Origin of the sequence: Pseudooceanicola marinus, from assembly GCF_020177265.1 — a bacterium.
Taxonomy (GTDB): Bacteria; Pseudomonadota; Alphaproteobacteria; order Rhodobacterales; family Rhodobacteraceae; genus Pseudooceanicola; species Pseudooceanicola marinus_A.
Window position 1 is genome coordinate 55,099 of the sequence record NZ_JAIVMC010000013.1, and the last position, 42,983, is coordinate 98,081.

Annotated in this window: 43 protein-coding genes and 1 pseudogene (1 of these 44 running past the window's edge); 37 read left to right on the forward strand and 7 right to left on the reverse strand. The window is 62.0% G+C overall.

Annotation, left to right across the window (positions count from 1 at the left end):
- Positions 1-850, forward strand: the 3' portion of a protein-coding gene (gene repC, locus LC066_RS19425; protein WP_224902636.1) for a plasmid replication protein RepC. The gene continues 431 nt to the left of window position 1, outside the view; the window shows 850 of its 1,281 coding nt (coding positions 432-1,281); the start codon falls outside the window, past its left edge; it ends in the stop codon at positions 848-850.
- A gap of 12 nt (positions 851-862) precedes the next feature.
- Here repC and LC066_RS19430 read toward each other — a convergent pair whose 3' ends face one another.
- Complete coding sequence (locus tag LC066_RS19430; RefSeq protein ID WP_224902638.1) at positions 863-1,960, reverse strand: tyrosine-type recombinase/integrase; 1,098 nt, start codon at positions 1,958-1,960, stop codon at positions 863-865.
- A 157-nt stretch (positions 1,961-2,117) separates the two neighbouring features.
- On the opposite strand from LC066_RS19430, the gene LC066_RS19435 reads away from it, so the two are divergent.
- The 10 genes from LC066_RS19435 (at position 2,118) to LC066_RS19480 (ending at position 11,262) form a co-directional block, all read left to right on the forward strand.
- Positions 2,118-3,002: a DUF1403 family protein gene (locus LC066_RS19435; RefSeq protein ID WP_224902731.1), complete on the forward strand. Its 885-nt coding sequence runs from the start codon at positions 2,118-2,120 to the stop codon at positions 3,000-3,002.
- A gap of 3 nt (positions 3,003-3,005) precedes the next feature.
- Positions 3,006-3,620 (forward strand): SMC-Scp complex subunit ScpB, encoded by a 615-nt coding sequence (gene scpB / locus LC066_RS19440; RefSeq protein WP_224902640.1) that lies wholly within the window; start codon positions 3,006-3,008, stop codon positions 3,618-3,620.
- 176 nt (positions 3,621-3,796) lie between these two features.
- Positions 3,797-4,879, forward strand: a complete 1,083-nt coding sequence (locus LC066_RS19445; RefSeq protein WP_224902643.1) for an AAA family ATPase — start codon at positions 3,797-3,799, stop codon at positions 4,877-4,879.
- Between the two features lie 31 nt (positions 4,880-4,910).
- Complete coding sequence (locus LC066_RS19450) at positions 4,911-7,250, forward strand: S8 family serine peptidase (protein ID WP_224902646.1); 2,340 nt, start codon at positions 4,911-4,913, stop codon at positions 7,248-7,250.
- A gap of 106 nt (positions 7,251-7,356) precedes the next feature.
- Entirely contained in the window at positions 7,357-8,070 is a 714-nt protein-coding gene (locus LC066_RS19455; RefSeq protein WP_224902649.1) for a dCTP deaminase domain-containing protein, read from the forward strand.
- A 78-nt stretch (positions 8,071-8,148) separates the two neighbouring features.
- Complete coding sequence (locus tag LC066_RS19460; RefSeq protein ID WP_224902652.1) at positions 8,149-8,436, forward strand: acyl carrier protein; 288 nt, start codon at positions 8,149-8,151, stop codon at positions 8,434-8,436.
- The gene (locus LC066_RS19465; protein ID WP_224902655.1) at positions 8,433-8,813 is read left to right on the forward strand and encodes a helix-turn-helix domain-containing protein; all 381 of its coding nucleotides are present in this window, start codon (positions 8,433-8,435) and stop codon (positions 8,811-8,813) included. Before LC066_RS19460 ends, LC066_RS19465 begins: the two co-directional genes overlap by 4 nt.
- Positions 8,800-9,828: an ImmA/IrrE family metallo-endopeptidase gene (locus tag LC066_RS19470; protein ID WP_224902658.1), complete on the forward strand. Its 1,029-nt coding sequence runs from the start codon at positions 8,800-8,802 to the stop codon at positions 9,826-9,828. Before LC066_RS19465 ends, LC066_RS19470 begins: the two co-directional genes overlap by 14 nt.
- Positions 9,825-10,547 (forward strand): C1 family peptidase, encoded by a 723-nt coding sequence (locus LC066_RS19475; RefSeq protein WP_224902661.1) that lies wholly within the window; start codon positions 9,825-9,827, stop codon positions 10,545-10,547. The genes LC066_RS19470 and LC066_RS19475 overlap by 4 nt, the downstream gene beginning before the upstream one ends.
- Positions 10,495-11,262 (forward strand): hypothetical protein, encoded by a 768-nt coding sequence (locus LC066_RS19480; protein WP_224902664.1) that lies wholly within the window; start codon positions 10,495-10,497, stop codon positions 11,260-11,262. The genes LC066_RS19475 and LC066_RS19480 overlap by 53 nt, the downstream gene beginning before the upstream one ends.
- Here the strand turns inward: LC066_RS19480 and LC066_RS19485 are convergent.
- The 3 genes from LC066_RS19485 to LC066_RS19495 are packed head-to-tail and all read right to left on the reverse strand — an operon-like array spanning position 11,246 to position 13,280.
- On the reverse strand, positions 11,246-11,920 hold the full coding sequence (locus LC066_RS19485; RefSeq protein ID WP_224902668.1) for a uracil-DNA glycosylase: 675 nt from the start codon (positions 11,918-11,920) through the stop codon (positions 11,246-11,248). The two genes, LC066_RS19480 and LC066_RS19485, sit on opposite strands and share 17 nt — an antisense overlap.
- Entirely contained in the window at positions 11,917-13,074 is a 1,158-nt protein-coding gene (locus LC066_RS19490) for a nucleoside triphosphate pyrophosphohydrolase family protein (RefSeq protein WP_224902671.1), read from the reverse strand. The genes LC066_RS19485 and LC066_RS19490 overlap by 4 nt, the downstream gene beginning before the upstream one ends.
- Entirely contained in the window at positions 13,071-13,280 is a 210-nt protein-coding gene (locus LC066_RS19495) for a hypothetical protein (protein ID WP_224902674.1), read from the reverse strand. The genes LC066_RS19490 and LC066_RS19495 overlap by 4 nt, the downstream gene beginning before the upstream one ends.
- Before the next feature lie 421 nt (positions 13,281-13,701).
- Between LC066_RS19495 and LC066_RS19500 the strand changes: the two genes are divergently transcribed.
- The 9 genes from LC066_RS19500 (at position 13,702) to LC066_RS19540 (ending at position 25,117) form a co-directional block, all read left to right on the forward strand.
- Positions 13,702-14,733, forward strand: coding sequence for an IS110 family transposase (locus LC066_RS19500; RefSeq protein WP_224902677.1), 1,032 nt, complete (start codon positions 13,702-13,704; stop codon positions 14,731-14,733).
- A gap of 465 nt (positions 14,734-15,198) precedes the next feature.
- Positions 15,199-17,172: a ParB/RepB/Spo0J family partition protein gene (locus LC066_RS19505; protein WP_224902679.1), complete on the forward strand. Its 1,974-nt coding sequence runs from the start codon at positions 15,199-15,201 to the stop codon at positions 17,170-17,172.
- A 68-nt stretch (positions 17,173-17,240) separates the two neighbouring features.
- Positions 17,241-17,834, forward strand: coding sequence for a regulator (locus LC066_RS19510; RefSeq protein WP_224902682.1), 594 nt, complete (start codon positions 17,241-17,243; stop codon positions 17,832-17,834).
- Positions 17,834-18,490 (forward strand): DUF6927 domain-containing protein, encoded by a 657-nt coding sequence (locus LC066_RS19515; protein ID WP_224902685.1) that lies wholly within the window; start codon positions 17,834-17,836, stop codon positions 18,488-18,490. The genes LC066_RS19510 and LC066_RS19515 overlap by 1 nt, the downstream gene beginning before the upstream one ends.
- A gap of 109 nt (positions 18,491-18,599) precedes the next feature.
- Complete coding sequence (locus LC066_RS19520; protein WP_412103262.1) at positions 18,600-22,856, forward strand: strawberry notch-like NTP hydrolase domain-containing protein; 4,257 nt, start codon at positions 18,600-18,602, stop codon at positions 22,854-22,856.
- Positions 22,857-23,064: 208 nt separating this feature from the next.
- Positions 23,065-23,343: a hypothetical protein gene (locus LC066_RS19525; protein WP_224902689.1), complete on the forward strand. Its 279-nt coding sequence runs from the start codon at positions 23,065-23,067 to the stop codon at positions 23,341-23,343.
- A gap of 118 nt (positions 23,344-23,461) precedes the next feature.
- Entirely contained in the window at positions 23,462-24,190 is a 729-nt protein-coding gene (locus LC066_RS19530) for a DUF736 family protein (protein ID WP_224902691.1), read from the forward strand.
- A gap of 149 nt (positions 24,191-24,339) precedes the next feature.
- Positions 24,340-24,570 (forward strand): hypothetical protein, encoded by a 231-nt coding sequence (locus LC066_RS19535; RefSeq protein WP_224902693.1) that lies wholly within the window; start codon positions 24,340-24,342, stop codon positions 24,568-24,570.
- Between the two features lie 40 nt (positions 24,571-24,610).
- On the forward strand, positions 24,611-25,117 hold the full coding sequence (locus LC066_RS19540) for a JAB domain-containing protein (protein ID WP_224902695.1): 507 nt from the start codon (positions 24,611-24,613) through the stop codon (positions 25,115-25,117).
- Positions 25,118-25,436: 319 nt separating this feature from the next.
- On the opposite strand, the gene LC066_RS19545 is transcribed toward LC066_RS19540, so the two are convergent.
- Together LC066_RS19545 and LC066_RS19550 are read right to left on the reverse strand one after the other, a co-directional pair.
- Positions 25,437-25,625 carry a multicopper oxidase domain-containing protein gene (locus LC066_RS19545; RefSeq protein ID WP_035746442.1) on the reverse strand — a complete coding sequence of 63 codons (189 nt, stop codon included), beginning with the start codon at positions 25,623-25,625 and terminating at the stop codon, positions 25,437-25,439.
- Positions 25,622-25,966, reverse strand: a complete 345-nt coding sequence (locus LC066_RS19550; protein WP_054522777.1) for an ArsR/SmtB family transcription factor — start codon at positions 25,964-25,966, stop codon at positions 25,622-25,624. Before LC066_RS19550 ends, LC066_RS19545 begins: the two co-directional genes overlap by 4 nt.
- Before the next feature lie 56 nt (positions 25,967-26,022).
- Here LC066_RS19550 and LC066_RS19555 point away from each other — a divergent pair, with 56 nt between their 5' ends.
- The 5 genes and pseudogenes from LC066_RS19555 to LC066_RS19575 all read left to right on the forward strand — a co-directional run bounded on the left by LC066_RS19555 (position 26,023) and on the right by LC066_RS19575 (position 30,050).
- The gene (locus tag LC066_RS19555; protein ID WP_036708216.1) at positions 26,023-26,877 is read left to right on the forward strand and encodes a cation transporter; all 855 of its coding nucleotides are present in this window, start codon (positions 26,023-26,025) and stop codon (positions 26,875-26,877) included.
- Positions 26,874-27,374: a signal peptidase II gene (gene lspA, locus LC066_RS19560; RefSeq protein WP_100161074.1), complete on the forward strand. Its 501-nt coding sequence runs from the start codon at positions 26,874-26,876 to the stop codon at positions 27,372-27,374. The genes LC066_RS19555 and lspA overlap by 4 nt, the downstream gene beginning before the upstream one ends.
- 43 nt (positions 27,375-27,417) lie before the next feature.
- Positions 27,418-27,762, forward strand: a pseudogene (locus tag LC066_RS19565) (heavy metal translocating P-type ATPase); the annotation flags it as partial.
- An 11-nt stretch (positions 27,763-27,773) separates the two neighbouring features.
- Positions 27,774-28,241 carry a DUF411 domain-containing protein gene (locus LC066_RS19570; RefSeq protein ID WP_121634690.1) on the forward strand — a complete coding sequence of 156 codons (468 nt, stop codon included), beginning with the start codon at positions 27,774-27,776 and terminating at the stop codon, positions 28,239-28,241.
- A gap of 879 nt (positions 28,242-29,120) precedes the next feature.
- Positions 29,121-30,050: a DUF2493 domain-containing protein gene (locus LC066_RS19575; RefSeq protein WP_100161072.1), complete on the forward strand. Its 930-nt coding sequence runs from the start codon at positions 29,121-29,123 to the stop codon at positions 30,048-30,050.
- Positions 30,051-30,319: 269 nt separating this feature from the next.
- Here LC066_RS19575 and LC066_RS19580 read toward each other — a convergent pair whose 3' ends face one another.
- Positions 30,320-30,619 (reverse strand): hypothetical protein, encoded by a 300-nt coding sequence (locus tag LC066_RS19580; protein ID WP_224902697.1) that lies wholly within the window; start codon positions 30,617-30,619, stop codon positions 30,320-30,322.
- Positions 30,620-31,633: 1,014 nt separating this feature from the next.
- On the opposite strand from LC066_RS19580, the gene LC066_RS19585 reads away from it, so the two are divergent.
- The 12 genes from LC066_RS19585 to LC066_RS19640 all read left to right on the forward strand — a co-directional run.
- On the forward strand, positions 31,634-31,786 hold the full coding sequence (locus LC066_RS19585; protein ID WP_172720886.1) for a hypothetical protein: 153 nt from the start codon (positions 31,634-31,636) through the stop codon (positions 31,784-31,786).
- Between the two features lie 431 nt (positions 31,787-32,217).
- Complete coding sequence (locus LC066_RS19590) at positions 32,218-33,099, forward strand: ArdC family protein (protein WP_100161070.1); 882 nt, start codon at positions 32,218-32,220, stop codon at positions 33,097-33,099.
- Between the two features lie 262 nt (positions 33,100-33,361).
- Complete coding sequence (locus LC066_RS19595) at positions 33,362-33,523, forward strand: hypothetical protein (protein ID WP_224902699.1); 162 nt, start codon at positions 33,362-33,364, stop codon at positions 33,521-33,523.
- Entirely contained in the window at positions 33,498-34,238 is a 741-nt protein-coding gene (locus LC066_RS19600) for a ParA family protein (protein ID WP_100161069.1), read from the forward strand. The genes LC066_RS19595 and LC066_RS19600 overlap by 26 nt, the downstream gene beginning before the upstream one ends.
- A 3-nt stretch (positions 34,239-34,241) precedes the next feature.
- Complete coding sequence (locus LC066_RS19605) at positions 34,242-35,282, forward strand: ParB/RepB/Spo0J family partition protein (protein ID WP_100161068.1); 1,041 nt, start codon at positions 34,242-34,244, stop codon at positions 35,280-35,282.
- A 12-nt stretch (positions 35,283-35,294) separates the two neighbouring features.
- Positions 35,295-35,582 (forward strand): hypothetical protein, encoded by a 288-nt coding sequence (locus LC066_RS19610; protein WP_100161067.1) that lies wholly within the window; start codon positions 35,295-35,297, stop codon positions 35,580-35,582.
- Between the two features lie 268 nt (positions 35,583-35,850).
- On the forward strand, positions 35,851-36,381 hold the full coding sequence (locus LC066_RS19615) for a hypothetical protein (RefSeq protein WP_224888693.1): 531 nt from the start codon (positions 35,851-35,853) through the stop codon (positions 36,379-36,381).
- A complete protein-coding gene (locus LC066_RS19620) occupies positions 36,378-37,559 on the forward strand; it encodes a relaxase/mobilization nuclease domain-containing protein (RefSeq protein WP_224902701.1) in 1,182 nt (393 codons plus the stop codon). Before LC066_RS19615 ends, LC066_RS19620 begins: the two co-directional genes overlap by 4 nt.
- 1,216 nt (positions 37,560-38,775) lie before the next feature.
- On the forward strand, positions 38,776-39,411 hold the full coding sequence (locus LC066_RS19625) for a calcium-binding protein (protein WP_224902704.1): 636 nt from the start codon (positions 38,776-38,778) through the stop codon (positions 39,409-39,411).
- A 331-nt stretch (positions 39,412-39,742) separates the two neighbouring features.
- The gene (locus LC066_RS19630; protein ID WP_222495201.1) at positions 39,743-42,085 is read left to right on the forward strand and encodes a copper-transporting P-type ATPase; all 2,343 of its coding nucleotides are present in this window, start codon (positions 39,743-39,745) and stop codon (positions 42,083-42,085) included.
- A gap of 17 nt (positions 42,086-42,102) precedes the next feature.
- The gene (locus tag LC066_RS19635; protein ID WP_007803536.1) at positions 42,103-42,360 is read left to right on the forward strand and encodes a DUF2933 domain-containing protein; all 258 of its coding nucleotides are present in this window, start codon (positions 42,103-42,105) and stop codon (positions 42,358-42,360) included.
- A partial coding sequence (locus tag LC066_RS19640) for a methyltransferase family protein (protein ID WP_224902708.1) occupies positions 42,357-42,983 on the forward strand: 627 nt, incomplete at its 3' end. The genes LC066_RS19635 and LC066_RS19640, both read left to right, overlap by 4 nt.

A 42,983-nucleotide genomic window follows, 5' to 3' on the forward strand; every position in this document is an offset into this window, starting at 1 on the left:
CGAGCTTCATGCCGAGTTGCAGGCTGAACGCGAACTCTGCCAGCGCCTGAAGCGCCAGATCACTGTTGCACGCCGGATGATCCGCGCGCGCATCGAAGCGGCCGTCAGCAGCGCGCTGCGTGGGCCCTGGGCGCAGTTCGCCGGGCTCTTCGAGGAGCTTCTGGATCGGTTGCCGCGCCGTCATGAAGCCTCCGAACAGCTTGTGCGGCTGCTAACTTGGTTCAAGGAGCTCCAGGAGCGCGTCGAAGCTGCCTATCTCAATGCAACTGAGGTCGTCCAACCTGTGAAAAACAGGCCCGAAACCAAGGAACGAGTTTCTGAGAAGACCCAAGAAATGAACCCCAGGGAGGTCATTTCTGACACCCACATACTAATTACAAACCAACTTAATCCTGTAAAATGTAATTCCTCAGAAAATGAGGAAGCGGCGAGTGGTGCGCCCAATGTTCGACCCGACGAACAGGTTGATAGGGAGTTGGACGTGTGGGTCACCGAGGTCAGCAAGAAGCGGACGGCGCTGGACCTGCCCACCGTGATGCAGGCTTGTCCCGAATTCGCGTCCTGGGCGCGCAATATGGATGGGTTCCTGAAGGATTGGGGCGATCTCCACCGGGTCGCGGGTCAACTGAGGCCGATGATCGGGGTATCTGAGCATGCCTGGAACGTAGCGCAGGACCGGCTCGGCAAACAGGTGGCGACAGCGGCGCTGGCGCTTGTCTTCGAGAAGCATTGTGCGGGCGAGGTTTCGTCGCCGGGCGGCTATCTGCGCGGCATGGTCGAGAAGGCCGGGGCAGGCGAGCTGCATCTCGAGCGCAGCTTCTACGGCAGGCTCAGCGGGCTGGCGGCGTGATGGGGCAGGGGATCAGAGGCCGGCGGCCTTGGTCAGGTTCACGCGGAACCGATCGCGTCTGCGCTGGTAGCGGCGGGTCATCTCGGCCGAGGCATGTCCGAGATGTTTCTGGACGTAGCGCTCGTCGACTTCTGCCGAACTGGCGAGACCAGCACGCAAGCTGTGACCGGAGAACAGAGTCAGTCGTTCTTTCTCGGGCAGCTCCGATCGGATGCCGGCATCGAGGACCGTACGCTTGATCAGGCGTGCAACATGTTTGTCGTTCAGCCGCGTTTCGGTCGTCCGTTTGCCATCGCGCGTGATGCCGACGAAAACCGGACCGAAGTCAATCTTTGCGAAATGCAGCCATTGCTTCAGCGCATGCACGGGGCAGGTCTGATCCCTCGAGCCGCGACCGATCTCGACCTCGCGCCAGCCGGTCTTGGCGTTGAGAGTGAGCAGGGCGCCTTTGTCGAAGATCTGGATCCAGCCACCGGACTCCGGTGTGTCGTCCTTCTGCACGTCGAGGCTGACGATTTCCGAGCGGCGCAGACCTCCGGCATAGCCGAGCAGCAGGATTGCCCGATCCCGCAGCCCGCGCAGATCATAGGGCAGAGTGGCGACCATCGCGACGATGTCCTCGGCCAGGATTGCTTCCTTCTGAACCGGCGGGCGCGCATGCTTGCGCTTGATTCCTGCCAGCACCGTGGCGATGTGCCGGTTCTTGCGATCTAAGGTGAAACCCCGCTGCGCATAGTTCCAGGCGAGACCGGACAGGCGGCGGTCGATGGTTGAGACGGATAAGGCAGGGGAGGAACCTGATCCGGACGCAAGATCGGCGAGATAAAGGCCGATCATCTCAGCAGACGGAGGCAGCGGTTCCGCGCCCTTCATCCGGCACCAGCGCGCGAAATGCGCCCAGTCTTTCGCGTAGGCTTTCAGCGTGTTGTCGGAGGCTGCGGCGCGCGCATAGTCGCGGGCGGTGTCCACCAGGCGATCGAGCGTGCCGGAGCCAGCCACATACGCGGGCAGGGCGATCCCATCGCTTCTGTCTTGACCTCTCTCGTCGCCTTGAGCATCAACAGACTTACCCGAATGCGATGACATCGAATTCTCGTTGTCTGAGTCCATTCATTCCCCGAAAATTTGCTAATTTTGAGACCGTGCTGCAGCCTATTCTACAATGTCCGATAATGCAAATTTATTGGACATCAGTACGTTCGGCAAGGCGGGGCGCTTTGAATGTTATTTTCTGGATAAAAGCGCCGCTATGGTGCAGGCTCTGCGCATGACATTTGCGCCGCCGAACCACACCAGGACCTTAGACCCCCAGCCCGGGATACCGCCCTGGATCCGCGGTGCGCGGTCTGAATCCCCTGAAGATGCTGCGTTTTCGTCGGGCGCGGTGCTGAGTCATCTGCACCTTGTGTTGGGTCGTGAGGCCGTGCCGCAGGCGCTGCTGCGGGACCGCCTGGCGCTGCGGGCGGCGGAGGCTTGTGTCGCGTTTTCCGGGCGTCCGGAGCGGGCAGCGGAGCTGCGCGATGCGATCCACCTCCTCCGCCCGGGCGACCTGCCCGGACCGGCCGGCGAAATCTGCTTGGAATGGCGGCGTGCGGTGGATCGGCCGGTGTCCGTCAAGGCTCTCGCCCGTGCTCTGCCGCATGTCGAGGCAAGTTTGATTTCCAGCTGGCTTGACGCAGGACGGGGAACGCCGGTGACGCGCGCGGCGATGGTTCTGGAAGCGGTATGCACGCAGGCGCCGCGTGTCGATGTGCCCGCGTTGGTTCTTGCCGATACGGCCCTCGCCCAGGCGCTTGGCTGGACCCATGTGGTGCCGCTGCTGGCCGCGGGCCTCAAGCGCGCCGATTTGCGCAAGAGGGGCGAGGACCTGCGGCTGGCCTGTCATCGGGCGCTTCTTGCATCCGGGGTTGAGGTCGTGCGGCAGGCCGCCGACCTCACCCGCCGGGCGGCGCATCTGAAGGCGATCACCCCCAAGCTGCGCGCCAAGGGGGCGGGCGCCGCCGTCGAGATCTTCCTGACCCGCGACGCGGTGGCCCCCTCGGCCATGCCGTTGCCCGATCGCGCCGCGCGGCGGCTCTGCGACCGTCTGGTCGCTCTCGGCGCGGTGCGCGAGCTGACGGGCCGAGACACCTTCCGGCTCTACGGGGTCTGAGCGATGGCCAAGGATCGACGCGAGCCTGAGCTTGACCGTGAGCTGGCGGACCTGCCGCCGGAGTTGCGCTGGTGCGAATGGATGCGCCGGATCGAGGCCGTGCTCTTTGCCTCTGCCTCGCCGGTGCCGCGCGAGGATCTGGCGCGGATCGTGGGGCAGGGGGCCTCGGTCGACCTGCTGGTCGCGGACCTCGCCGCCGATCTCGGGGGCCGGGCGTTTGAGATCGCGCAGGTCGCCGGTGGCTGGATGTTCCGCACGCGCGCGGCCTACGCGCCCGCGATCCGGGCTGCGGCAGATGTCGGGGATCAATTACTGGATCTGAATGAATTCGACATCGCGGTGCTGGCCGCCATCGCCTACCACCAGCCGATCACCCGCGACGGGTTAAAGGATATCTTCGGCAAGGAGATCAGCCGTGACTTGATCGGCCGCCTGCACGCACAGGACCTGATCGGCACCGGGCCGAGGGCGCCGCGCCGCGGGGCGCCCTATACCTTCGTGACGACCGCGCAGTTCCTGGTCGCCTTTGGTCTCGAAACGCTCGCGGACCTGCCGGAGCGGGAGCAGTTGGCGGATGCGGGGATTGTTGGTGAGCCGACACAAGTTGGCGTTGGCTGAGCTTCCACTCATGTTCACGATTAATTCAGCGCAATACAGGTTGGGCGATAGGGATGCTCTAGCGCCACTCTGCGCCGGGCGTTTTGGCGATTTCTCTGGTCCGTTGAAGGATTTATGTATAGAATTTCGACGTAACATGCGTCGAGAAAAAACCTCGAAGAAAGAGCAGCTTAACCGTGGCATCCGCCCAGCAAATCATCGGTCTCGTCAAGAGCCACGCGGAGGGAGACGCTGATCGTTTTTATGATCTGGCGATGCAACTTTCTGCGGCCGAAGAGCAGAAGGGACATACCCGGCTAGCTGAGCAGTTGCGGCAGTGGGCCGAAGCGGGGCAGAAGTCGCCTGCGACCCGCACCCCTGCAGTCACCCCGATTGCAACTCCGCGCGGTGATTTGGCGGAGTTCCTTGCCGCATCTTATCCGACCGAACGCCTCGGTGATGTGATCTTGCCAGGCATGATCGAGAGCGAACTGTCGCATCTCGTTGTCGAGACGCGTATGCGTGAAAAGCTTGAAGCAAAAGGGTTGAAGCCACGGCGGCACGTTCTCCTCTCTGGTCCTCCCGGAACTGGCAAGACCCTGAGTGCTTCAGCGCTTGCCGGTGAGCTGCAGTACCCCCTCTTTTCGGTCATGCTCCACGGGCTGATCACGAAGTTCATGGGGGAAACTGCACAGAAGCTGAAGATGATCTTCGATGCCGTCAAGACGACGCGGGGCGTCTATCTCTTCGACGAGATCGACGCTTTAGCTGCGGCCCGGGGCGGTGAGAACGATGTTGGCGAGGCCCGTCGGGTTCTGAACTCGTTCTTGCAGTTCCTGGATGAGGATACCGGGCCTTCGATCGTCATTGCCACCACTAACCTGCCGGGAATTCTTGACCGTGCGGTGCTGCGACGCTTCGATCTTGTGTTGCCATATGTCATGCCCGATGGGCCGGCCATACGGCAGGCGCTCGAGCGCCGGCTTATCGGCTTCTCGCTGAGCCGGATGGGATGGAAACGGGTAACGGATGTTGCCATAGGCCTCTCGACGGCCGATGTTGTGGCGGCGGCGGAAGATGCTGCTCGACGTGCCGTGCTGAATGATACGGACAAGATTGCGACACAGGATTTGCTTGATGCCCTCGAACGCCGACGGTCGCTGCAAGAACTAGGGGCCGACGATATTGGCACGAGACCTTCCTCACTTCCACCTTCGCAATCTCGGACAACCTCGCCCATTCCAAGCAAAGGGCGGGGGCGGGTCCAAAAGACCAAGTGACGTCCCCAATCGCGCTGCGCATGCCCAAGCCTTGCTTCAGGCCATCGACGCGCTGCCAGATGTTCCGGCATCTGAGCTTCCCGGCGTCTATCTGGAAGTCCGCTCGCGTGTCGACGAGCGCCTGAAAAAGGACAGCCTCGACGCTAGTGGCCTTACGCTACTGCGCGTCGCTGAAATTCCTGATCCCGGTGGTGCCCAAGAGCGTGCGACGGTGTTTGCGACAGCCAAAGGTATCGAAAAGCTGCGCAAGAAGATCGAGCAGTTTCGGACTGAAGAGACGCCTGATCGCGAGAAAGATGGTGAAATCGTCCCGGGTCGTCCGAAGAACGCGGACTTGGTGCAAAGCGTTGCTGCCATCACAGAAGCGGGATTGCGTGCCCTCTGGCGCAGCCCTTCAGGCAAATTTCCAGCAGCGGATGTTGCAACCGTCTGGGAGGTTTGGCTCGAGCCTCGAATGACCGAAGCTTTCGTCGCGGCCGCACCAAACTATGGCGTTATCGTGGGAGCAGATCGGCTGGAGTTTCCCGAAGATATCGTTGTGATCGTACAGGCGGATCGCGCTCAACTCGCTCAGGCCGTCCGCCGATTGGGCGGCGTGCGCGCCCTGGCCGCTCCGACCATCACAGCGGATTTCTTCGACGGCTTGCAAGTGGCCGAACAGGCGCAGTGGGTTGACGAACTCGCGGGTCGTACGACCTACACTGACAATCCCGATCCTGGCTACGTCACGCTCTTGGATACCGGTGTCAGTCGTGCGCATCCTCTCATTCAGCCGGCGCTAAGTGTGGATGACCGACATGCAGCCAACCCGGCTTGGGGCCTCGAGGATGTGAAGGGTCATGGCACTGAGATGGGAGGATTGGCTCTCTTTGGCGATCTCACTCCGAAGCTGCACCAGGCGAATCCGGTTTCTGTCATGAACCGTCTGGAATCCGTGAAGCTGTTGCCTGATGCAGGGGTGAACCCGCATCATCTACTTGGCGCGGTGACCAGGCAGGGGATCAATACAGTAGAGCAGGTTGGCCCTCGACGCCGGACCTTCACCATGACCACGACGACGGGTGAGGATACGCCGCACGATGGAGCCCCCACCTCCTGGTCAACGGAAGTCGATCAGCTTGCCGCTGGTGTATCAGGCGATATCAAGCAACAGCGCCTGATGCTTGTCTCCGCCGGGAACACCGACAACTTCACTTTTGGTGCTGGAAACTACCTCGACCGATGCGATCACGAGGACAACGAGATCGAGTCGCCGGCCCAGGCGTGGAATGTTGTGTCTGTCGGAGCCTTCACAGAGAAGACCGTGCTGCCAGACGGAGAGCCGGTCCAAGCGCTTGCGCCATTCGGCGACTTGTCGCCAGCTTCGAGAACTGCATCGTGGTCTTCCCATTGGCCGAACAAGCCGGACGTTGTCCTAGAGGGAGGAAACTGGGCGCTTAGTGCCATGCCGCCGCCAATGCGGCACGGATGGTTATCGCTCCTTTCGACGCACCGGAATTATCCGCTGCGATCCTTCACATTCACCTTCGACACCAGCGCGGCGACAGCGCTTGCAGCGAAGGATGTAACGGAACTCTGGTCGGACTATCCCACGCTTTGGCCCGAGACAGTACGTGGTCTCTATGTGTCCTCAGCGCGATGGACGCAGCAGATGCGCGCCCATCTACCTGCCCAGCCGAACAAGGGTCACTACGCGCCGCTTTTTCAGCGCTATGGTTTCGGCGTTCCAGACATGGCCCGCGCCCGCCGTAGCGCATCGAACGCGCTGACCCTCATCGTGGAAGACACGATCACGCCTTACGGACTCTCTGAAAAGACAGGCGATGATGTCCACAACGAGATGAAGCTGTTCGCTTTGCCCTGGCCCGTCGAGGCTTTGCGCGCGCTCGGCAATGCCGATGTGACCTTGCGGGTGGCACTTAGCAGCTTTATCGCTCCGAACCCGTCTGAAGCCTCGCGCGGCGTTCGCTACCGCTACGCCTCCCACAATCTGCGGTTCCAACTCAATCGCGCTGACGAGAAAGAAGCGCAGTTCCTGGCCCGGATCAGCAAGGTGGCCGAACAGCCTGATGGTCCTGCAAGCGACGAGGACGATCTTTGGGACTACGGTAGCAATCGGCGTCATGTCGGCTCGCTGCATATAGATCAACTGACGTGCAAAGCTTCAGATCTCGCGCGTCGCAACTTGCTGGCTGTTCACCCGGTTACCGGATGGTGGAAGTCGAAAAAGCTTTTGGCCGAAGGTTTGCCATCTGTGCGCTACGCGCTGATTGTCGAGATTGATGCGGACGAGGTCCAAGCGGAGCTCTATGCGGAGGTACAGGTTGCTGTCGACGCACTTATTGCGGCCCGAGGTGTGATTGCAGTCTAGTGCGTTCGATGCTCGATACAGCGAAGAATGTCGGGTGGCGGAAGGAGCTTTGCGTAGGTAACTTCGAGGCCATAAACGTTGATCCTAGCGGGTGAGGGAAGCAGCCATGGCGTTTTGGAGTGGGGAAACGTTAAAGAAAAAGCTACCACAGTTGGTTCAGCCGTACGACGAAAGGTCGATCGACTGCGCGGCCTACACTTTGCATGTGGGCAGTGAAATATATGTCAGCCCTGACCGCAAGGTTTCAGATCCAACCCGGCATGCGAAAAAGCGTCTCGCTGCAGGTGAAGCCTTTACTATACCAGCAGGGCAGTTTGCATTTCTCACTACTGTGGAGCGGGTTACAGTACCAGATAGCGCTCTTGCGTTTATTTCGATTAAGGCTCGCCTGAAGTTCGGGGGACTGATTAATATCTCGGGCTTCCATGTCGATCCAGGCTACCACGGGGAGCTTCTGTTCTCGGTCATGAATGCCGGACCGAAGCCCTTGCATTTACAGCAGGGACAGCCGCTTTTCCTAATTTGGTACGCTGATTTGGATCAGCCTACAGCAGAAAAGAAAGATAGTCCGGGCTTTATGGGCATCGACCCGGTGCTGCTCAATAGTATCAGCGGAGAAATCCTGTCGCTGCAAAGCCTTTCTGATGAGCATCGTGACGTGGAGCAGCGCCTGACTCGGCAGATTCAAGAGCAGGACACCAAGGTTGCAAACCTGGAGGTTCAGGTTCGATGGTTTCTTCGTTTCGGGACGGCAATTCTTATTGGCTTGGTGGGTTGGGCCTTGAGAGAGTGGATCGGTTCGCCGCCACCGACCCCGTAGTGGCCTTCGCTTAACTCTTGTCGGGTATTCCGACACATGGTATGAGTGTGTTGGATTTCGAGACATTGGAGGTGCTCGATGACTGTTACGACTGCAACCGTCGAAGCGATTATCCGCGACGAGATTCAGTGCGCGCAGGACGACCGCCCCACGCCGAAGGCTGGCTGGGAACCGCAAGTCGACTCGTTGGTCATGGTGTCGATTGCACTGCGAGTTGAGGAGGAGTTCGGCGTGAAACTGCCAGAGTCGGTGATGCCGCCTGGTGGGTTCGACGATGAGAGCCTTTGTGTCTCGGTATTTGCTCAGCATGTCATCAAGCTACTGGGTGTGCCACAGAAGCAGCCCGAAGGAGAAAAAGTATCATGACCGCGGAACGGATCGGCTTTGCAAGTAGCGGGAACGAGAACCTGGCGCTCGGTGCAAAGTTGCGCGAGGCGAGGGAGTATCTCGGTCTTAAGCAAGAGCAGGTCGCCCGGCATATGGCATTGCCGCGGACGGCGGTGTCAGAGATCGAGAATGGCCGCCGCGGGGTCAGTGCTATCGAGCTGACTAAGCTAGCGCGTCTGTATCAGCGCCCTGTGGCTTGGTTTACCGGCGAAGAGACCGGGGCCGGTGTGCCTGCTGATGTTGCCTTCTTAGCGAGAACAGCAAGCGCTCTGTCGGACAATGACCGGCAGGAGTTGCAGCGGTTCGCCGAGTTCTTGCGTACCAAATCGAAAGTGCCGGGCGATGGTCAGTCGTAGCGAACGTGAAGCGATCCTGCGTGGCATCCGCGGGGCCAAGCGCTTGCAGCGCGATCTGAGTCTGGATCAAGGCGCTTCGCGCGCGCAACGAGTGGATGTCTTTGCCAGCATCGCTCGGATGGGTGCGATGTTGATGTTCCAGCCGCTGGAGCCGCTGCTTGGTGCGTTCGTCCGGGAGGGCGGGAATGCCGGCATCATACTGAGCACGAGGCGACCGCTCGGCATGCAACGATTTACCGCTGCCCATGAGCTAGGTCATCTAGCGCTCGGCCATGATCCGCATGCGGATGATGATCGTATCTTGCGGCGGGCTCCTTGGGCCGGTGACGGCATGGGTGGCGTGCCTGTTCCGACAGAAGAACGGGAAGCGGATGCCTTCGCATCCTATTTTCTGCTACCGCCATACCTGATGAAAGAGCAGATGGCGGTGCAGGGCTGGGAGCCACGCCATTTCGAGCACCCAGAGACTGTGTATCAGGCGTCCCTTCGGTTTGGGACCAGCTACCGTGCCACTGTGTTCGCCCTCGAGCGGGAACACGTCATCGGCCGAAATCTTGGCCAGCAGCTTCGGCGCGCCGAGCCGCGCGATCTGAAACGGGCATTGCTTGGAGATTTCGATCTGAAGAACGCGCAACGGATGGATGTCTGGCATCTGACTGAGCGCGATGAAGGAGCCGTTATCGAGGCGAGCCGCGACGATCTATTCCTGCTACGCCTCAAGGAAGACAGTGGCGGCGGCTATGTCTGGACCTTCGACGAATTGAGCGACGCGGGTTTTGTCATCCTCCGGGACGGCCGCGAACCTGTTCCGGTTGGCCGGATAGGCGCGCCGACGGTGCGCCGTGTACTGGCTCGAGCGGAGCGGCCGATCGCCGGTCAGCTGACCGTTCGGGAGGTGAGACCCTGGGCGCCGGATGACGACCCGCAACTTCTGACCCTCTATTGCCGGACGGCGACCAGCGATGAGGCCGGTCTGTTCGAGCCGCAGCGCGAGGAGCTGCTGGCTGCCCAATGAAACTGCATATCGTCAAAGACTTGAGATCCTTTCTTGGCCCTGTGCGAGATCAGGGGCGTCGGCCGACCTGCTTGTCCTTCGCGGCATCTGCGGCGCATGAGCATGCACGCGGTGCCTTCGAGCCGCTAAGTGTCGAATGGCTGTACTATCACACGGCGCAATTGGCGGGGACCGGACCGGATGATGGTACGACCCTGCCGGATACACGCCGGGCATTGCATCAGATCGGACAGCCGGACGAACCGGCATGGCCGTATCGCAGTCAGCTGACCGACCGTGGCAGTTGGGTCGCGCCGACGATCGGATCGCCACTTTTTCGATGCGGCTCTAACAAGTGTGACCCGGTTATGGTGCAGGTGCAAACGCAACTGGACCAAAGTCAGCCGGTAGTCCTGGCGCTATACGTTTCATCGACCTTTACAGCGTCGGGCAACTGGCTGTGCGCCGATGGCGAGATCATCTTGCCCGAGGATGGAGAGCCCATTGATCGCGGTCGCGGTCATGGGGTCGTTGCTGTGGGCTATGGGCGCTTCGGTGAAGAGACGGTGCTGTTGCTGCGAAATTCATGGGGCACTGGGTGGGGCAGGGATGGCCATGCCTGGGTGTCTGAAAGCTATCTGGCTCGCCGCCTGTTTGGTGGTTTCAATATCTGCGAAGGAGATGGAGATGTTCTACAATCCAATGCCGGCGGCCGCTACGCCAGTACGCGCGTGGGCTGAGGCGGCAGACCGCCTTCGTGCAGAACCGACGCTCTCGTTGGGCGGTCTGATGCTCCATGTTGAGAGACCGCTTGCCATGGAGCCTGATGAAGAAGCTGTCGTCAGCCTCGTCGACGACTTCCTTCGATGCCATGACAAGCAGCCCATCGTCACTGTTGCCAACACGATTTTCCCCTCGAGTCTGGATCGTGGCGACGGAATCGATCGACTGCGGGAGCGCTACTTGCCGATCTACCAGCGCCGAATGTGCCGTCAGGGAGAGTGGGGGCGTTATTTCGAGCGCATGGTAAATTGGAAGGATCGCGAGGGCGGGCATCGCGACCAGATCGCGGAAAACATCCGCATGCTCAAGGACGCACGGGATGGTCGCTTTTACGAGAACCGATACGAAATTATCATTTCGGACCCGGTTCGGGACATGCGGAAGGCGACAAATCGGCAATGCCTGAGCATGATCGAGCTGAAACCAGAACGTGACGGGCCGCTGCACATGCTCGTGGTGTATCGAAACCACTACTATGTGCAGAAGACCTTGGGGAACCTTCTGGGTCTGGGACGACTGCTTGGCTTCATCGCCCGCGAGAGTGGCTTCGAGGTTGGTACCCTGACCGTGAACTCCACAGCCGCCCGTATCGAAACGGATGGCTGGAGCAAGGCCGATGTGACTGCCTTGATTGATGATTGCTCTGCGCGCCTGCTCAGGCAGGCAGCGTAAACAGGTCCGGCGTTCGGGCCGGGGGCAGGGCATAGGCCTCTTCGATCTGGGCGATGAAGGTGTTCTGTCCACCATAGCTCGGATGGCGAACCTGCGTGGCCTCGATCCCCAATTCATCGACGGCACGGTGCGCATCACCACCGATGGCAATCACGGTCTCTGGCTGCAACAGGTCCATAATCTCGTGAAGGAACCGGGCACACGTTTGCCGCTCGCGCTTTGTATGGCATCGGTTGCTCATTGGTTCGTCGGGTTCGTGCGGGTGCAGCGGGAAGACGTTCCACAGGAAGACAGGTTCCGCCAATCTCTGCAGCATCTGCCAGATAACGGTCGCGGTGCGCTCACCGACCGCCGGTCCGTTGGTCGCCTTCTCCACTGGCAACCCCTGAAACAGCGAGCTGTAGCTGTCGAGGTGGACCTCATCAGTCAGCGCAAGGCCTGTGCGGCGTCCACCACGATAACCGAGATCGCGGGCAATCCAAACGGTGCGAACCTTTAGGTCGATAGCTGTATTCAGGCTCATAACCAGATTTCGCTGCCGACAATGCGGTGCGTCGGTCCGGTCGTGCAGCGGACAGCGATCAGCATAGGGGTTGAAGACATTGTCGAGAGAGACAGCGCTCAATGCTCCAACGAAAGTCTCGACCGCCGCACTCATGGTTTGTCGTACCGGATGGATCGCGCGTCGAGATCAATGGTGACGCGGCCGCCACGATGAACGCGGACGGCCCGGAAAATTTCATAGCCTTGCAAGATTGCTTTCTCCCATAGCCAAAGGGGACAGGTTTCCGCTTCATAGCCGGACACGAAGCGGCGCACGGATTTGAGCAGCCCGTAGTCGAGGGCCGTGATGCCCTCGAACAGGGCCAAGTGTTGCGCATGGTTGAAGATCCAAGTGGCGATCCCTTCTTCGATCAGTACCGCGCGGGCACCGTCCTGCACTTCATCCATTCGAGGGTCGCTCTTGCGCTTGACCCGGAGCAGTCGCCGGAGAGTGGGCGACCATCCGAGATGCGCTGCATAAGACAAATGGAAGACATCATGGAAGCGGTAATCGTCGTCGTCGTCGCGGTTGTCAGTCAAGGGGTCTCCGACCGGCTTGCCGTCGCAGGTTAGGCGGGCCATGGTTCTCCCGTTGAGCTCTACCTCTTCGATATCGATTACCAGCTGCCGCGGCAGTTGTTCATGGACTGGAAACGCCTCATCGAACAGCGGCGGGTAGTGCCGCTCGACGGGCCAGCGATCGAATGTTTTCTCTAAATTGGCTTTGGCAGCATCTTCGAGCGTGATGCCGGCCTCATGGGCGGCGGCGCGGAGCGCTCGCAAAACGCCGATCAGGCGTCCCTTGAGTGCGGAGCGATTGCGCTCAAGCCGGCCGGCCGCGTGATCAGTCATCAACAGACCAACCTCGCCAGCGAGCTTCAGCAGTGTCTGCTCAAAAGCCGGTGTAGGTGAGGTCGATACTTCGGCGGCGGGCGCTTCAATGGCGACAAAGCTCAACTCGGTGAAGCCGGTCGATTGCCAATCCGCAAGACTGCGGTCAAGATTGATCGCCAGTTCGTCGAGGCCAAGCCTGGCGCGGCAGGCGAGAGCTGTGAGATACCAAAGCACGTCGCCCAACTCCTCGACCACGGAATCCTTATAGCCGAGATAGGCAATAGGATCGCGCTGCTTCTTCTTTACTTCGCTGAGCAGGCTGCCGGTTTCCCCGAAGAGGCCGAGGAGGTGGAAGTCGAGGCCTAGTTCATCTGAACGACGTTGGTCGGTCTTCTGCGCTTCAGCTTGATATTCGGCAATAGTGAAGGGTTTCATGGCGTTTTCCGCCGGTCGACCAGCGCCTCCTTGGGGACATGAATACCATAGGCATCGAGCGCGCGCAGGACGATCATGCGGATTGTCTCACCTGAATCTGCAGCTCGGAGTGCGATCTCGCGTTTGGTAGCGGCTGGCAAAAAGAGCTGCAATGTTGGCTCTTTGTCGGCGGTGTCCGTCGCAGCTGGCGCAATTCGATTTTTCATGATTTAACTATTTCATGAAGTTTACTCGGACTCAAGGCAACATCGCATCGCTTTCGACGCAGGCTGGAGGCGGTCTGCCTAGGTAAGAATGTTGTTTCGGGAGATAGGCTCTGTGAATTGGTGAAGATCAGCGAAGCTGGACTTAGCTCTGGAAGGTGTGATGCGCAGCGCACCTGCGGCTTTCGCGTTGCCGCTTCGGAGGCAGAGCAGGGTGAGCAGGCCACGTGAGGATGGGACCCGCCGCGCCTATGGCCCCCGGGGAAAGAGAAAGATGCCGTAATGGGGCTTTCGGCGAATCCAACACGTTTCGCTTGTTTGTCAGCATGATGTGGAGTGCCGTTGCCCTTGATGTGCCTGCAGCGCGCTAACGAGGTCGTATGTATCCATGCGCCTCATTTCCTGAGAACAGAAGGGCAACTAGATGAATGTATGTATTGGATTGGACGTATCTCTGGCAAGCACGGCGATTTGTGTGCTGGGGCCGCAGGGTAGAGTTGTCGACGAATTGCAGGCTCCCAGTGAGCCTGAGGTCTTGGTGCGCGTGATCGGTTCACTGCCTTATAAGATTGAGGCAATTGGACTGGAAGCCGGACCGTTATCCCAATGGTTGAGCAAGGGGATGGAAGAGGCCGGGTTTGACGTTGTTCTGATGGAAACGCGGTTGGTGAAGGCCGCCTTGAAAGCCATGCCGATAAAAACGGACCGGCGCGATGCTCAGGGTATCGCGCGCTTGCTTCAAATGGGGTGGTACAGGCCCGTGCATCGCAAATCTGTGTCTTCCCAGGAAATCCGTGCGTTATTGACGGCGCGCAAGTCAGTTCAGCAGGTCATCATCAACCTTGAGCTTTCCATGCGGGGTGTTCTGAGAAACTTCGGCCTGAAGCTAGGGCACGTCACGCGGAGCAGGTACGAGACTCGGGTGAGGGAACTTGTCGCGCAGAATAATATCCTGTCCGCGTCGACGGAGGCCCTTCTGCGCGGGCGTGCGCAGTTGAGAGCTGAGTTGGCGGAATTGGACGCAAAAATCGCTGATTTGGCCAAACAGGAAGACGCTTGTCGTCTGATGATGACGATGCCGGGTGTCGGTCCGATTGTAGCTCTGACAGTAAGATCCGCGATCGATGATCCGGCTCGCTTTGCGCGGTCGAAGGATGTTGGTCCGTGGGTTGGATTGACGCCGAGGCGTACGCAATCCGGAGAGATGGATATCGTTGGGCAGATCACTCGAGCTGGCGACCGAGGTCTTCGAACCGCCTTGTATCAAGCGGCGATGATCCTGATGCACCGTGGGTCACCAAACTGGCTACAGGCCTGGGCACTCAGAGTGGCGCATAGGCGTGGATCGAAACGAGCCTTGATCGCACTCGCTCGTCGTATTGGCGTTGTTTTGCACCGGATGTGGCAAGACGGCACACCGTTCCGCTATGCGCAAACTTTCGGAACACCCGCCTGAGCAAAGCAATTTCAGAACTTGGTTGGATGGAGGAACGCACTGCACCTGACGACAGGTACGACGAGGTCCCTTGCCGGGACGAGGTTCCTGGAGATGCCGTAGGCCCACAAGTTATCAACGAACGTTGAATACGCGGGAAAGATGGGCGCCCAGGACCAGATTTGGACCAGGCATAGAGTGGCAGCCATGCGCTGACTACGGACGGAAGAGCGAAGCCCGGACAGGGGGTACCCTTAAGTTCTGACGTGCGGTTGCAGTGAAAAAGAAAAAGTAAGCTTTTGAATTTGTGTCTCAAACCCGGTGAAGAGTGAGTTCTTCGCCGGAGTTTTAGACCTGCCCGATACTATTGACAGAGGCCCGCCCCATTACGGAAGTGGGCCTTTTGTCCTTTTGGTTCCCGGATCCGGGGATCGGTCAGGCCGCCCGGGATGTCCGGGTGGCGCAGAACCCAGAGAAGGACATCTCATGACACAAGCCCTCCAGCCCGTTTCCGTCGCCATCGGCGATCTCGCAGCCCATCCCGCGAATGTGCGGGCACAGTCCCCTGAGGCGTACGCCTCCGACAATATTGCGCATCTAAAGGCCAGCATCGCGGTGCTGGGCCTGCTCCAGCCGCTGCTCGTCCAGAAGGTTGACGGCAAGTTCGGCGTCCTCGCAGGCGGCCGGCGCCATGCGGCCCTCATGGAGCTGGTCGCGGACAAGGCGGCCAAGGGGGTCACCAATGGCACCAAGATCGACTGCCGCCTGGTCCCGGAGGATTGCGACGTGACCACCGCGCTGTCGCTCGCCGAGAACATCACCCAGGCGCCGATGAATGCCATCGACGAGTTCGAGGCCTTCGCGCGGATGATGGAGGTCGACGGCCAGACGCCAGAGACCATCGCGAAGACCTTCGGCACCACGGTCGCAGCAGTCAAAGGCCGGCTGCGCTATGGGCTCATCCATCCGGAGATCCGCGCGGCGGCACGTGCAAAGGCGATCACGCTCGACGTGATGAAAGCCTTCGCGGATCACCCGAGCCAGGAAGTCCAGAAGGAGGTTTTCGAGGCGCTCACCAAGGAGGGCAACTATCTCCAAGCCTATACGGTCCGGAACGCGCTGAAGTCCCGCGGCGTGCAGGTCAGTGACGACATCGGGGCCTTCGTTCGCAAGGACTACGAGGCGCGTGGCGGTGCCATCGCGGCGGACCTCCTGGACGAGCATTCCGTGCTCGAGGATTCTGCGCTGGTGGAGACCATTCTCCTCGAAAAGCTCACCGCCGCGGCCGAAGAGGCGCGAGCGGAGTTGGGCTTCGCTTGGGCCGATGCGGTCATCCAGTACGATTACGCCACCATGGCCGAATTCGGCCGGGTCTATCCGGGGCCGATCGAGCCCGATGAAAGCGGCCAGCAACGCGTCGACGAGATCACCGCCGAGCTCGAGAAACTCGAGCGCGAGATGGAGAACGAAGACCTCGCGGACGAGGCTTACAATGCGCTCTACGAACGCGTGGATTTGCTTGAGGTCGAGGCACGGGATCTGCAGGAGGCCTACCGCGCCGAGGATCTTGCGCGCGCCGGTGTGATCGCCACCTGGGCGCAGGGTAGGATCTCCCTGCATGTCGGGATGGTGCGTCCCGAAGACCAGCCGGAGAGGTCCGGAAAGGCGCCCGGCAGGTCTGCGGATGAGGGCGCGACGGACAGCGACGAGATCATCTACCCCGCGTCGCTGACCGAAGATCTTAAGACCGAGCGGGCGATGGCGCTCGGCGCCGCCATGACGATGCACCCGGAGGCCACGCTCGACCTGACGCTCTTCAAACTGGTCACCGATGTGCTGGACCACGGCATGGGCGTCACCCAAGCGATCAAGGTCGATGCGCGTCAGGAGTACCGCACTCACGCCAAGATGGACGAGATCGATGGCACCTCGATCGAACAGGTGACTGCCGCGCATGACGCGCTCGATCTCTCCTGGGCGGATGATGTGAAGTCCCCCGCCGATCAATTCGCCCAGTTCCGAGCTCTCGATGCGCATGAGAAGGCCAAGCTCGTGGCGTACGCAACGGCGGCAACCACGCAGTCCTGTTTGGCCCGGGACCGGCAGCGCGACAGCCTGATGCATGACTTCGAGATCGAGGTGATGCCGGACATCCGGGCGCACTGGACGCCGAACGCGGCGCTTTTCAACCGCTTCAAGAAGGCATGGCTCCTCAAAATCCTCGGCGAGGAGCTGGGGCTCGCGCAGGAGGTGGTGACCCTGGCGTCCTCGACCAAGAAGGAAGTCGTCGCCTTCTGCGACAAGCTCTTCGCCGAGCCCTTCGCCACGCTCACCGATGCGCAGCGGGCGGCGGTCGCGGCCTGGTGCCCGCCGATGATGCAAACCTCGGGCACCGAACCTTTCGAAGCCCTTGGCGCCGAGCCGACCGAAGGCGAAACCGAGGTCGCCGAAGCAGCCTAATCGAGCAGCCGACCCGCACCGGATCGCCGGTGCGGGTCGCACCTCTCTCAAACTCATAGGAAATTCCCATGGCACTTCTCAGCTTTTCCGCCGCGGACGTCGCGGCCCAGATCGCGCATGCGCGCGGCTGCTCCACCTTCCTGCCGAACTGGAATGGCCCGGTCGGCAACCCCGCCCTGATCCTGATCGTCGGCAATGGTGTCCATCTACGCTCGAACGGGATTGATGGCTCCACCACGCGGATCGTCACGAAGGAACGCGCCGACCCCTCCTATGCTTTCGCCGCAGGCATCAACCCGTTTCGGGACACCGATTGGATGGCGGCCCGGCAAGCGGCGTTTCGTGATCTGACGGGCCAGCTCTACACCGACATTCTCGACGACGTGCAGATGCTTATTGATCGCGGACACGACACCATTCGGTTGGCGACCGATGGCCACACGATCCGGGTTTTTGCCCGCCGTGCGGCCGACTACCTGATCGGCGGCACCTACGATGTCCCCTCTGGTCTCGGCGGCAGGTTCCGGGTCATCCTCATGGACGCCACCGATACCCAGGCACTCGTGCAGAACCGCGGCAACTGCGAGGATTTCGACGAGATGCTGCCCTACTGGGTGCCGCTCGACGCGCTGATCGAGGTCGACGACCGGAGGGTGGCATAATGGGCTGGCTCTTCTACACCGACCGCCGCGTGAGGACCTACGCGGACGAGAAGGCGGAGATCGCCCGGCTCTGTAGCTTTGAGACCGAAACCCGCAAGACAGTCCTGCTCAAGGCCTGCAAGGTGGGCTCGACCTGGTATGCCGCGGCCAAGATAACGACACTTGATGGCGCGCCGGTTGAGGATGCGACCTACTTGCCCGATGCCGACGGGTCGATCACCTTCGGGGCCGTCTTCCTGACGCGGTACGACGATGGCTGCTGGGGCTACAAGGACATGGAGGAGGCTTCCGGCCCGGTGGAGTCGCGGGCGCCCGTCAGCCTTCTGGCCCTGCTCTCCGAGTTGAAGGATCCCGACAGCTATGCCCATGCTTGGCGCCAGCGCTGCCGGGACTGGGCGGCAATCCCGGACTACGACGAGGGGGACCGGATACGGCTTGCAGCGCCGGTCACGCTGACCGACGGCAGCACCTGCCAGATCGTGACCGCCGCCTATTACCGGCGTGGAGGGCAAAAACGCCGGTGCTACCGCATCGAGGAAACCGGCGGTCTCGTGCGTCTGTCGAAGGCCTCTCTGGTGGGATCGGAACGTCTCAGCTCTGCCAGAAGTGAGGGGAGTCCGGTCCTAGAGGAGTTGTTTTCCGGGCGGGGCTCCTGACAACCGCCAACATCACCTGTCCAACATTGAGCCGCCTCCCCACTGCCGAAAGTGGAAAGGCGGCTTTTTGTCCTGTCAGACCCGTAACCTGACTGGAAGGACAGATCCCATGGTCCATCGTAGGCTGAACACCGAACCCGTTATCCCATCACATGCTCGGCTCAGGGAGGTCCTGCCTCTGATCGGCAGCGCGCTCGCCGAAGGACCGCTCAGGAGCTCGTCTCTGGCACGGCTCATGCGCGAGACCTTCGGCGGCAGCGATGCCGGTGGCGCCTGGTCCTGGCGCATGGCTTATGACGCGATGCAGGCCGCTGCGGTCCTGCAGGTGGTACAGAGGACTGGCCAAGACGCGTTGACCTCTGCCGAACTGCTGGCCTCGCGGGTCCTGACCGAGACGCGGCGCTCTGAGCAGCAGATCCGCCTGCAGCAATTCAGCACCCCGTTGCCCTATGCCGCGCTGGTCGCACGCGCTGCGGCCATACGTTCTGGTGAGACCTTCCTCGAACCCTCGGCCGGCACCGGTGCGCTGGCCGGTTTTGTCCTGCGCGCGGGCGGCAAGCCGATGCTTAACGAGATCGATCCCTTCCGCCGCGCCCTGCTCGAGGCCGTGTTTGCGGTCGAGGTGACCGGTCATGACGCGGAGCATATCGACGACCTTCTGGCCACGCCTGATCTTCCGGGCGTCATGGTGATGAACCCGCCCTTCGCCTCCTCGGTCGATCGGTCGCGCGACCGGCATGTCGCGGCAAAGCATCTGATCGGCGCCGCCAAGCGGCTCGCCCCTGGCGGCAGGCTCGTGGCGATCATGCCGACGGGATTTTCGCCGGAGCGGGATGCGGCTCATTGGGCGCGGGCCTCTGCCATCGCAAAGCCGCGTCTCGCTCTCACGATCCCGGGTCATGTCTACCGCAAACTCGGCACCACCGTTGAGACCCAGCTCATGGTTTTCGACAAGGTGGAGGAGGAGGTCGCGTTCGTTCGCGCGGTTGCGGCCGATCTGGAGGCGGCGCGGCACATCGTCGATGATATCGCCGCGACCCGATCTGACGCTCCGATGCAGTCGCGTGCACAGGTCGGGGCCTTGCCGCGTCAGGGCACTACTCCCGCCGCGCGCACTCAACGGGTTGTCGCAAGCTCTACCTGCAAACCCAAAGCCCCGACAGCCGTCCCGCTGGCCTTTACCCCACTCGACACCCCCCGCGAAAACACCCCGGTTTCGGACATCTATGCCCGCTATCGTCCTCAGCGGATCGAGATTGCCGGCGCGCAGGAGCATCCCACGCCGCTGGTCGAGAGTATCGCAATGGCGTCGGTGGCCCCGCCGGCGCCTTCGAGCGATGCCGCTGCTGATCTGCGGCTGCCCGGGCGCCTGATCGAGGGGGGCCATCTCTCCGAGGCTCAGCTCGAGACCATCGTCATGGCGAACGACGCGCACGAACGCGACCTGCCGGGCCGGTTCACGATTGACGAGGACCAGACCCGGATGACACGTGCCGACGATGACAGGCAAGCCCGGGCCTATCGCCTCGGATATTTCCTTGGCGACGGGACGGGTTGCGGCAAGGGCCGGGAGTGCGCCGGGCTCATCCTAGTCAACTGGCTCGCGGGACGGCGCAAGGCGGTCTGGATCTCCAAATCCGCCACGCTCATCGAGGATGCGATCCGCGATTGGATCGATCTCGGCGGCTCGCCCGCTGATATCCAGCCGCTCTCGAAATGGAAGCCGGACCAGCCGATCTCCATGGGCGACGGGATCCTCTTCGTCACCTATGCGACGCTGCGCTCGGCGGGCAAATGTGGGACGACGCGCCTCGGCCAGATCCTCGACTGGATGGGCGAGGGGTTCGACGGCGTGCTGGCCTTCGACGAGGCACATGCCATGCAGAACGCCGCCGGGTCTGAGGCGGGCAGGGGCGTCAAACCCTCCCAGCAGGGTCTCGCCGGGCTGCGCTTGCAGATGGCAGTGCCCCGGGCACGGGTCTTCTACGTCTCGGCGACCGGGGCCACGAGCGTGCACAATCTGGCCTATGCCTCCCGCCTCGGTCTCTGGGGACAGGGACCGGACTATCCCTTCCCGAGCCGCGAGAGCTTTGTCTCCGCGATGGAGGCCGGCGGGGTGGCGGCGATGGAGGTGGTGGCGCGCGACCTCAAGACGCTCGGTTTTTACACGGCGCGGGCGCTCAGCTTCGACGGCGTGGAATATGACGTGCTCGAACACGCGCTCACGCCCTCCCAGATCGAGATCTACGACGCCTATGCCGGTGCCTTCCGGACGATCCATCACAATCTCGAGGCGGCGCTGACCGCGACCGGCGTCAACGACGCCTCCGGTCAGACGAACGCCACTGCGGCGAAGTCTGCTGCGAAATCACGGTTCGAGAGCACCAAGCAGCGCTTCTTCAACCACCTGCTCCTCGGGATGAAGGCACCCACCATCATTCGCGCCATCGGCGAGGATCTGGCGGAGGGATATGCCTGTGTTATCCAGGTGGTCTCCACCGGCGAGAGCCTCCTGAAACGGCGTCTGGAGGCGATGGACCCCGAGGATGAGTTGACGCAAGGCGCGCTGACTCCGCGTGACTATGTCCTGAGCTACCTCGAACAGGCTTTCCCGATCCACGCCCAGAAACTCGTCGAGATTGACGGCAACATGGTGGCAGAGCCGCTTCGCGACGCGGATGGCGCTCTGGTCGTCTCGCGCGAGGCCGAAGCCCTGCGCGATGCGGCGATGATGGAGTTGATGGCCCTGGCACCGATCCCCTCGGCGCTCGATCAGATCCTCTGGGCCTTCGGAGACGAGGCGGTGGCCGAGGTGACGGGACGCTCGGTCCGGCCGCTGAAATCCCGCGACGGCGCGCTCTTCATCGAGAAGCGGTCCGCCAGCAGCAATTCCTCGGAAACCCGGGCCTTCATGGAGGGCGAGAAGGATGTCCTTATCTTCTCGGACGCCGGTGGCACGGGCCGGTCTTATCATGCGGCGAGATCGGCGAAGAACCAGAAGCGGCGGCGGCACTACCTGCTGGAGCCCGGCTGGCGGGCCGATGCTGCGATTCAGGGGCTCGGACGCACGCATCGCTCGGCCCAGGTCAGCGCACCTTTCTTCCGGGTCTGCACATCGGATGTCCACGGCGAGAAGCGCTTCACCTCGACGATCGCCCGGCGGCTCGACCAATTGGGGGCGCTCACCAAGGGGCAGCGCGAGACTGGCTCGCAGGGTATGTTCCGCGAGGAGGACAATCTCGAAAGCCCGATCGCACGGGCCGCCCTGCGCGGCTATTACGCCGACCTGGCCGCCGGCCGTGCCGGGGCGATGAGCTACGAGCGGTTCGCGGACTGGACCGCGCTTCGGCTGATTGATCAGGACGGCGTGCTGCTGGAGGAGTTGCCGCCCATCCAGCGCTTCCTGAACCGGGTGCTGGCGCTGCCGATCCATATGCAGAACGCGCTCTTCGCCGAGTTCATGACCCGGATTGCCGATCAAACCGAACGGGCGCGGGCCGCGGGTACGCTCGACCTCGGGGTCGAGACTCTGCGCGGTGAGAGGATCAAACAGGTCTCCGCAGAAGACCTCTGGACCTGTCCACGGTCCGGGGCGGTGACGCGGATCATCGGGCTAGAGGTGACGGACCCCGTCCATGTCCTCCCGGGGGATGACGCGGTGGACCGAAACCACGACAAGCTGCCAATGATCAATCGCGCCTCGGGGCGCGCGGGGCTGATCTCGTCGCGGCCCATGCAGATCTATGACGAGGAGATCGTCACGCTGATGCGCAAGGTCACGCGGCCGACTGGATCGACCTATGTCGAGGAGTGCAAGTTCCAGGCCTCGGCCTGGGAAGAGATCGCGCGTCCCGAGTTCCTGCGTCTCTGGGACGTGGAGGCCGATAGTCTGCCGAAAACCACCACGACGAAGCTCTATCTCCTCACCGGGCTCCTGCTGCCGATCTGGAAGGACATCCCCTCGGGCAACGAGCGCATCTACCGGGTCACGCCGGAAGGGCAGGGCAGCATGATCGGCCGGACCGTCAGTGAAGATGGCGCCGCCGCGCTGCGTGCCCGGTTCATGGTGGGCACACCGAAGACCCCGCAGGAGATGCTGACGGCGGCGCTCGGCTCCACCTCGCCGGTCGACCTGGGCCGGGGCCTCACGCTCACCCGCCGCCGGGTCGCGGGCGCGGCCCGTCTCGAGATCGACGGCGCGGACCGGGGTGCGATCGACGGGCTGAAAGCTCTGGGCTGTTTTACCGAGATTATCGCCTACCAGCTCCGGATCTTCGTGCCGCACGGGGAGGGTGTGGAGACCGCCGCGATCCTCGGCCGGATCGTGGGGGCGGGCTCGCCGAGGGTGGCAGATCGCGCCGCCTAAGCGGTTGAGCGGTGCCGGTCAATCGAACGTGGACGGCGGCTTCATCGCCCGCGCGCCGCGACGGGTTTTTGTCCCGGGCGCCTCGCCCCGGCCTGGAGGCGAGGCGTCGTCACATCACTGATGCCGGGCCAGCGTTGCGGGCATGATGCCGACATAGCGGGCTGAGCGCGCCGCGTTGCCGCGGTCAAAACTGGAACTGGAGATCAAAATGAACATCATGCAGATCAAGGCCGCCGTGGATGCCGGTAAATCCGTCCACTGGGCCAACGAAGGCTACCGGGTGCACCGCGATATCCTCGGCCAATACCTCATCACCTTTGTGCCGAACGGCAGCGCAATCGGTCTGACCGACCGAAGTGGCCATCGTCTGAACGGGGCCGAGGCCGACTTCTTCATATCGGTGTCGACGCGTGGCGCAGACGGGGAGCAGGGAAGGGAGGTGCGAGGGGCGACGTCGGAGGGCCATCCTGACGCCGGGACGGGCTGATGGGCAGGAGAGAAAGGAAAGGAGGCTTTGGGTTTTTGCGATCCCATGAGGGGTCGGAAAAGCAATCCCGCGCGCTCAGACAGGAAGCCGGGCAGCGGTAAACCCAAGGAGAAGACCCATGTTCGCAGGAACCCTGACGAAAACCGCCGACACCGCAACCGCAGCCTTTACCGGCATGATCCACTCCACCCGGTTCGACATCGCGATCCAGCTTGAGGCCCGGACCAAGATGTCCGAGCGGAGCCCGGATTTCGACGTTACGGCCGTCAACAAGTCCGGGCGCAAGGTGCGCATCGGCACGGCCTGGAACGAGACCGGCAATACCACCGGCAATCATTATGTCTCGATGCAGATCGATGTCGGCCTCGGCCCGTTCCGCGTCAATGCGGTGCAGAGCAAGGAGGCGCGGGAGGCGCAGAATGACGACTACGAGATCATCCCGCTGGTCTCGAACGGCGCCATGAAATCCGGCTCGATCTCGGGCGAGCTGACGGCGATGGATGCGGACAACGCCTTCGCCGGTTACGTCGCCAACATGATGTTCGATCTCGACTTCATGCTCATCGAGAACGCGTTCAAGACCGAGGCGACCCATCCCGACTACCGCATCGAGGTGAGCTCGCCGAAGGGCCACCCGATCCGGGTCGGATCTGCCTGGATGGCGAAGAGCAACCGCACCGGGAACGACTACGTCTCGCTCCTCATCAACACGCCGGATGGCGATCTGCGGGTGAACGCGGTGCAGAATGAAGAGCAACGCGGGGGCCAGACCTTCTCGATCATCCCGTTCGTCGAGAGCGCTGGCCAGGAGCGGTCGGACAACACGGCTCTCGCCTTGGTGAGCTGACGCACAGCATTACCGCAGCGAAAGGGCGTCCCGAGCAATCGAGGCGCCTGTCACCCGTGCCTCCTGTCCCCAAGAGGCACGCCCCGTGAGGGGAGCCGCAGTAGCGCGGCTCCCCTCTTTTCGTTTCTCCCCATCAAAGGAATGGACACATGTTCAATCTCTCCCATCCCAAGCTGGTCACGCTCGCCGAGGCCGAAGGCTACGCCGAGGTCGCGAACTTTCTGGAAGACCATACGCTCGGCAGCGTCGTGCCCGCGATCTGCGTGGCGTCCGATTGCGATCACACCGCCGATCTCGAACCAGATCAGCGCGCCGGCTTCTGCGAGGCCTGCGGCCGCGCTTCCATGAAATCCGGCCTCGTCTTCGCCGGGCTGATCTGAACGCCGCCCGCCGCGCTCCTCTCAAACCATTGGAAACGATATGACACGACATGATCCCATCGACATCAGCGATCCGCCCGCGCCGGGTTTCTCCGAGGCCGAAATCGAGACCATCGACGCCGCGCGCGTTATCCTGCGCAGGCATGTTCGGGCCACGGCCGTGCTGCAATCCTGGACGATGCTGACCGACTACCTGGCTCTGAACGCCGTCCGCGAACGGGTCGAGGTGTTCCGGGTGCTGCTGTTGGACCGGAAGAACAAGCTGATCCGTGACAAGATCATGTCACGGGGCAGCATCGATCACGTCCCGGTCTATGTCAGCGAGGTCCTACGTTCGGCTCTCGTGCTTGATGCCTCTGCTCTCATCCTCTGTCACAATCACCCCTCCGGCGATCCGCAGCCAAGCCAGGCCGATATCGACATGACACGGAAGATCGTTGACGCCTGCAGGGTGATGAGCATCACCGTCCACGATCACCTCATCGTCGGCTTCGGGCGGGAGCAGGCTGTGTTCAGCATGCGCGCGGCGGGGATGTTGGACGATTAGGGTCGCGGGCGTTTCAGGACGTGGTTGGCGGGTTGCACGAGGGAGCGGAAGCTCGATTTCGCGCCGAGATTGTCTCGTTAGCGCCGAAGCCGCCGTTCAGGTAGCCTACGGCGAAGGCCGGGTCCGAGCCCTTTTTGACGAATGCTGCCGAGCGACTGGACGGCCGCTTCGGCGGACCCGCAGCTTAGCGAGGTGTTCTCCGTTCGGGTCTAGACATACTCCGTAATGCGTTTCAACAAGGCGACACCGGCACCTGATAGAACGCCGCAAGAAGACGTAAGCTCTTGACGACGCCCGGTGTCGAGCGGGTGGGGTCCTGTTATGTGACCGTAAACTGCCCCATCATGCCCGCATCCTCGTGTTCGAGGATGTGGCAGTGATACATGAATGGTGTCTCTTCCGAAGCCAGCTTGTCGAACCTCAGCAGGATTCCGGTCGGACCCTGCACACGGACAACATCTTTCCAACCGATCTGCGCCGAGTCGACCGGCCGTCCGTTCTGACTCACGCCTCACGATAATTGTCACACGCCTCAACACCCTTTGCGACCACGTCGAGAAGTGCGTCCACATCGTTCAGAAGGACCGTGATGCGCGGGTTGCTGATACGGTAACGGATGAAGCGCCCTTCGCGGTCGCTGGCGACAAGCCCGCAGTCCAGCAGGCACCTCAGATGGTTGGAGACGTTGGGTTGCGATAGTTCGGTCCGCTCGACGAGCTCGTGAACGGCCAATGGCTCGTTGCAAAGTGCACCGAGGATGGCCAGGCGGCTCGGGTCCGCGAAGCCGCGGAACAGCTTCGCCCGTCGCTCGATGGTTGCGCTCTTGCGGTCATCGACCAATTGCGCCATATCACTCCTCGCTGATATGTTGTTCTTCGATTCATCCTAGCAGGAATAGCGCGACCATGGCCAACACCGAAAATGCCGGATCGACGGCAGATGTCCCGCCCGTCCGTTACCGGGTTTCCGGTATGGATTGCGCCAAGGATGCCGCGCAGATCGAGCGGGCGGCACAGGCAGCCGGGGTCGCGCCCGGCGATGTGAAAGTGTCGGCCGCGACGCACATCATGACACTGACTGCACCCGAAGTGCGCCTGCCGGACATCGAAAAGGCAGTCGCGGTGACAGGCTATGGCTTCGACCGGATCGAGGGCGATGAAGACATTCCGCCGAATCCCGCCCATCAGGACCCGGCCTACCGCCGTGCCCTCTGGATCGTCGTGATCCTGAACGTGGGATACGGGGTCCTCGAAATGATCGGCGGTTTCATTTCCGGATCGCAGGCCGTGAAGGCCGATGCGCTCGATTTCATCGGCGACGGCGCGATCACCTTCCTTGGCCTGCTGGCCATCGGCTGGAGCCTCGCCTGGCGGGCACGGTCGGCCTTGATCCAAGGCATCTTCCTCGGCCTGCTCGGCCTTGGCGTCCTCGGCACGACCATCGTGCGAGTCTTCGAACGGACGACGCCGGATGCAGGTCTAATGGGCCTGCTTGGCATGATCGCCCTTGTCGTCAACGTCATCTCCGTTCTGCCGCTGCTGCGGTTCCGCAAGGGCGACGCGAACATGCGGGCCGTCTGGCTATTCTCGCGCAACGACGCCATCGGCAATGCGGCGGTTGTCGTTGCCGCCGGTCTCGTGGCGTGGCTGGGCAGCGCCTGGCCGGACCTCATCGTCGCCTTCGGCATCGCCGGACTGTTCCTGCACTCGTCTTGGGCAATCATCCGCGATGCGCGGGCCGATCTGAAGGCAGCGGCATGAACAGCCGCGTTCTGGGCGGGCTCTGCGCGATCGCGGCGTTCGGCCTCGATCAGGGTACCAAGGCGCTTGCGCTGAACACACCGGCGCTTGAGCGCGGCGTCGAGGTTCTACCCTTTCTCAATCTCGTGCGGGTTCTGAACGATGGAGTCAGCTTCGGTATGCTGGGCGGGATCGTGCCTTGGTGGGGTCTCATCGCGCTTGCTGGCGTGATCGTGGCATGGCTGCTGATCTGGTTGTGGCGCGCGCCGGACAGGCTGACGGCTGCCGCTCTCGGTCTGATCATCGGCGGCGCGCTCGGCAATGTCCTCGACCGGCTGCGTTATCAGGCCGTCCCGGATTTTCTGGATTTCCATTACCGAACATACCACTGGCCGTCCTTCAATCTTGCGGATGTGGCGATTTTCTGCGGTGCGGCCCTGCTGTTCTGGGACAGCTTCCGCTCGGCGCAGAACAAGCCCGAACGTAACCACCGAGAAGAAAACGTTACGGGGAAATAATCGATGTCCAGCATTCCATCCGCAAAGGGCATCGACAGCACGCTTGGGCTCGGGCACCGACGTGGCGCTCGAGACGGCCGACGCGGCGATCCTGCGCAACCGTGTGACCGATGTGCCGGGCAAGATCCGCCTCTCCCGTGCGACCATTTCGAACATCCGCCAGAACATCGCGATTGCGCTCGGCCTCAAGGCGATATTCCTCGTGACTACCGTGCTCGGGATCACCGGCCTTTGGATCGCAATCCTCGCGGATACCGGTGCCACCTTGCTGGTGACGATGAACGCCCTGCGGCTGCTGTTCTTCCGTCCTACCGGCACGCCTGAACCTGCGGGTCACGTCGATCTGACCGCTGAGACACGCCCCGATCGCGCCGCCGCAAAGACCTGAAAGGAACCCTGATGACCCTCACCCGCCGCGCCGTGATGGCCTCCGCCGCTTGCTTCGCCGCGACGGCACCGACCGCCGGACTGTCTCAAAGCTCTCCCGCGATCCACGTTCTGAAAGACCCGAACTGTGGCTGCTGCACAGCTTGGATCGAGATCCTCAAAGAGAACGGATTTAAGGTCACCACCGAGCGCAGCTTCGGCACCCTCCTGATCCGGCACAAGCTCGAGAACGGCATCCCCCAGAACATGACCTCCTGCCACACCGGCGAAATCGAGGGCTACATGATCGAAGGACACGTGCCGACGGCCGACATTCGACGGCTGCTATCCGAGCGCCCCGATGCCGTCGGTCTCGCCGTGCCTGGGATGCCTTACGGATCACCGGGCATGGGGCCAGAGGATGAGCGGGAAGCCTACGACGTGTTCCTGATCCTCGGAGATGGCAGGACGGAAATCTTCTCCAGCTACGAGGCTGCCTGACGGCGCCGATCTCAGGATCGCTGTGGGGCCACTGCACAAACCTCACACCGCGCAGTCGCAGCGAAAGTCAGGAAAGTCCGCACTAACGACGCTCGCGCCTCCCGCAGCGAACGTCCGCTGCGGCGTGGTAATCTGGTCAGACGCAGTGCTTATGAAGTTTAGGACAGAGCAATGTAAAACCGTCCCGATGGCCCTCCGTTATTTCAGGCCACTTCGGTGTCATGGAACATACCCTTCCTCTTTGTTTGCGTCTTGGTTCACTTGGCTCGCTTGGACAACCGAAATCAGCTCGGGACAGAATACGAGCGGCGGTCATCGCTCCGAATGTGGTGCCAGATGCCTGACGGCCTCCCCTGCTCGGCTTCGCGTGTCGCAGGGGAGATATCGGCCCTTGGCCGATCGCGCATTCGGCCATGCGGCCTCACCGCGGCGTCGCACCCGGCATCCCGGTTTGCCCGCCTCGCGAGCACGTCGCGCCCCGGCCGCTCCGCCGGATTGCGCTCCAGTCTGTTTTGGCCAGAGGCCAAAACCATCCCTCCGCTTCATCCGTCTCCCGCGTCCGGTCGCGGCGTTTGCCTGCTCGTGTCGGGCAAACCTACCGTCAAACACACACACATGAGCGCGGAAGCATATCCTCCGGATGGCCCCCAAATCAGCCCGCCTCAAGGATCGCAAAACTTTTCGGCAAGGGCGGTGCGCGCGGAGGTGTCAGCCCAGTGATCGACGGCGCGCCCGTGGTTGGCGGCGCGCCCGGAAAACTTTTGCGCCCGGCAAGCCGGCGGCTTCGCCGTCCCTGACCCGGACAGATTCGGTGAACCAGACGTACGGCCATGCCCCCACACTCACGTGGTGGCTCCACAACCATCTGGAGATAGCGACATGGCTTACGACAACGCAACCGCCTACGAGACCATCGAACTCTTCGGGCTGACGGAGAAGGGCGCCGTCCTGCCGATCCCCGAAGACGACATCCTGAGGGACAGCATCACCCGCGAGACCTTCGAGGCGCTGCTCGGGCAGCTGCGCGGCACCGGGCTCGAGGGCGAGATCGAACCGCTCGCGCATGGGTTCGCCACGATCCTGCAGCGTCGCAAGGTCGCCCTCGGCAAGGAGCTTGACCGCACCGCCGACAAGATCGGAGCACTCGCAAAATCGCACGACGGATCGGAGATTGCGGAGACTGCGCTGGAAGAGGCCCAGGTCCGCTTCCTGCAGCTGAGGGAAATCGTCGGAGCCGTCGAGACGATGGCCGAGGCGGCGGCGGAATGCTACGAGGTCGAGACCGGCCATGCCTTCATCCCGGCCGCAGGCTCGCGGGCGAGCGTCCGGGCGCAGGAGACCGGGGCGGTCTTCGAGGCACAGCAGCTCCTGGAACAGCATGATCGCGAAACGGCTACGAAGTCGAAGGTCGAGGGGGTGCCCCTGATCGTCTCGGGTGCCACCGACTGGACTGATATCGACGTCATCTTCAACACGCTCGACAAGGTTCGGGAGCGCATCCGGCAGAACCGCAATCAGGAGATCTTCCTCTGCCACAAGGGCGGCAAGCATGGTGCCGAGATGATCGCGGCACGGTGGGCGCGGGCGCGCGGCGTCGCGCAGGCGCGCTTCGATCCGCGCTGGTCCGCACATGGACGGGCGGCGCCGTTCAAATGCAACGATGAGATGCTCGACGACAAGTTCGCCGCGACGGGTGTTGTGCTCTTCGGCGGCAACGGGGTGGCGCTGAACCTCGGGCAGAAGGCCGAGGCGAAGGGTTTGACCGTGATGCGGGTCGCCGATCCTGCGAAGAAGGCATCGGATGAATGACCGAGAGAGGGTCGCCTTCGGGCGGCCCTTCCTTCCGGCCCTTTCGCGTTGCCTGCCAGCCGTTGGAAGAGATGGGCTGAGGATGATTTTCCCTGACCGGCGAGAGGGCGTTCCGGCTCGGCTTCGGTGGGGTCATTTCGTTTGAGGCGGCCCTTTGGTGTCCTGCCGCGTCAGGGCCCGAGGCCCTGTCCCGGCAGGACTGGCGCTGTCCGCGCGGGAGCCGCTGCCGCGGCGAAATGGCCCCGGGAGGGGCCATTCCAATCCGTGAGCTAATGGCTCGTGGGCATCGGAACGATCAGCACATCCTCATCCGGGCACATCTGGCTGTGATATTGGATCATGGCATCGGCCGAGCGGAAATGTTTGTGCTCACCGGACGACGTCGTGAACACCGGCTCTTCCGTCTCGTCGGGGAAGACGCCCATGACGACCCAGACGGTTTTGCCGTTCGCAGGGTCCTTATGGGGTTCGTAGCGCAGGCGGCCCCCGCGTTTGATGAACTGGCGCACCCTGTTGCCGAGTAGCAGGGCGCGCTTCGGTTGTCGGACAGCCTCGCTCGATTTGTCCATTTATACCTCCTTCTTGGTTCGTCTGTGTCGTGCCACAGGTTGGGTGCCCGGCGGCGCAACGGGTCGTGGCGGCTCGCCGCTCGGGAAGAAGCGGTTGGCTGAGAACGTCATGCTGGCTCTCGGTCAGGAGCCCATGACGCCGGTCTTCGCGGCCTCACTGAGGCAGTCGCGAAAAGCGGTCATCCTGGGCATTCACCACCAATAACCAAGCCCGGAATTGCTACTTTGAAACAGTCTGAGGTTGAACCTCGCTGTTCCATCGTTGCGCGGAAAGACGCCAATCAACGTCAGGGCAAGCCACTGAAAGTCGATATGTTTTTGAATGTGTCTCAGCTCTGGAAAAGGCTGAAGATCAGCTTCTGCGCGTATTCCTCGTTTGGAGGGCGCGCTGCGACTGCAATTCAGCTCTAAATCTCCGCCGGGTCGATGTGCGACGGATGGATGGGGGCGAGCGGTTTTCCAGCCTGGAACGGAGCGACTTTGGGAGCGGAGTTTCAGGCCGGAGCAGGCCCCGAACGAGACCCCAAGTATCGAGAGAGGGGCCTGTGGGAAACCGCGGCGGGACGTTGGGTCTGGGCGAATCCCGCGCAGGCGCGGGACCGCGTGCCAAGGTTCCGGCCGGCGGTGCCGACCTCCACCCCGAGCCGGACACCCCCGCGCTCCCTTCGGCCAAGAGCACTGCGGTCAGTCTCTCCGAGCCAGCCCTCAGCACGGTCGAATGGTCGTTCTGAGGCCTCCGTCTCGGCCAAAGGTCTGGCCCACATTTCGCGGTCGGTTCGGGGTCGCAAGGCCACGCAGGAAGGAACGCGCAGGTTCGGGCATCCGTCAGTGTGCGAAAGCACCTTCGCGGTGTGGCGATTTGATTGGGAGAGCGTGCGCCGGCCCCGTCCCGGTGCAAGGGCAGGCCCTTCTTCACTGCGCTGCGCTTCGTTGCGACCGCAGGCGGTGCACCCGTCCGCTCTGGGCCGTCGCGGTGATCTCCCGAAATCATCCATCACCGAAAGGAGCACCACAATGAACAAGATCATCGCCCGTTTGCGCTCAATCCTGCGAAGCCTCACCACCAAAGCGAACCTCAAGATCTCGGTTGCGCTCAGCGTCCCCGGTTTCCTCAAGGTCGAGGTCAGCTACTCCCGCAACCTGGATCGGCCTCCGGAGGAGGGCTGATGGCGGCCGCCGGCCTCGGCTAGCTGAACTTCCCGTAAAGATCAGAAGAGACCCGCGCAGTTTGCGCGGGTCACATGTGTTCAGAGGTCAGGACAGGGGATCGACGGGCTTGCGCCCGCTCACCCCCGCCCTGGCAGTTTTCTTTGGTCTGGTCCGCCCAACAGACCTGCCCCGGAAAGTCAAAAGACAAGCGCCGCGCAGGCGCGTCGTCTCCGACGAGGACCGTGTCCTCGGCCTCCGGCCTGCGGGCCGCACCATCCTCGTCTCCGATCCTTTGACTGTCCGGTTCAGGCCCGTGGGTCGGGCTTCGCCCTCTCCCACTCTGTTCCGCCGAAAACATGCGTTTTCGGTCGGATCAGGTGGCCGAGGCGCAGCCCATCGGCGGAAGGAGGGCACCAAGCCTCCCCGTCCCACCAGTCAGGAGGCCACAAATGGCTAAATCGGATTTCGACATCTACCAGCACGTCACCAACCAGATCATCGAGGCGATGGAGGCGGGCGTTTCGCCGTGGCGCAAGCCGTGGACCGGCGGCGAGCAGGGCGGCACATTCCCGCTGCGGGCAAATGGCGAACCCTATCGGGGGATCAATGTGCTGATGCTCTGGCTTGCCGCCCATGCCAACGGGTTTGCTTCGGCGCATTGGTTCACCTTCAAGCAGGCCAAGGACCTTGGCGCGCATGTGCGCAAGGGGCAGAAGTCCTCGACGGTGGTGAAATACGGGACCGTCGAGCGTGAGAATAATGACGGCGAGGCGGTCGCGATCCCCTATGCGCGCGCCTATCGCGTCTTCAACGCGGACCAGATTGAAGGCTTGCCCGAGCAGTTCTACACCCGTCCGGAGGTGCAGGAGGATCTTGGCACCCGTCCCCTGCCGGAAGTTGATGCTTTCTTCCAAGCGGTCGGGGCGAATGTCACGCATGGCGGTGTAAGGGCGTGCTATATCCCGGCGGAGGATCGGATCCAGATGCCGCCCGTGTCCGCGTTCATCTCGGCGCAGCACTACACGGCAACGCTCTGCCACGAGGTCACGCATTGGACAGGGCATCGGTCGCGGCTGGATCGCTTCAAGGTCGGTAGCACCAAGGCCGACTATGCCCGCGAAGAGCTGATTGCCGAAATTGGCAGCTGCTTCCTTGGCGCGCGCATCGGCGTCGAGCCGACCATCGATGAAGCCGCATCTTACCTCGATAGCTGGCTCGGGGTGCTGAAAGAGGACAAGCGGGCAATCTTCAAGGCCGCGAGCGCCGCGCAGAAGGCCGCAGACTTTGTTCTGGAGGCCGCCGCCGTCGGCGGGGCTTTACGCGCCGCCTGAGCAGATCGGCAAGACTTCGCAAGGGGCCCGCATTCGCGGGCCCCACCTGTTTGAAGTCCATACACATGTATGACTCTATGGACGCCACTACAGGCACGCGGCCTGGCCCCAGGAAAAATTTGCCGCGCCGAGACAGACGTCTCGCCGCGGCGACCCAGGGCCGAGGTCAGTCGCCCTGCATCAGGGTGCCGCGCATATGTCAGCCGAAATCCGACTGCGTTTTGCGGAGAGATCGATGCGCAATCCAACACGCATGTTTTCCATGAATATGCCCGTTGACGTGCATCGCGCCCTGAAGCGCGAGGCCTTCGAGCGGGAAACGACGATGGGCGAGATCGTCCTAGAGGCGCTTGAGCTTTGGGGCTTGCGCCAGAAGACTGACGAGGAAGGAGCAGACCGTGAAGACGATCGTCATCGCGAATAACAAAGGCGGCGTCGGCAAAACGACCGTAGCGAGCCAGATTGCCTTTTACCTTGGTCGCGCAGGCTATTCGGTGATCGCCGTTGATCTGGACGGGCAACGCAACCTCACCAGCGCCCTGGGCGGCACGCGGGTCGTCGGAAACGCATTACAGATGCTGGAGGGTGGCGAAGCACCGAGTTTTTCCGTCGACCCCGGCGAGGTCGTCCTGATCGAAGGGGACCGCGACGTGCCTGTCAGCTCGGACGATGCGGTGCTGCAAAGCACCGTTGCGGCGCTGGACGGCTTGGACGGCGCGGACTTCTGCATCGTGGATACGCCGCCGACATTCTCGGCGCTGGTCTACGGCGCGCTTCTGACGGCGGATTTCATGTTGTCGCCCATCGAGTTGAAACGGTTCTCGCTGGATGGCGTCGAGGGCGTTCTGAAAGCCTTCGTGCAGGTGCAGGAGATCAACGAGGGCATCCAGTTCCTGGGCCTGCTGCCGTCGCGCTTCGACGCCGTAAAGAAGAGCGAGCGCGAGACGCTGCTGGCCGTTGCGGAGTCTTATTCCAACCTTCTGGTGCCGCACGCCATCCGGAACCGGGTCGGGTACGAAGCGGCAGAAGCGGAAGGGATCCCGGTGTTCGAGGTGCCGACCGCCAGCGGCAAGGAGGCCGCCGCCGAGTTCGGCGCCTTCTTTGACTGGTTCATCGAGGCTATCGAGAAGGAGGATTGAGCCATGGCCGAGAAGAAATTTGGCAGCACGATGCAGACGCTCGACCGTCTCAAGAAGAGCGGCGATCTCGCGGCCCTGACGCGGAAGAACAAACCGGCGCAGGCCGGGCAGCGTGACATCCCGCTCGACGCCATCGTACCTGACCCTGAGCAGCCCCGTCGGCATTTCGACAAGGATCAGCTGGCCTCGCTGGCGGAGAGCATCCGGACCCAGGGGGTGCTTCAGGCGATCACGGTGCAGCCGGCCGACGCCGCCGGGAAGCACGTGTTGATCATGGGTGAGCGGCGTTTTCAGGCTGCGAAGCTGGCCGGGCTGACCAGGATCCCCGCCGTTGTTCGCGAGATGACGGACGCGCTGCGCATGGCGCAGCTGACCGAGAACGTGCAGCGGGCCGACCTGACGACTTTGGAGGTCGCGGAGGCCGTTGCCGCGATGCGGGCAGCGGGCCAGTCGCGCAGCGCGATTGCCGAGGCGCTTGGCTGGAACGAAGGTGAGGTGTCGCGCTTCGCCGCCTTGGCCAAGATGCCGGATGCGTTGCGAGATGTAGCCGCCCGGAACGCTCCGATCCGCGCCCTGTCGGACTTGAACACGCTCTGGAAGAAGGACGAAGCCGCCGTTCGGCAGTTTCTCAGTGAAACCGAGGCGGGGGATATTTCTCGCGTGACCGTCGAGCGTCTGCGGGGAGAGATCGAAGCCAAACAGGCCGCGCACGACATGAGTGCGACCGCACCGCCTGAACCCTTCGGACCTCAAGTGGAAGCCCCGAGAGGTACCTCTGATGCGAGCGCCGAGAGGAGGGACGCGGAAGGGCAGGGAAGCGAGCCAGGTGAAGCGACTGCGGCAGCTTCTCAGACCGCGCCCCGGCCTCGCGACGTTAGCGCCTCGCCCGCCCTTTTGGTCCGTCACGCGGGACAGGTTGGCAGGGCCTTGCTCGATCAGCCTGCCTCGAACACCAAGTCTGTCCTGATCCGTTTCGAGGGGGAGGGGCGGCTGGCGGAGGTGCCGCTGGCCGAGGTCGAGTTAGTGGAACTGCTCCGGAACTGAGGAGGAAAAGAGATGGTGAAGATCGCGCTTTGGAACGCAATGCTGCTGATCCGCACGCCGGTTCAGGCGGCTCTCACGGTGCTGATGGTGCTGCACTTGGTCGCCGCGCTGGCCGGGGCCGTGATGATCTTTACCGGCTACGGCGTTGCTGCCGCCGATCAGATCCCGTTCGTCTATCGAGTCATCGCGCCGGTTTTGATGGCCGGCGTGTTCGTCGTCCTGAGCGCTTTGTCGTTCTATCTCGACAGCCTCGTCTTCCGTGTCACCCCGCGCAATCGACTGCTCTTCCTCTGGGGCTAGCCCTCGGAACGCGGGCCTGACGGATCGAAACGCACCGCCTCCGGACGGTGCGTTTTTCTTTGCGACCAGCGTCGGATCACGGTCTTTCGATGTGGTCTGGGACCGCATCTCGCGCCCGCGGCGGCATCTTGCCCAGCCTTGACGAAGAGCGCGGAAAACGTGGTCCCGGACCACGTTTGGGGCTAGGGTTGTGACTAATGCAGGATAGGCTAAGCGCCAGCAAGTAATGCACCTTTGAGTTAGAATGCCGACAAAGAAAAAAGCCGCGATGACCTACCTGCCGCCCGAGCGCCATGCTCAGCTGGCGGCCTTGGCGGCATCAGAAGGGCAAACGGTGTCGGTCCTCTTGGGGCGCCTGATCGGTCTGGCGCTGGAGGGGAACGACGCCGTGCCGCCGCCCAGCCGTCCGACCTCCCGCGCGCGGCGGGAGGGAAAGGTGACGGTTCGTCTGGCTGCCGATGTGCGGCAGGAGCTCGAGGAAGAGGCGCGGTCCCAAGGCGTCACGGCATCCACCTGGGCTGCCGCTTTGTTGTCGGCGCGGATGCGCAATGCGCCGCAGATGGTGTCGGGCGAAAGACGTGGTGTCCGCGCCGCCTACCGCCAGCTTCGTGGCCTGGCCGTCAACGCTAACCAGATTGCCTATGCGCTGAACCGAGGTGTGCTCACGGGCGCGGGCGCAGATCTGACCAAGGCTGAGGTCGAGGGCCTGCGCCAAGACGTCGCCAAGTTGCGCATGGCGCTCAGCGTCTATGCAGAAGGCCGCTTCCAGTTCCAGTCCGGGGAAGATGATCAGCCATGAGTGATTTCAAATCGGAGCTGGGGTTCCAGGATTGCTGGGATTCAGAGGCCAACAGAAAGCTGAATAAGCCGGCTGCGGGATCCGTCGACAGTGGGGGCAGGAAGCGCAAGGCTGGGGCCCAGGATGCGGATCGTTCAACTGCGCAGGCACAGGCGATTTCGGCGGCTGATAAGGCGCGGTTGGCCCGTATCGTCAAAGGCGCGCCGGAGGTCATGGTGAAGGTGTCCAAGCCCGCCAAGAACGACAAGTCCGGCAATCCGATCAAGGTCAGCCGAGCATCAGAAGCGGTCAGGGCCTCGGAGCATCTCGCCTATATCAGCCGAAACGGCAAGATTGAGGTCGAGAATGATCGCGGGGAGGCCTTCAACGGCCGTACGCAGGTTGGCGCGATCTATCGCGAGTGGATAGAGAAACACGACGAGGATCGACGCGAAGGCTCTGCCACGGACCGGACGAGGATCACGACCAGCATCGTGTTCTCGATGCCCGGTACGGCGAATGCGGAAGCGGTGAAAGACGCGGTCAGGGCGCTGGCAAGGCAGGAGTTCCAAGGGCGGCATGACTACGCGATGGCCCTGCACACGGATACGCATCATCCCCATGTGCACCTGACGCTTCGCACCGTGGGCGAGGACGGCGAGAAGCTGAATCTGCGGAAAGCTGATCTGCAACGCCTGCGGGACACGTTCGCCGAGAAGCTCCGGACCCGCGGGATCGAGGCGGAATCCACCCCGCGCCATGCCCGAGGCGTGACGCGCCGGGGAGAGGTCACGCCTGTCTACAAGATCAGGCAACGGGGCGGTAAGCCCTTGGCCGATGCCCGGAAGATGCGCCAAGTTCGGCGCGATCTCGAAGACAACGGTGGACGTCTGCCGCAGAAGGCATGGGATGACGCGTTGATCGCGCGGCGCAACAGGGTGATGGCAACGTATGACCAAGCCGCAACGATCTTGGCAGGATCAGCGGACCCGAACGACCGTGACCTGGCGCGGGAAACCAAACGGTTCGCAGCGCGGCTGACCGAGACGACGACGCAACGTGCCGAGATGGCCCGTTCTCTAGCGGGGCAGGATGCAGCGCGTTCTGCGCCTCGCGAGCGCGGAAAACCGACCGATAGCGCAGAGCGTCAGCAGGACCTGTCAAAAGGAAGTCCTGACAGGGGTGGGCGTCAAAGATAGAGGATGTTGCGGCATGCGAGGACTACGAAGCACTTCGACGGCCTCGCAAATTTAAGAATCGGCCGTCCGGGCGATCTGCGGCGAACGGCAAATTTGAGCCCATGTTGGTGAAAAATCGCCCCTGATTTAAGACCCTTTGGATATGTTTCACTTCCCGTATAGTGTGGAAGGAACTGGCAAGGATGGGGCCGGGGCAGAAGGTGCAGCCAGCGCTGTTTTGCGAGTTCTCACTCGAGGATCGTACACCACAGAGCCACCTGCTTCGCTCCATCGATCAGCCCTGACGGGAAGGGCACTCGCGCCCTTTCCAAGTGGCCTGTTTCTGCACAAGCGAACGGGTTTTCTTCCACGGAAGCGGCCATAAGCGGCTTGATGGACGGCTATGCGGGCACCACCAGAAGTTCTGGAGGGCTGGTACGGCCACCACTCTGGCATCAGCTACTACCACCTTGCGCAAGCAAGGATCGACATGACCGCAGAAATCGCCGCATATTGAATATGCGCTCCAGTCCAGGGTCAAGAGTTGGCGAAAGCTCCTGGATTCATCAGTGTTGATTTAGATCAAGGAAAGAAGGCGATGGTCGGGTAGCTTAGACCAAAGGAGTTCCCCTTGCGCTGGAATCGATCAAAAAATCTGTGTGTTGTGGTCTTGCGAACAGTCGCAATGATTGTCGTGGCACTAACTGTCGGATTTAGTTCTATTCCTCATGCAGCTCATGCGCATGATACGCTCTCTTATCCATCATCTCAGACGATCGTATATGCAGGCGTAGATCACGTCGGCGCTCATGCGCCAAGGGCCGCAATTGTCGATGGACATTGCGCTTCGGGGACATCGTGCCTGATCGCGATTGTGCCGGATTGTATACCGTTTTCTGTACCGAGTACTTGTCGCGGGCCCTTTTCCATCGAACAGCGCAGCGGGACGTCGGCGCTGGTTTTTAGGCTCGATCACCCTCCCAAATCCTAACAGGGCCTTTGTCGTGTATCGAGAAGATTACGGCCCTCTCTGGGTCAACGGATGCACGATCAGTGAACATGTAACGCCACTGAACTTCTGGCGCTTACAGGATTCTTAGCGGTTGAAGCACCGGTCCCAGAACTTCTCCATCGACGGCTATCAGCAAGAGAACAGCCACGATAGCTGATCGAAAAGGGACGCGATGCGCATTTTCAGCCGCTTCCCCCCCCCCTTTGGGATTCAAGGAAGAACAAAATGAAACTGTACAACACGATCGCCACTGCGCTGGTTCTGACCATGGCCGGCGCGGGACTCGCCGTCGCGGATAGCGATCACGGCCATGGTTTTGCCGGCCCGATCGGCATGGAACAAGATCCCGCGGCCGCAGGTAAGGCGAACATGATGCAGGAGATGATGCCGATGATGCTGCGCATGCACGCTCAGATGATGGGTGGTGCAATGATGGGTTCTGGCCCAGGCGGCATGGGCGCGATGGATGCTGCCATGATGGGCGTCGGCCCCGGCGAGATGGAGATGATGGACGGCGCAATGATGCGCATGATGATGGGTCCGGACATGATGGGAGCCATGACCCCGGAGACGGGGCGCAAGACTATGCTCGCCCGGCTGGAGGAGTTCGACAAGGACGGCGATGGCACGTTGTCACTCGCTGAATTTGAAGCCCTCTACCTGGCGATGACCCGGGAGGTCATGGTCCGCCGCTTTCAGTATCTTGACGCTGACGGCGATGCGAAGATCTCCGAAGCCGAGATGGGTCGTCCCGCACTTCGGATGGAGATGAACGGCTCTGGCGGTCCGATGAGCGGTACCGGAAATACGATGGACGGGCCCATGGGGATGATGGATGGCTCCGGATCCTCGGGCAACTGAAAGCGCCTCTGGGCCCTGTGCGGGGCGAGGTTCGCACCGCACAGGACAGCAAACCGGGAAAGAGAACGTGGCAATGTCGCCGCTCACCTTTGTTGAGGCCGACAGCGCCATCCTTAGCCCTCTAGTCCGCCAGAAATATCGTCTTTCGGGCCACCAGGATCCCGATCAGACTACCGATTATTCGCGAACTGCAGGTGCCCAATAGCATCACCTATCACCCTCACGAGGTATAGTCTTCCACATGCCCCACAGCCAAAGTCACAATCACAATCACAATCACAATCACAATCACAATCAGAACCAGACCGCAGACGAATTCTGGACTTGCCCAATGCACCCCGAAGTCCGGCAAAACCAACCGGGTGACTGCCCCAAATGCGGGATGCATCTGGTGCCTGAAGGTCAGGCGACGGCGCACGCCAGCCACAGCCACAAGTCGCACAGTGGTCATCACCATGCGTCTACGGCAGGCCCTGATCACATAGGGCGCAAAACGTATGTCGGATTGGCTGCCTCGGGTGGTTCCTACGATACGGTGCCAGCCGGGTATCACGGTCCGGTCTATACGTGTCCCATGCATGCTGAGGTGCGCCAGACTCACTCTGGCTCTTGTCCAATTTGCGGCATGGGGCTGGAGCTTGAATCGGCTACAATGACTGCCGATGAGCCGAATCCCGAACTTATCGACTTTACCCGGCGCTTCTGGATCGGAGCCGGGCTGACAGTCCCTTTGCTGGTCTTCACCATGGGCCCCTATTTGGGGGCCCCGGGCGTGCGCGAGGTGTTTGGCGAGCGAGCCACGCTCTGGATCGAACTGTTCCTCGGCACACCGGTGGTCTGGTGGTGCGGCTGGCCATTCCTGCAGCGTGGCTGGACGTCCTTCCGTACGATGAAGCTGAACATGTTCTCGCTGGTCGCCATGGGCGTCATGGCCGCCTGGCTCTTCAGCATCGTTGCGGTTCTCCTGCCTGATATCTTCCCGGACGGGTTCCGTAGTGCGGAGGGCCATGTCGGGGTCTACTTCGAAGCGGCGGCAGTCATCGTCACGCTGGTTCTTTTGGGCCAACTCATGGAGCTTCGCGCTCGTGAGGGGACCGGCAAGGCAATCAGAGCGCTGCTCGATCTCGCCGCCAAGACCGCACGGATCATTCGAGAGGACGGCAGGGAGGAAGAAATCCCGCTTGAAGATGTCCAGGTCGGCGACCGGCTGAGGGTCCGACCGGGCGACAAGATTCCCGTTGATGGCGTTGTGCTCGATGGCCGATCCGCAGTCGATGAAAGCATGATCACTGGCGAGCCTGTCCCGGTCGAAAAGGTTGAAGGTGAGCCGGTCACCGGCGCTACGATTAACGGGACCGGATCGCTGATCATCGAAGCACGGCGCGTAGGGGGCGACACGATGCTGAGCCAGATTGTCGAGATGGTGGCCAATGCTCAGCGTTCTCGGGCCCCGATTCAGAAGTATGCCGACCAGGTTTCCGGCTACTTCGTGCCCGCAGTCATCGGCATTGCGGTCCTTTCGTTCATCGGCTGGGCCATCTGGGGGCCAGCTCCAGCACTCTCCTATGCCCTGATCGCAGCGGTCGCCGTCCTGATAATCGCCTGCCCCTGTGCGCTTGGTCTTGCGACGCCGATGTCGATCATGACGGCCACTGGGCGCGGCGCTCAGGCAGGGGTGCTGATCAAGAATGCCGAGGCTCTGGAGCGGTTCGAGAAGATTGATACACTGATCGTCGACAAGACCGGCACTTTGACCATGGGCAAACCGCGGCTGGTCGGCATCTTGCCGGAAGCAGGCCATGACGAAGCCGAGGTGCTACGGTTGGCGGCCACGCTTGAAAAGGGCTCTGAGCACCCGCTCGCCGAGGCCATCGTGGAGGGCGCGCAAGAGCGGGGTATGAAACTTGGCGACGCCGGGGATTTCGAAGCCGTCACCGGCAAGGGGGTTATGGGAACGGTCGACGGAAAACGCATCGCGCTCGGGAACCTCAAGCTGATCCAGGATCTCGGTCTCGACGCTGGCGAGCTGGCCGATAAGGCGAACGCACGACGTGACGAAGGCGAAACGGTCATGTTCGTGGTCGTAGAAGGCAGGGTGGCGGGTATGGTCAGTGTTGCCGACCCGGTGAAGGAGACGACGTCAGAGGCACTGAAGGCGCTTCACGACCTTGGCTTTCGCATCATCATGGCGACTGGCGACAATGAGCGCACGGCAAAAGCCGTCGCCTCAAGGCTCGGCATCGACGAAATCCGGGCGGACGTGCTGCCCGAAGACAAAGCGCGGATCATCAGGGAGTTGCAGTCCGAGGGTAGGAGTGTCGCGATGGCAGGAGACGGCGTCAACGACGCCCCCGCGTTGGCTCAGGCCGATGTCGGGATCGCGATGGGAACCGGAGCGGATGTCGCCATCGAGAGCGCGGGGATCACGCTCGTCAAGGGCAACCTAGACGGCATCGTCCGGGCTCGCCGTCTCGCCCGCGCAACCATGCGCAATATCCGTCAGAATCTCTTCTTTGCGCTGATCTACAACGCCGCCGGCGTGCCGATCGCTGCCGGTGTGCTTTTCCCGCTATTCGGCATCCTGATCAGTCCGATGTTTGCCGCCTTCGCCATGAGCGCATCGTCGATCTCGGTGGTGCTCAATTCCTTGCGACTTCGCAAGACAAGTATCTGAACGAGAGAGGTGCGGAAATGGCACTACATACCAAGCACATCGACGAGAAGAAAAGCAATGAGGAGGCGAGACCTCCTTCCTTCTGGCGTTCGCGAGGCGGAGTCTATCTCATCGTTGCCCTGGGGATTGCCGGGGTGCTTCTGGGGTACGAACATCGGGTCCACATACTCGCGAGCGATTGGCTCCTCTGGTTGCCGCTACTCGTTTGCGTGGGCATGCACTTCTTTATGCATGGGGGGCACGGAGGCCACGGCCACGGAGATGACAAATCATGACAGATACCGGCGCCTCTTATGGTCTTTGGTTCCTCGTCTTCGTCAACTCGGCGGTGTTTATCATCTTCGCCCTTAGCTTCTTCAAACCGCAAACTGCGCGGGACTGGCGAAGCTTCGGTGCATTCAGTGCGTTCATTGTCGCGCTCTTCGCTGAGATGTACGGCTTCCCGCTGACGATCTTCGTGCTTTCCGGGTGGCTGCAATCGCACTGGCCCGGTATCGACTGGTTCGCTCACGACAGCGGGCATTTGCCAGAGATGATCATGGGCTGGCGCACCAATCCACACTTTGGACCATTTCACCTCCTAAGTTTTTTCCTGGTCGGTGCCGGCTTCTGGCTGCTCTCTGTGGCTTGGCATCATCTCTGGACGGCGCAGCGGCAAGGACGCCTGGCCTCGACAGGACCCTATGCAAGGATTCGCCATCCGCAGTACGCAGCATTCATTCTCATCATGGCTGGATTTCTCGTGCAGTGGCCGACTCTGCTGACGCTCGCGATGTTTCCGGTTTTGGTGTGGATGTATGTGCGCCTGGCGAGGAGCGAGGAAGCCGACAGTCGCGCCAGTTTCGGCGAAGCTTGGGAGCGCTATGCTGCAAGCGTCCCTGCATTCATTCCCCAAAAA

Bases quoted from the DNA above. Each gene is read 5' to 3' on its own strand.
- lspA (WP_100161074.1), top strand. From the start codon at position 26,874: ATGAACAGCCGCGTTCTGGGCGGGCTCTGCGCGATCGCGGCGTTCGGC.
- LC066_RS19620 (WP_224902701.1), top strand. From the start codon at position 36,378: ATGAGTGATTTCAAATCGGAGCTGGGGTTCCAGGATTGCTGGGATTCA.
- LC066_RS19595 (WP_224902699.1), top strand. From the start codon at position 33,362: ATGAATATGCCCGTTGACGTGCATCGCGCCCTGAAGCGCGAGGCCTTC.
- LC066_RS19585 (WP_172720886.1), top strand. From the start codon at position 31,634: ATGAACAAGATCATCGCCCGTTTGCGCTCAATCCTGCGAAGCCTCACC.
- LC066_RS19590 (WP_100161070.1), top strand. From the start codon at position 32,218: ATGGCTAAATCGGATTTCGACATCTACCAGCACGTCACCAACCAGATC.
- LC066_RS19500 (WP_224902677.1), top strand. From the start codon at position 13,702: ATGAATGTATGTATTGGATTGGACGTATCTCTGGCAAGCACGGCGATT.
- LC066_RS19485 (WP_224902668.1), bottom strand. From the start codon at position 11,920: ATGAGTGCGGCGGTCGAGACTTTCGTTGGAGCATTGAGCGCTGTCTCT.
- LC066_RS19460 (WP_224902652.1), top strand. From the start codon at position 8,149: ATGACTGTTACGACTGCAACCGTCGAAGCGATTATCCGCGACGAGATT.
- LC066_RS19510 (WP_224902682.1), top strand. From the start codon at position 17,241: ATGGCACTTCTCAGCTTTTCCGCCGCGGACGTCGCGGCCCAGATCGCG.
- LC066_RS19525 (WP_224902689.1), top strand. From the start codon at position 23,065: ATGAACATCATGCAGATCAAGGCCGCCGTGGATGCCGGTAAATCCGTC.
- LC066_RS19505 (WP_224902679.1), top strand. From the start codon at position 15,199: ATGACACAAGCCCTCCAGCCCGTTTCCGTCGCCATCGGCGATCTCGCA.
- LC066_RS19495 (WP_224902674.1), bottom strand. From the start codon at position 13,280: ATGAAAAATCGAATTGCGCCAGCTGCGACGGACACCGCCGACAAAGAG.
- LC066_RS19630 (WP_222495201.1), top strand. From the start codon at position 39,743: ATGCACCCCGAAGTCCGGCAAAACCAACCGGGTGACTGCCCCAAATGC.
- LC066_RS19580 (WP_224902697.1), bottom strand. From the start codon at position 30,619: ATGGACAAATCGAGCGAGGCTGTCCGACAACCGAAGCGCGCCCTGCTA.
- LC066_RS19635 (WP_007803536.1), top strand. From the start codon at position 42,103: ATGGCACTACATACCAAGCACATCGACGAGAAGAAAAGCAATGAGGAG.
- LC066_RS19605 (WP_100161068.1), top strand. From the start codon at position 34,242: ATGGCCGAGAAGAAATTTGGCAGCACGATGCAGACGCTCGACCGTCTC.
- LC066_RS19610 (WP_100161067.1), top strand. From the start codon at position 35,295: ATGGTGAAGATCGCGCTTTGGAACGCAATGCTGCTGATCCGCACGCCG.
- LC066_RS19455 (WP_224902649.1), top strand. From the start codon at position 7,357: ATGGCGTTTTGGAGTGGGGAAACGTTAAAGAAAAAGCTACCACAGTTG.
- LC066_RS19615 (WP_224888693.1), top strand. From the start codon at position 35,851: ATGACCTACCTGCCGCCCGAGCGCCATGCTCAGCTGGCGGCCTTGGCG.
- LC066_RS19540 (WP_224902695.1), top strand. From the start codon at position 24,611: ATGACACGACATGATCCCATCGACATCAGCGATCCGCCCGCGCCGGGT.
- LC066_RS19535 (WP_224902693.1), top strand. From the start codon at position 24,340: ATGTTCAATCTCTCCCATCCCAAGCTGGTCACGCTCGCCGAGGCCGAA.
- LC066_RS19465 (WP_224902655.1), top strand. From the start codon at position 8,433: ATGACCGCGGAACGGATCGGCTTTGCAAGTAGCGGGAACGAGAACCTG.
- LC066_RS19480 (WP_224902664.1), top strand. From the start codon at position 10,495: ATGTTCTACAATCCAATGCCGGCGGCCGCTACGCCAGTACGCGCGTGG.
- LC066_RS19520 (WP_412103262.1), top strand. From the start codon at position 18,600: ATGGTCCATCGTAGGCTGAACACCGAACCCGTTATCCCATCACATGCT.
- LC066_RS19475 (WP_224902661.1), top strand. From the start codon at position 9,825: ATGAAACTGCATATCGTCAAAGACTTGAGATCCTTTCTTGGCCCTGTG.
- LC066_RS19470 (WP_224902658.1), top strand. From the start codon at position 8,800: ATGGTCAGTCGTAGCGAACGTGAAGCGATCCTGCGTGGCATCCGCGGG.
- LC066_RS19625 (WP_224902704.1), top strand. From the start codon at position 38,776: ATGAAACTGTACAACACGATCGCCACTGCGCTGGTTCTGACCATGGCC.
- LC066_RS19555 (WP_036708216.1), top strand. From the start codon at position 26,023: ATGGCCAACACCGAAAATGCCGGATCGACGGCAGATGTCCCGCCCGTC.
- LC066_RS19550 (WP_054522777.1), bottom strand. From the start codon at position 25,966: ATGGCGCAATTGGTCGATGACCGCAAGAGCGCAACCATCGAGCGACGG.
- LC066_RS19515 (WP_224902685.1), top strand. From the start codon at position 17,834: ATGGGCTGGCTCTTCTACACCGACCGCCGCGTGAGGACCTACGCGGAC.
- LC066_RS19490 (WP_224902671.1), bottom strand. From the start codon at position 13,074: ATGAAACCCTTCACTATTGCCGAATATCAAGCTGAAGCGCAGAAGACC.
- LC066_RS19435 (WP_224902731.1), top strand. From the start codon at position 2,118: ATGACATTTGCGCCGCCGAACCACACCAGGACCTTAGACCCCCAGCCC.
- LC066_RS19570 (WP_121634690.1), top strand. From the start codon at position 27,774: ATGACCCTCACCCGCCGCGCCGTGATGGCCTCCGCCGCTTGCTTCGCC.
- LC066_RS19530 (WP_224902691.1), top strand. From the start codon at position 23,462: ATGTTCGCAGGAACCCTGACGAAAACCGCCGACACCGCAACCGCAGCC.
- LC066_RS19575 (WP_100161072.1), top strand. From the start codon at position 29,121: ATGGCTTACGACAACGCAACCGCCTACGAGACCATCGAACTCTTCGGG.
- scpB (WP_224902640.1), top strand. From the start codon at position 3,006: ATGGCCAAGGATCGACGCGAGCCTGAGCTTGACCGTGAGCTGGCGGAC.
- LC066_RS19430 (WP_224902638.1), bottom strand. From the start codon at position 1,960: ATGGACTCAGACAACGAGAATTCGATGTCATCGCATTCGGGTAAGTCT.